General features: G+C 69.6%; 39 protein-coding genes, 2 tRNA genes and 1 pseudogene. 28 read left to right on the top strand and 14 right to left on the bottom strand.

What is annotated here, in order from left to right; genetic code table 11:
- Positions 1-46: 46 nt before the first annotated feature.
- On the bottom strand, positions 47-1513 hold the full coding sequence (locus tag ACFWB8_RS26715) for a CCA tRNA nucleotidyltransferase (protein WP_385232139.1): 1467 nt from the start codon (positions 1511-1513) through the stop codon (positions 47-49).
- 157 nt (positions 1514-1670) lie between these two features.
- On the opposite strand from ACFWB8_RS26715, the gene ACFWB8_RS26710 reads away from it, so the two are divergent.
- From ACFWB8_RS26710 to trxA, 7 genes are all read left to right on the top strand, one after another.
- Positions 1671-3968 carry a DUF6049 family protein gene (locus tag ACFWB8_RS26710; protein ID WP_385232136.1) on the top strand — a complete coding sequence of 766 codons (2298 nt, stop codon included), beginning with the start codon at positions 1671-1673 and terminating at the stop codon, positions 3966-3968.
- Between the two features lie 46 nt (positions 3969-4014).
- Complete coding sequence (murJ, locus tag ACFWB8_RS26705; protein ID WP_385232133.1) at positions 4015-6189, top strand: murein biosynthesis integral membrane protein MurJ; 2175 nt, start codon at positions 4015-4017, stop codon at positions 6187-6189.
- Positions 6190-6316: 127 nt separating this feature from the next.
- Entirely contained in the window at positions 6317-8038 is a 1722-nt protein-coding gene (locus ACFWB8_RS26700; protein WP_385232130.1) for a protein kinase family protein, read from the top strand.
- A gap of 25 nt (positions 8039-8063) precedes the next feature.
- Positions 8064-8765: an RNA polymerase sigma factor SigM gene (sigM, locus tag ACFWB8_RS26695; RefSeq protein ID WP_385232127.1), complete on the top strand. Its 702-nt coding sequence runs from the start codon at positions 8064-8066 to the stop codon at positions 8763-8765.
- The gene (locus tag ACFWB8_RS26690; RefSeq protein WP_385232124.1) at positions 8762-9709 is read left to right on the top strand and encodes a hypothetical protein; all 948 of its coding nucleotides are present in this window, start codon (positions 8762-8764) and stop codon (positions 9707-9709) included. Before sigM ends, ACFWB8_RS26690 begins: the two co-directional genes overlap by 4 nt.
- 125 nt (positions 9710-9834) lie before the next feature.
- Positions 9835-10794: a thioredoxin-disulfide reductase gene (gene trxB, locus ACFWB8_RS26685; protein WP_385232121.1), complete on the top strand. Its 960-nt coding sequence runs from the start codon at positions 9835-9837 to the stop codon at positions 10792-10794.
- Positions 10795-10844: 50 nt separating this feature from the next.
- Entirely contained in the window at positions 10845-11186 is a 342-nt protein-coding gene (gene trxA / locus ACFWB8_RS26680; RefSeq protein WP_385232118.1) for a thioredoxin, read from the top strand.
- Positions 11187-11246: 60 nt separating this feature from the next.
- On the opposite strand, the gene ACFWB8_RS26675 is transcribed toward trxA, so the two are convergent.
- The 9 genes from ACFWB8_RS26675 to rpmH all read right to left on the bottom strand — a co-directional run bounded on the left by ACFWB8_RS26675 (position 11247) and on the right by rpmH (position 17762).
- Positions 11247-11864 carry a GNAT family N-acetyltransferase gene (locus ACFWB8_RS26675; RefSeq protein ID WP_385232115.1) on the bottom strand — a complete coding sequence of 206 codons (618 nt, stop codon included), beginning with the start codon at positions 11862-11864 and terminating at the stop codon, positions 11247-11249.
- Between the two features lie 127 nt (positions 11865-11991).
- Positions 11992-13083, bottom strand: a complete 1092-nt coding sequence (locus ACFWB8_RS26670; protein ID WP_385232112.1) for a ParB/RepB/Spo0J family partition protein — start codon at positions 13081-13083, stop codon at positions 11992-11994.
- Positions 13080-14165 (bottom strand): AAA family ATPase, encoded by a 1086-nt coding sequence (locus ACFWB8_RS26665; protein ID WP_385232109.1) that lies wholly within the window; start codon positions 14163-14165, stop codon positions 13080-13082. The genes ACFWB8_RS26670 and ACFWB8_RS26665 overlap by 4 nt, the downstream gene beginning before the upstream one ends.
- Before the next feature lie 276 nt (positions 14166-14441).
- Positions 14442-15158 carry a 16S rRNA (guanine(527)-N(7))-methyltransferase RsmG gene (gene rsmG / locus ACFWB8_RS26660; protein WP_385232106.1) on the bottom strand — a complete coding sequence of 239 codons (717 nt, stop codon included), beginning with the start codon at positions 15156-15158 and terminating at the stop codon, positions 14442-14444.
- Positions 15159-15312: 154 nt separating this feature from the next.
- A complete protein-coding gene (locus ACFWB8_RS26655; protein WP_385232103.1) occupies positions 15313-15825 on the bottom strand; it encodes a protein jag in 513 nt (170 codons plus the stop codon).
- A gap of 15 nt (positions 15826-15840) precedes the next feature.
- On the bottom strand, positions 15841-16947 hold the full coding sequence (gene yidC / locus ACFWB8_RS26650) for a membrane protein insertase YidC (protein WP_385232100.1): 1107 nt from the start codon (positions 16945-16947) through the stop codon (positions 15841-15843).
- 3 nt (positions 16948-16950) lie between these two features.
- Positions 16951-17232 carry a membrane protein insertion efficiency factor YidD gene (yidD, locus tag ACFWB8_RS26645; protein WP_075970728.1) on the bottom strand — a complete coding sequence of 94 codons (282 nt, stop codon included), beginning with the start codon at positions 17230-17232 and terminating at the stop codon, positions 16951-16953.
- Positions 17229-17603 (bottom strand): ribonuclease P protein component, encoded by a 375-nt coding sequence (rnpA, locus tag ACFWB8_RS26640; RefSeq protein WP_385232096.1) that lies wholly within the window; start codon positions 17601-17603, stop codon positions 17229-17231. Before rnpA ends, yidD begins: the two co-directional genes overlap by 4 nt.
- Before the next feature lie 21 nt (positions 17604-17624).
- Positions 17625-17762, bottom strand: coding sequence for a 50S ribosomal protein L34 (gene rpmH / locus ACFWB8_RS26635; RefSeq protein ID WP_008741645.1), 138 nt, complete (start codon positions 17760-17762; stop codon positions 17625-17627).
- 356 nt (positions 17763-18118) lie between these two features.
- Between rpmH and dnaA the strand changes: the two genes are divergently transcribed.
- The 11 genes from dnaA (at position 18119) to ACFWB8_RS26580 (ending at position 32330) form a co-directional block, all read left to right on the top strand.
- The gene (gene dnaA, locus ACFWB8_RS26630; RefSeq protein WP_385232093.1) at positions 18119-19909 is read left to right on the top strand and encodes a chromosomal replication initiator protein DnaA; all 1791 of its coding nucleotides are present in this window, start codon (positions 18119-18121) and stop codon (positions 19907-19909) included.
- A gap of 899 nt (positions 19910-20808) precedes the next feature.
- Positions 20809-21939, top strand: coding sequence for a DNA polymerase III subunit beta (dnaN, locus tag ACFWB8_RS26625; protein WP_385232090.1), 1131 nt, complete (start codon positions 20809-20811; stop codon positions 21937-21939).
- A 192-nt stretch (positions 21940-22131) separates the two neighbouring features.
- The gene (gnd, locus tag ACFWB8_RS26620; protein WP_385232087.1) at positions 22132-23007 is read left to right on the top strand and encodes a phosphogluconate dehydrogenase (NAD(+)-dependent, decarboxylating); all 876 of its coding nucleotides are present in this window, start codon (positions 22132-22134) and stop codon (positions 23005-23007) included.
- A gap of 54 nt (positions 23008-23061) precedes the next feature.
- On the top strand, positions 23062-24198 hold the full coding sequence (gene recF / locus ACFWB8_RS26615; protein ID WP_385232084.1) for a DNA replication/repair protein RecF: 1137 nt from the start codon (positions 23062-23064) through the stop codon (positions 24196-24198).
- On the top strand, positions 24195-24722 hold the full coding sequence (locus ACFWB8_RS26610) for a DUF721 domain-containing protein (protein WP_385232081.1): 528 nt from the start codon (positions 24195-24197) through the stop codon (positions 24720-24722). Before recF ends, ACFWB8_RS26610 begins: the two co-directional genes overlap by 4 nt.
- A 382-nt stretch (positions 24723-25104) precedes the next feature.
- Positions 25105-27162 (top strand): DNA topoisomerase (ATP-hydrolyzing) subunit B, encoded by a 2058-nt coding sequence (gene gyrB, locus ACFWB8_RS26605; protein ID WP_385232078.1) that lies wholly within the window; start codon positions 25105-25107, stop codon positions 27160-27162.
- A 40-nt stretch (positions 27163-27202) separates the two neighbouring features.
- The gene (gene gyrA / locus ACFWB8_RS26600; protein ID WP_385232075.1) at positions 27203-29818 is read left to right on the top strand and encodes a DNA gyrase subunit A; all 2616 of its coding nucleotides are present in this window, start codon (positions 27203-27205) and stop codon (positions 29816-29818) included.
- A gap of 2 nt (positions 29819-29820) precedes the next feature.
- Complete coding sequence (locus tag ACFWB8_RS26595) at positions 29821-30432, top strand: DUF3566 domain-containing protein (RefSeq protein ID WP_385232072.1); 612 nt, start codon at positions 29821-29823, stop codon at positions 30430-30432.
- 94 nt (positions 30433-30526) lie between these two features.
- Positions 30527-30600 (top strand) — tRNA-Ile (locus ACFWB8_RS26590).
- Positions 30601-30745: 145 nt separating this feature from the next.
- The gene (locus tag ACFWB8_RS26585; protein ID WP_208809277.1) at positions 30746-30880 is read left to right on the top strand and encodes a DLW-39 family protein; all 135 of its coding nucleotides are present in this window, start codon (positions 30746-30748) and stop codon (positions 30878-30880) included.
- Between the two features lie 172 nt (positions 30881-31052).
- A complete protein-coding gene (locus tag ACFWB8_RS26580; protein WP_385232069.1) occupies positions 31053-32330 on the top strand; it encodes a hypothetical protein in 1278 nt (425 codons plus the stop codon).
- On the opposite strand, the gene ACFWB8_RS26575 is transcribed toward ACFWB8_RS26580, so the two are convergent.
- Both ACFWB8_RS26575 and ACFWB8_RS26570 read right to left on the bottom strand, forming a co-directional pair.
- The gene (locus tag ACFWB8_RS26575) at positions 32327-33508 is read right to left on the bottom strand and encodes a serine/threonine-protein kinase (protein WP_385232066.1); all 1182 of its coding nucleotides are present in this window, start codon (positions 33506-33508) and stop codon (positions 32327-32329) included. The two genes, ACFWB8_RS26580 and ACFWB8_RS26575, sit on opposite strands and share 4 nt — an antisense overlap.
- Positions 33509-33545: 37 nt before the next feature.
- Positions 33546-34094 (bottom strand): helix-turn-helix domain-containing protein, encoded by a 549-nt coding sequence (locus ACFWB8_RS26570; RefSeq protein ID WP_385232063.1) that lies wholly within the window; start codon positions 34092-34094, stop codon positions 33546-33548.
- A gap of 161 nt (positions 34095-34255) precedes the next feature.
- Here ACFWB8_RS26570 and ACFWB8_RS26565 point away from each other — a divergent pair.
- Together ACFWB8_RS26565 and ACFWB8_RS26560 are read left to right on the top strand one after the other, a co-directional pair.
- Positions 34256-34328, top strand: a tRNA-Ala gene (locus ACFWB8_RS26565).
- 225 nt (positions 34329-34553) lie between these two features.
- Positions 34554-35045, top strand: coding sequence for a LysM peptidoglycan-binding domain-containing protein (locus ACFWB8_RS26560; RefSeq protein ID WP_385232060.1), 492 nt, complete (start codon positions 34554-34556; stop codon positions 35043-35045).
- 71 nt (positions 35046-35116) lie between these two features.
- Here ACFWB8_RS26560 and ACFWB8_RS26555 read toward each other — a convergent pair whose 3' ends face one another.
- Positions 35117-35803 (bottom strand): DUF5324 family protein, encoded by a 687-nt coding sequence (locus ACFWB8_RS26555; protein WP_385232057.1) that lies wholly within the window; start codon positions 35801-35803, stop codon positions 35117-35119.
- A 175-nt stretch (positions 35804-35978) separates the two neighbouring features.
- On the opposite strand from ACFWB8_RS26555, the gene ACFWB8_RS26550 reads away from it, so the two are divergent.
- Together ACFWB8_RS26550 and ACFWB8_RS26545 are read left to right on the top strand one after the other, a co-directional pair.
- Positions 35979-36506: a peptidylprolyl isomerase gene (locus tag ACFWB8_RS26550; RefSeq protein WP_385232142.1), complete on the top strand. Its 528-nt coding sequence runs from the start codon at positions 35979-35981 to the stop codon at positions 36504-36506.
- 110 nt (positions 36507-36616) lie between these two features.
- Positions 36617-37492: a rhomboid family intramembrane serine protease gene (locus tag ACFWB8_RS26545; protein ID WP_385232054.1), complete on the top strand. Its 876-nt coding sequence runs from the start codon at positions 36617-36619 to the stop codon at positions 37490-37492.
- A gap of 118 nt (positions 37493-37610) precedes the next feature.
- Here the strand turns inward: ACFWB8_RS26545 and crgA are convergent, their stop codons facing one another.
- Entirely contained in the window at positions 37611-37868 is a 258-nt protein-coding gene (gene crgA / locus ACFWB8_RS26540; protein ID WP_385232051.1) for a cell division protein CrgA, read from the bottom strand.
- 91 nt (positions 37869-37959) lie between these two features.
- Between crgA and ACFWB8_RS26535 the strand changes: the two genes are divergently transcribed.
- From ACFWB8_RS26535 to ACFWB8_RS26510, 6 genes and pseudogenes are all read left to right on the top strand, one after another.
- A complete protein-coding gene (locus ACFWB8_RS26535; RefSeq protein ID WP_385232048.1) occupies positions 37960-38748 on the top strand; it encodes a DUF881 domain-containing protein in 789 nt (262 codons plus the stop codon).
- A gap of 4 nt (positions 38749-38752) precedes the next feature.
- Complete coding sequence (locus ACFWB8_RS26530) at positions 38753-39475, top strand: class E sortase (RefSeq protein ID WP_385232045.1); 723 nt, start codon at positions 38753-38755, stop codon at positions 39473-39475.
- 78 nt (positions 39476-39553) lie between these two features.
- Complete coding sequence (locus ACFWB8_RS26525) at positions 39554-39730, top strand: hypothetical protein (protein WP_385232042.1); 177 nt, start codon at positions 39554-39556, stop codon at positions 39728-39730.
- The gene (locus ACFWB8_RS26520) at positions 39727-40365 is read left to right on the top strand and encodes an aminodeoxychorismate/anthranilate synthase component II (RefSeq protein WP_385232034.1); all 639 of its coding nucleotides are present in this window, start codon (positions 39727-39729) and stop codon (positions 40363-40365) included. The genes ACFWB8_RS26525 and ACFWB8_RS26520 overlap by 4 nt, the downstream gene beginning before the upstream one ends.
- Positions 40329-41177, top strand: a pseudogene (locus tag ACFWB8_RS26515) (class E sortase); the annotation flags it as partial. The gene ACFWB8_RS26520 and the pseudogene ACFWB8_RS26515, both read left to right, overlap by 37 nt.
- 36 nt (positions 41178-41213) lie before the next feature.
- Entirely contained in the window at positions 41214-41948 is a 735-nt protein-coding gene (locus tag ACFWB8_RS26510; RefSeq protein WP_385232031.1) for a class E sortase, read from the top strand.
- Positions 41949-42071 lie beyond the last annotated feature (123 nt).

Genomic DNA, 42071 nt, shown 5'->3' with positions numbered 1-42071 from the left:
ATCCAGCCCTTCGACGTCACGGACCCCGTCGGCCTGAGGCCGCGCATCAGGCCTGGGCGGCCCACCACTCCTTGAGAGCCGCGACGGCCGCCTCACGGCCCATCGGGCCGTTCTCCAGCCGCAGCTCCAGCAGGAACGCGTAGGCCTTGCCGATCACGGGACCGGGGCCGACGTCCAGCACCTCCATGATCTCGTTGCCGTCCAGGTCGGGCCGGATCGCATCCAGCTCCTCCTGCTCCTGCAACTGCTCGATGCGCTCCTCCAGCCCGTCGTAGGTCCGGGAGAGGGCATTGGCCTTGCGCTTGTTACGGGTGGTGCAGTCGGAGCGGGTCAGCTTGTGCAGGCGCTCCAGCAGCGGACCGGCATCGCGGACGTAGCGGCGCACCGCGGAGTCGGTCCACTCCCCGTCGCCGTACCCGTGGAAGCGCAGGTGCAGCTCCACCAGCCGGGAGACGTCCTTGATCATGTCGTTGGAGTACTTCAGTGCCGTCATGCGCTTCTTGGTCATCTTCGCGCCGACCACCTCGTGGTGGTGGAAGGAGACCCGTCCGTCGCTCTCGAACCGGCGGGTGCGGGGCTTGCCGATGTCGTGCAGCAGCGCCGCGAGCCGCAGTACCAGGTCCGGCCCGTCCTCCTCCAGGGCGATCGCCTGCTCCAGCACGATCAGCGAGTGGTCGTAGACGTCCTTGTGCCGGTGGTGTTCATCACTTTCCAGCCGCAGCGCCGGCAGCTCGGGCAGCACGTGGTCGGCCAGCCCGGTGTCCACGAGCAGGCCCAGACCCTTGCGCGGGTTCGCGGAGAGCAGCAGCTTGTTGAGCTCACCCTGCACACGCTCCGCCGAGACGATCTCGATCCGGCCGGACATCGCCGTCATCGCGGCCACGACCTCGGGGGCGACCTCGAAGTCCAGCTGCGCCGCGAACCGTGCCGCGCGCAGCATCCGCAGCGGGTCGTCCGAGAAGGAGTCCTCGGGACGCCCGGGGGTCCTCAGGACGCCCGTGCGGAGGTCCTCCAGACCACCGTGGGGGTCGATGAACTCCTGCTCCGGCAGGGCCAGCGCCATGGCGTTGACCGTGAAATCGCGCCGGACGAGGTCCTCCTCGATGGAGTCGCCGTAGGAGACCTCAGGCTTGCGCGACGTGCGGTCGTACGCCTCGGAGCGGTACGTCGTCACCTCGATCTGAAAGTTTCGATCAACGCCTGCGACGCGGGCACCCTTCTGGGCCCCGACCGTGCCGAAGGCGATACCGACGTCCCAGACCGAGTCGGCCCACGGCCGGACGATCTTGAGCACGTCCTCGGGGCGGGCGTCGGTGGTGAAGTCGAGGTCGTTGCCGAGACGCCCCAGCAGCGCGTCGCGGACGGACCCGCCGACCAGGGCAAGGCTGAAGCCCGCCTCCTGGAAGCGGCGGCCGAGCTCGTCGGCGACAGGGGCCACACGCAGCAGTTCACTCACCGCGCGGAGCTGCACCTGGTTCAGGACACTGGGGTTGTCTTCGTTGGCGTTCGGCACAACAGAAAAGGGTACGTGCCCCGCCCGCCGGGAGCTTCCTCGTTTGTGGCCACCCCGCCCCACAGCCCCGTCGGGGCTGACCCGATCATGTGGAGCAAGGCGTGGCACTCGCGCACAGCGGGTCTCGTTACCATGCGTGGACGCACAAACGACGACCATGACACTTCGAGGGACGGGCGAGCGCGTGGCCGAGGCGGCAGACATCCAGGGGGCATGCCCCGCCCCTGCCCGGCGACGCTGGCTGCGGCGCGCGGTCGTCCTGCTCGCCGGAACGCCCGTGTTCGCGGGTCTGGTCTACACGCCCGCCCCCCAGGCACAGGCCGCCGAGGCGGCCTCCGTCGACATCCAGCTCCACGAGGTGGCCCCCACCGCCCCGATCAAGAGCGACACCCTCACGATCTCCGGCACCGTGGTCAACAACGGCCGCGAGAAGATCACCGACGCACATGTGGGTCTGCGTGTCGGTCCCGCACTGGGTGACCGCAGCTCCATCGGCGAGGCGGCGGAGCGGGGTGCCTTCCGGGCCGGCACCGATCCGGCCGAGATCTCCTCGGAATACGCCGTCAAGATCCCGTCGCTTCCCACGAAGGTCGCTCAGCCCTTCACCATCAAGGTGCCGGTGAGCAAGCTGGAGCTCGACAAGGACGGCGTCTACCAGCTCGGGGTCTCCTTGTCCGGGGAGACCGACAGCCGCCAGTACGAGCAGGTCCTCGGCATCAAGCGGACCTTCCTGCCCTGGCAGCCCGAGGCCTCCGCCAATCGCTACCAGATGACGTACGTGTGGCCGCTGATCTCCACCACGCACCTGACGGCGGAGACCGGATCGGACGACGTGCAGACCCCCGTCTTCCTCGACGACTCCCTCGCCGACGAGCTGCGCGCCGGCGGGCGCCTGGAGCAGATGGTCTCCCTCGGCAAGGACCTGCCCATCACCTGGGTCATCGACCCCGACCTGCTGCAGTCGGTCGACGCCATGACCAAGGGCTACCGGATCCGCAACCCCGACCCGGCCGGCAAGCCCCTCCCGGGCAAGAACAAGGCCGTCGCCGAGCAGTGGCTGAGCGCGCTGGAGACGGCCGTCCAGGGCAAGAAGGTCGTCGCGCTGCCCTTCGCCGACCCCGACATCGCCTCCCTCGCCCACCGCGGCAAGGACGTGTCGGGCACCCTGGGCCAGCTGCGGCCCGCCACCGACAAGGCCAAGCAGGCCGTCGAGACGGTCCTGCACGTCCCGGCCTCCACCGACTTCTCATGGCCCGTGGACGGCGCGATCGATCCGTCGATCGTCAACGTCGCGACCTCGGCCGGAGCACACAACGTGCTCACCCGCAGCGACAGCCTCCAGGAGACCGGCGCCCTCGGCTACACCCCGTCGGCCGCCCGCCCCATCGGCGCGGGCACCACCGCCGTCGTTGCCGACGCGGACCTCTCGACCGCCTTCCGGGGCGACATGCTCAGCGCCGGCAACTCCGTCCTCGCGGTCCAGCAGTTCCTGGCCCAGAGCCTCGCGCTCAACCTCCAGAAGACCGACAGCCAGCGCAGCGTGGTCGTCGCCCCGGACAGGATGCCCTCCGCCAGCCAGGCGCAGTCGATGGCCGCCGCCCTCCGCGGCCTGCAGGCGGGTCGCTGGACCCAGCCCGCCGACCTAGAGGCCGCGGCCGCCACCAAGCCGGACCCGGGGGCCGCCACCCAGGTCCCGGGCGCCGGCCAGTACCCCGAGGCGCTGGCGAGCCAGGAGCTGCCGGTCGCCGCCTTCGAGAAGATCCGCGCCACGCAGAACACCCTCGACCACTTCAAGGTGATCCTCACGGCGCCCGACCGCGTCGAGATCCCCTTCGGCAACACGACCAACCGCGAGATGTCCACGTCCTGGCGGGGCCGCCCCGAGGCGGCCTTGGACTACCGGAGCCAGGTGCAGCAGTACCTGAACGGGCTCACCGAGAAGGTCAAGGTCGTTCCCAAGTCCGACGCCACGCTCTCCGGGCACAGCGCGACCATCCCCGTGAGCGTCCAGAACAGCCTCGTCCAGGACGTCCACAACCTGGTCCTGCGTGTGAAGTCCGCCAACCCCACCCGCCTGATGTTCGGCGACAAGGGCGAGGCCCAGCAGGAAATCGTCGTGCAGGGCGGACACAGCCAGACCGTCAAGTTCACCGCCAACGCCACGGCGACCGGTCCGGTGGAGGTCACCGCTCAGCTCTTCACCACGGACGGCGTGCCCTACGGCAAGGAGCGCAAGTTCACCGTCGAGGCCACCGAGGTCACCTCCACCGTCATGCTCGTCATCGCCGGCGGTGTCCTGCTCCTCGTTCTGGCTGGTATCAAGATGTACGCCAGCCGCAAGCGCGTCGCGGCCCGGGCGGCAGCCCAGGAGAGCACGCAGCCGAGTGACGAGTCCCCGGACACCGGACCGCAAAGCACGGAGGCGTCCGGCCCGGGTGAGACAGTGGACCGTTGAGCGATGCCGTGGCCGGTCGGCCTGGGGACGATGAGGTGGGGTTTCGATGAACGCGCCGTACGACGGTGACCGCGCGCGGGGCACTGGCGGGCCCGCGCCCTCCCAGGGCACTGCTCCCGGCACCCCGGTGCCCGGGCAGGTGCCCGCGCCCTCGCCCGCACCGGATCACGACCCGTATGTCCAGGACGCCTACGACTACGACCCGTACCGGTCGCAGGACCTGTCGGCCCAGGACCCCGTCACCGAGGTCCTCTACGACCGGTCCGCGCACCCGCCGCCACCGCCCGGCACCTTCCAGGAGCCCGGCCCGCTCTACGCGGCGCCGCCGTCGCCCTCGTACGCCCCCGACCCGCGCGTGTGGGCCCAGACCCCGCCGCCCGAGCCGGACGGCCCCTCCCGCCACCTGCCCTACGGCGACCACGCCACCACCACGCAGTTCGTCGGCGTGGACTCCCTGGTCACCAAGGCCGCCGACCAGGACCCGCAGCCCGACGCCTTCGCCCACCTGTACCGGGACCAGGAGGGGGCGCCGCGCACCCCGGCCGAGGACGCCCCCGTGGCCGTCCCGGCCCCGAGCAAGCCCGCCGGGCGCGCCTCCAGCCTCCTCAAGTCCAGTGCGCTCATGGCCGCCGGCACGATCGTCTCCCGCATCACCGGCTTCCTGCGGACCCTGGTGATCGCCGGCGCCATCGGCGTCAGCACGCTCAACGACACCTACCAGGTCGCCAACACCCTGCCGACGATGATCTACGTGCTGGTCGGCGGCGGAGCCCTCAATGCCGTCTTCATCCCCCAGCTGGTCCGGGCGATGAAGAACGACGAGGACGGCGGCGAGGCCTATGCCAACCGCCTGCTGACCCTCGTGGTGGTCCTGCTGGCCGGTGTCACCACGATCTGCGTCCTTGCGGCCCCGCTGTTCATCAGCATGATGTCGCAGAAGATCGCTTCGGATCCGCAGCGGCTCGAAGTCGCCGTGGCCTTCGCCCACTACTGCCTGCCGACCATGTTCTTCATGGGCGTCCACGTGGTGCTCGGTCAGATCCTCAACGCCCGCGGCCGCTTCGGCGCGATGATGTGGACCCCGGTCCTCAACAACATCGTCGTCATCGCCACCTTCGGCGCCTTCATCTGGGCCTTCGGCGGCTTCACCTCCTCCGGCATCGCCGAAGGCACCGTCACCGCCGACGGTGTACGGCTGTTGGGCATCGGCACTTTGCTCGGCCTCACCGTCCAGGCCCTCGCGATGCTTCCGTACCTGCGCGACGCGGGCTTCAGGCCGCGGCTGCGCTTCGACTGGAAGGGCCACGGCCTCGGCAAGGCCGCCAAGTTGGCCAAGTGGACGTTCTTCTTCGTCCTCGCCAACCAGATCGGCCTCGTCGTCGTCACCCAGCTCGCCACCTGGGCCGGCGAGGTGGCCGACAAGCAGGGCCACCACGGCACCGGCATCACCGCCTACAACTACGCGCTGCTGCTCTGGCAGATGCCGCAGGCGATCATCACCGTCTCCGTCATGACGGCCGTCCTGCCCCGCATCTCCCGCTCCGCGCACGACGGGGACGCCGCCGCGGTCCGCGACGACATCTCCTACGGCCTGCGCACCTCGGCCGTGGCCATCGTGCCCTGCGCCTTCGCCTTCCTCGCCCTCGGCGTCCCGATGGCCACCCTGCTCTACGCCGGCGCCGGCGACGGCGCGAAGAACATCGGCTTCGTCCTGATGGCCTTCGGCCTCGGGCTGATCCCGTACTCCGTCCAATATGTCGTCCTGCGCGGCTTCTACGCCTACGAGGACACCCGGACGCCCTTCTACAACACCGTCATCGTCGCGACCGTCAACGCGGCGGTCTCCACGGCCGCCTTCCTCGTCCTCCCCGCACGCTGGGCGGTCGTCGGGATGGCCGCTGCCTACGGCCTCGGCTACACCGTCGGCGTCGGCGTCGCTTGGCGGCGGCTGCGCACCCGCCTCGGCGGCAACCTCGACGGCGCCCACGTGATGCGGACTTACGCGCGACTCATCGGAGCTTGTGTCCCGGCCGCCGCCGTGGCCGGCGCCGCCGCCTACGCGGTCACCCAGTGGCTCGGCAGCGGAGTCGTCGGTTCCGTTGTTTCCCTGGTCACCGGGGGTGTGGCCCTCGCCGCCGTGTTCCTCATCGCCGCCAAGCGGATGCGGATCGAGGAGCTCAACGCCATGGTCGGAATGGTCCGCGGGCGCATGGGGCGCTGATTCGGGCACGCACAATCCGACCAAGACCCCCACCGCGTGTCGTGCAGAGCGCCGGACTGTGGGCACAATTGGCTTGGCTTCGCAGACTGGCCGATAGCGTGCAACGGATGGGGAGGCAGGAACGACGGTGGCGGAACGTAGCACGGCTGCCGTCGACGTGGCCGACAACAGCGGCGATGAGCCGCTGGCCGCAGATGCGGCCAAGGCCACGGCCGACGGGGTGGACACCCAGAACGGACGAGCCGCGGACGGACCCATGCCCGAAAAGGACGGCGAACGCAAAAACGCGGCCCCTGCGGCCGCACCCGAACTTCACAGCGGCCACAAGCTCGCAAGGCGCTACCGCCTCGAAGAGTGCGTCACCCGTCTGGACGGATTCAGCAGCTGGCGCGCGATGGACGAGAAACTGCGCCGCGCGGTGGGCGTCCACCTGCTGCCCGCCGACCACCCCCGGGCCCGCGCCGTCCTGGCCGCGGCCCGCTCCTCCGCCCTGCTCGGCGACCCCCGGTTCGTCCAGGTCCTCGACGCCGTGGAGGAGAACGACCTCGTCTACGTCGTGCACGAATGGCTGCCCGACGCCACCGAGCTCACCGCACTCCTCGCCGCGGGCCCCCTGGAGCCCCACGAGGCCTACCAGCTCGTCAGCCAGGTCTCGCAGGCCATGACGGCGGCGCACCGCGAGGGCCTGGCCCATCTGCGGCTCACGCCCAGCGCGATACTGCGCACCTCAACGGGCCAGTACCGCATCCGCGGCCTCGCCGTGAACGCCGCCCTGCGCGGCATCACCAGCGAGACCCCGCAGCGCGCGGACACCGAGGCCATCGGGGCGCTCCTGTACGCCGCCCTCACCCAGCGCTGGCCCTACGAGACGGACGCCTACGGCCTCACCGGCCTACCCAAGGGCGTCGGGCTGATCGCTCCCGACCAGGTCCGCGCCGGCGTCCACCGCGGCCTCGGCGAGCTCGCCATGCGTGCGCTCGCCAACGACGGGGCGACGGCCTCCCGTCAGGAACCCGCCTGCACCACCCCGGAGGAGCTGGCCAAGGCCGTCGCCGCGATGCCCCGCATCCGGCCGCCCGAGCCCGCCTTCACCGCGCCGCCCGAGTACCAGCACACGACCTACCAGCAGGGCAGCTACGGCCGGCCCACGCCTCCCGGCATGCCCTCCACCCAGAACGTCACCGTCGTCCCCCCGCCGCCCCCGCTGCAGAGCCGTACCGGCAGGGCCCTCAAGTGGGGTGTCGCCGCCCTGCTCATCGCCGCCCTCGGCCTGGGCAGCTGGCAGCTCGCCGACGCCCTGTTGGACCACAGCAGCCAGGGCAACGGCAACAACCAGAACCCGGCGCCCAAGGGAGACGACGCACCGAACAAGAAGGACCCGGTCCCGCTCTCCGTCAAGGGCGCCCAGGAGTACTACCCCGACGGCAACCCCCAGGACCTCGAGGGCGTCTCGAACACCTACGACGGGGACGCCTCCACGTACTGGCGGACCAAGAGCTTCTACGACGGACCCGACATGAAGGCCTACAAGGCCGGGGTCGGCATCGTCTACGATCTCGGCTCCGAGGAGGACGTCAGCGCCGCCTCGATAGCGCTGCGGTTCGCGGGCGACCACACCACCGCCACGCTCTACGCGACCGGCTCCATGTCCTCGTCGACCCCGGTCGGCTCCATGAAGCAGATCGCGACCGCCACCACGTCGGACAGCTCCCTCAAGCTGGCCGCCGAGGCGCCGGTCAAGACGCGCTACGTCCTCGTGTGGATCACCGCCATGCCACAAGCGGGCGGTGACCAGTACAGCCAGGCCGGGTTCAAGCAGGCCATCACGGATGTGAAGTTCACGGGCTGACAGAGACCAGGGGAGGGGCTCACCGTTGGACGACGCCACACCCGGCGGACGCAGCGACCAGGAACTCATGGCGCTGCACGCCGCCGGAGACCCGGACGCCTTCGGTGAGCTGGTACGCCGCCACCGCGACCGGCTGTGGGCCGTGGCCCTGCGCACCCTCGGCGACCGTGAGGAAGCCGCCGACGCCGTGCAGGACGCGCTCGTCTCCGCCTACCGGGCCGCGCACACCTTCCGCGGTGAATCCGCCGTCACCACCTGGCTCCACCGCATCACCGTCAATGCCTGCTTGGACCGGGCTCGCAAGGCCGCCTCCCGCAAGACGGCGCCCCTCGACGACACGGACCGCCTGGAGCGCCTCCTGGAGCCCCACGAGTCCGCCGAGGCCCCCGCGGAGCGCCAGGACCTCCACCGCCAGCTCCTGGCCGCTCTCGGCACGCTCCCGGCCGAACAGCGGTCGGCCTTGGTCCTGGTCGACATGCAGGGCTACCCCGTAGCCGAAGCCGCACGGATCCTCGACGTGCCCACCGGCACCGTGAAGAGCCGCTGTGCCCGTGGCCGGGCGAAACTCGTCCCGCTACTCACTCATCTACGCACGAATGCCGGGGATAACACCGCCACTGAGCGGGGAAGGAACCGGACGCCGGGGACAGCCGTCCCACCCACGGCAGAACCCAGGGAACCGGCACCGGATCCAGACGCAGTGAAGGGCGGAGGTGGACGAGCGTGAGCCCCCCTACCGGCACGATCCGGCACCCGGACGTCTCCGAGATCTCCGACCTGACCGAAGGCCTGCTCTCCCCGTCCCGCACCGCCGAGGTCCGCAGCCACCTCGGCGGCTGCGCTCTGTGCGCCGACGTCCGCGCCTCCCTGGAGGAGATCCGGGCCCTGCTCGGCACCCTCCCCGGGCACCCGCGGATGCCCGTCGACATCGCCGGCCGCATCGACGCGGCCCTGGCCGCCGAGGCGCTCCTCGACGCCACCACTCCCGCTCCCGGGTCCGCTCCGGCCGCACCCGGCCCGCGGTCCGTCCCGCAGCGTGCCGAGGACGATGATGTTTCACGTGAAACATCAGCCGCCGGCCCTGTCGGAGGCGGTGGAACAGGTGCCCAGCGGCCCTCCGGTCACCCGACCGGCTCAACCGGTCCCGGCCGGCGCCGCGCCCGCCGCCGGATCGCCGCCATCGGTGCACTCGTCGCCGCCTGCGCACTCGGGATCTTCCTGGCCACCGGCCTCCCGTCCACGCCCGCCTTGCACGACACCACCGCGCGCGGTGATGCCTCGAGCGCCAAGACCGCCGGACCCCTGTACACCGCCCAGGGCCTCCAGGGCAGCGTCCGTGACCTGCTCGGCCCGGGGCAGCACCCCAAGACGCCCCCGGGGGAGCAGAACAACACCTACGGGATGGACACCGCTCCGGCTCCCGGGGTGGCTTCGGGGGACCGCAGCGCGGCGACCGTCCCCGCGTGCGTCCAGGAGGGCACCGGCCGCGCGGACGCTCCGCTCGCCACCGACCGGGGCACGTACGAGGGCAAGGACGTCTACCTCCTCGTCCTCGCCCACCCCGGCGACCCTGCCCTAGTGGACGCCTACCTCGTCGACGCCGCCTGCGGGAACGGCCTTTCCACCGCTCCCGGAAAGACTCTGCTCAGCAGCACCTACCCCCGGAGCTGACACCCCGCCGTCCGCACGGGGGACGGAAGGGGAATGCATGCGCCGTAGGATCCGTTGGGTGGGGTGAGAGTCCACACCGGCCCCCCGGCAGCAGCAGGCAGTCCGCAGAGACGAGGAAAAAACCCGTGAGCGACGTACGAAACGTGATCATCATCGGCTCCGGGCCGGCCGGTTACACGGCCGCCCTGTACACCGCACGCGCTTCGCTCAAGCCCCTGGTCTTCGAAGGTGCCGTGACCGCCGGTGGCGCGCTGATGAACACCACGGAGGTCGAGAACTTCCCCGGCTTCCAGGACGGCATCATGGGCCCGGACCTCATGGACAACATGCGCGGCCAGGCGGAGCGCTTCGGCGCCGAGCTCGTGCCCGACGACATCGTGTCCGTGGACCTCACCGGTGAGATCAAGACGGTCACCGACACCGCCGGCACCGTGCACCGCGCCAAGGCCGTCATCGTCACCACCGGTTCTCAGCACCGCAAGCTCGGTCTGCCCAACGAGGACGCCCTCTCGGGTCGTGGCGTCTCCTGGTGCGCCACCTGCGACGGCTTCTTCTTCAAGGAGCAGGACATCGCCGTGGTCGGCGGCGGCGACACCGCGATCGAGGAGGCCACCTTCCTCTCCCGGTTCGCCAAGACCGTCACCATCGTTCACCGTCGCGACAGCCTGCGCGCCTCCAAGGCGATGCAGGACCGCGCCTTCGCCGACCCGAAGATCAAGTTCGCCTGGGACAGCGAGGTCGCCGAGATCCACGGCGAGCAGAAGCTCTCCGGCCTCACCCTGCGCAACACCAAGACCAGTGAGACTTCCGAGCTGCCCGTGACCGGCCTCTTCATCGCCGTCGGCCACGACCCGCGCACCGAACTGTTCAAGGACCAGCTGGACCTCGACGAAGAGGGCTACCTCAAGGTGGCCGCGCCCTCCACCCGCACCAGCCTCACCGGTGTGTTCGGTGCCGGCGACGTCGTGGACCACACCTACCGTCAGGCCATCACCGCCGCCGGCACGGGCTGCTCCGCCGCCCTCGACGCCGAGCGCTTCCTCGCCGCCCTCGCGGACGCCGAGAAGGCTCACGCGACGGTCTGACCCCGTACCACCCCCTACACCCCACACCCCGCAGGAAGAAGGAGGCCGCTGTGGCCGGCACCCTCAAGAACGTGACCGACGACGACTTCGACGCCGAGGTCCTCAAGAGCGACAAGCCCGTCCTCGTCGACTTCTGGGCGGCCTGGTGCGGTCCGTGCCGCCAGATCGCTCCGTCGCTGGAAGCCATCGCCGCCGAGTACGGCGACCAGATCGAGATCGTCAAGCTCAACATCGACGAAAACCCGGCCACGGCTGCCAAGTACGGCGTCATGTCCATCCCGACGCTGAACGTCTACCAGGGTGGCGAGGTCGCCAAGACCATCGTCGGCGCCAAGCCCAAGGCCGCCATCCTGCGCGACCTCTCGGACTTCGTCGAGATCAAGACGGCCTGACGCAACGTTTGAAACGGGGCCGCTCCTCAAGGGGCGGCCCCGTTTCGCATCTCCACAGGCTCACAGGGGACGAAGCGCCGGTTCCTTGCGCGCCGCACCCAGCAGCCGGTCGAGAGCCAGCTCCACGTCTTCCTTCCACGACAGCGTGGAGCGCAGCTCCAGCCTCAGCCGTGGATGCACCGGATGAGGCCGCACCGTCTTGAAGCCCACCGCCAGCAGATGGTCGGCGGGCAGCAGACACGCCGGCCCGTCCCACCGCGCGTCCCCGAATGCCTCGATCGCGCGGAAGCCCCGGCGCAGCAGGTCCTTCGCCACCGTCTGGACCATCACCCGTCCCAGGCCCTGTCCCTGATAGCCGGGCATGATCCACGCAGTGATCAGCTGGACCGCGTCGGGGGACACCGGACTCGTCGGAAAGGCCGTGGCCCGGGCCACATACGCCGGCGGCGCGTAGAGCACGAACCCCACCGGGACCTCGTCCACATAGACCACGCGGCCGCACGATCCCCACTCCAACAGGACGGCGGAGATCCACGCCTCCTTCTCCTGTGCCGGAGTCCCCGACTTCACGGCGGCCGCACCGCTGACCGGATCCAGCTCCCAGAAGACGCAGGACCGGCAACGCCGGGGCAGGTCCTGGAGGTTGTCCAGCGTGAGCGGTACCAGCCGACGACCCATGAGGGAATCGTATCCACTGACCATGCTTTCTTCGATGGCACAGCACCCGAAACCGCGACAAGACACGGCAAAGGGGCGGACCGCACCGGCTCCCACCGACACGATCCGCCCCTTGGCGGCCCGGGAATCACTCCCCGGAAAGACCCTGCTCCAGCACCCGGCCCTCGCCCGGCGCCAGCGTCCCCAAAATCCGCTCCAGATCCTCCATCGAGGCGAACTCAACGGTGATCTTGCCCCTCTTCTGGCCCAGATCCACCTTCACCCGCGTCTCGAACCGGTCCGACAGGCGCGTCGCCAGCTCGCTGAGTGCCGGCGACACCCGGGCACCCGCCCGCGGCCCCTTCGGCTTGACCGGGCTCGACGGCTCGGAAGCCATCAGGGTCACGATCTCCTCAACAGCACGCACCGACAGCCCCTCGGCCACGATCCGATGCGCCAGCCGGTCCTGCTCCTCGGAATCCTCCACCGACAGCAGCGCCCGCGCATGCCCGGCCGAGATCACTCCCGCCGCCACCCGGCGCTGTACCGGCGGGGACAGCTTCAGCAGCCGCAGCGTGTTCGACACCTGCGGACGTGAACGCCCGATCCGGTCCGCCAGCTGATCGTGCGTGCAGTTGAAGTCCTGAAGCAGCTGGTCGTACGCCGCAGCCTCCTCCAGCGGGTTCAGCTGCGCCCGGTGCAGGTTCTCCAGGAGCGCGTCCAGCAGCAGCTTCTCGTCGTCCGTCGCCCGGATGATCGCCGGGATGCGATCCAGTCCGGCCTCCCGGCACGCGCGCCAACGCCGCTCGCCCATGATGAGCTCGTAGCGGCCAGGCCCCGACTGCCGCACCACCACCGGCTGCAGCAGACCCACCTCCTGGATGGAGGTCACCAGCTCGGCCAGGGCGTCCTCGTCGAACACCTCGCGGGGCTGCCGCGGATTCGGGGTGATCGCGTCCATCGCAAGTTCCGCGAACGTCGCCCCGGCCACCACATTGGCCTCGGGACCCACCGGCTCCGGCTCATCCACCGCCACGACCGGCACCGATGTTTCACGTGAAACATCGGCCTGGGCCAATGCGGCCAGCTTCGCCGCCGCGACCCCTCGCTCCGAAGGCAGTACGGGTACCGCCGACGGAGACGTCGACCCGGAACCGATCACCGACGGCGTCTTCTCTTGGGGAGCCGCGGGAATCAGCGCGCCGAGCCCCCGCCCCAGCCCCCTACGTCGCTCACTCACTGGATCCCCTCCGCCACACTCTGCGTGCTGTTCAGGCCCGCGCCCAGATGGGCGTGCTGGGCGTCGTAATGAATACCGGCCCCCCGCAGCGCGATCTCGCGCGCCGCCTCCAAGTAGGAGAGGGAACCGCTGGAGCCCGGGTCGTACGTGAGCACCGTCTGCCCGTAGCTCGGCGCCTCGGAAATACGCACTGACCGGGGGATGCTCGTGCGCAGCACCTCCTTGCCGAAGTGGGTGCGCACCTCCTCCGCGACCTGCGAGGCCAGCCGCGTCCTGCCGTCGTACATCGTCAGCAGGATCGTCGACACGTGGAGCGTCTGGTTCAGATGGGCCCGCACCAGATCGACGTTGCGCAGCAGCTGCCCCAGTCCCTCCAGCGCGTAGTACTCGCACTGGATCGGGATCAGTACCTCGGCGCCCGCGACCAGCGCGTTCACCGTCAGCAGTCCCAGCGAGGGCGGGCAGTCGATCAGGATGTAGTCGAGCGGCTGCTCGTACGCCTGGATCGCCCGCTGGAGCCGGCTCTCGCGCGCCACCAGTGACACCAGCTCGATCTCGGCACCCGCCAGATCGATCGTGGCCGGGGCACAGAAGAGGCCTTCCACATCCACCACGGGCTGGACGACCTCCAGCAGCGGGCGGCTGTCCACGAGCACGTCGTAGATCGACGGCACGTCCGCGTGGTGATCGATGCCCAGAGCCGTGGAGGCATTGCCCTGCGGGTCGAGGTCGATCACCAGGACCCGCGCACCGTGCAGGGCCAGAGAAGCCGCAAGGTTCACGGTCGTCGTGGTCTTGCCGACGCCGCCCTTCTGGTTGGCGACCACCATGACCCGGGTCTGCGCCGGGCGGGGCAGACCCTCGCCGGCGCGCCCCAGCGCCTCGACGGCCAGCTGGGCAGCTCGGCCGATGGGGGTGTCGTTGTCTACAAGGGGCGACGATGTTTCACGTGAAACATCCTCGCCCGGTGCTTCAGAGCGGGGACCGGGGACCGGATCGGCCATCGGCCCCGCGAGGTTGGCGTCGGACCGCACGGTGTCACTCTCCTCGACATCAGGCTCGCGATGAACAGAGCCTGCCATGGCATCGGGGTCGCGAACCAGCGGGGCCCGTACTCCTGTGGATGAATCCACCGATGTGGACAACTCCGTCCCCCCTTCGTCCTTGCGGTGACGGGGGGACGCTGCCGCACGACCGCGGCTGATGATTCCGTGCAGCAGAGAGGGACGTTTCACGTGAAACACGATGCCCGGAGGGAGTCATCAGGCCGCTACGACACTCCGAAATCCATACCTATAGGGCTCAACACACCCGAAATCTCCACTGGAAACCCCGCGCACGCGAGCACCTTGGCGGGATCAGCGGCGTCGGCGCGTGCGGCTGACCCGGGCAGCCTTAGCCCGCTTGGCCGCGAACCTCACCCCACCGGGGCTTTCTCCGACCTCGACCCGGACCACTGTGGACAGCGGGTCCACGAGACCCTCGCCCACGTGCAGGACGGAGGTCTTCACCACACCGAGCTTCGTCAGAGCGGTCTTCGCTGAAACCAGCTCCTCCTCGGCGGTGTCGCCCTTCAACGCCAGCATCTCGCCGTACGGACGCAGCAGCGGCACACCCCAGCCCGCCAGCCGGTCCAGCGGAGCCACCGCGCGAGCCGTCACCACGTGCACCGGCTGGAGCTTTCCGAGGACTTCCTCGGCCCGCCCGCGCACCACCGTCACGTGATCCAGGCCCAGCAGTTCCACGACCTCCTGGAGGAAGGTCGTACGACGCAGCAGCGGCTCAAGCAGCGTGATCTTCAGATCCCGCCGCACCAGAGCCAGGGGGATACCGGGCAGTCCCGCACCCGAACCCACATCGCACACCGTGACGCCCTCGGGCACCACCTCGGAGAGCACCGCGCAGTTCAGCAGGTGCCGCTCCCACAGCCGCGGCACCTCACGCGGACCGATCAGCCCACGCTTGACCCCCGCGTCCGCCAGCAGCTCCGCATACCGCACCGCTTCCGGGAAAAACTCACCGAACACCGCGCGCGCCACTTCGGGCACCGGGGGAAGCTCTGCTGCCTCCGTCACGGGGACCGTCCTTCCGTTCCGCATGGTTCTGAAAACCTTCGACCGGCATCGTCTTCACGATGCCGCGTTGTTCACGATGCCGCCCTCGACTGCCAGGCTGACAAACATCGGCCCCGCCTGCGACACAGACGGGGCCGAACACTCACGCTTCCGGTCAGGCCGGGAGCACAACGACGAAGCGCTGCGGCTCCTCGCCCTCGGACTCGCTGCGCAGACCGGCGGCCGCCACGGCGTCGTGGACGACCTTCCGCTCGAACGGCGTCATCGGCGCCAGCTTCATCGGCTCGCCGGACGCCTTCACGTCCGCCGCCGCCTTGGCGCCCAGGATCGCCAGCTCCTCGCGCTTCTGCGCACGGAACCCGTCGATGTCCAGCATCAGCCGGCTACGGTCCCCGGTCTCCCGGTGCACGGCGAGGCGGGTCAGCTCCTGCAGAGCCTCCAGAACCTCTCCGTCACGGCCCACGAGCTTCTGCAGGTCACGGCTGGCGGAGTCACTGACGATCGACACCGCCGCGCGGTCGGCCTCGACGTCCATGTCGATGTCGCCGTCCAGGTCGGCGATGTCCAGCAGACCCTCAAGGTAGTCGGCCGCGATCTCACCCTCCTGCTCGAGGCGGGTCAGGGTGTCGCCACTCTCAGCGGCGGCGGTGGTGGTGCCTTCCGTCACGGGAGGGACTCCTTCTTACTTCTTGGAAGAGGGCTTGCTGGGGGGCGTCTGCCGCTGCGACTTCGACTGCCGCTTCGGCTGGTTGCGCTTGGCAGCGCCGCCACTGGCCGCATCCGAGTCGGCCGTGGCCTCCACACTCTTGATCACGGAGCCGTCCGCCTGCGCGGCCATGCCCTGCTTCGTCAGAGTGGCGATGAACTTGCGCTCGTTGTCGTTGCGGTCCGGGCCCTTGGCCACGATCCCCGCGACGATCTTCTTCTTGCCGCGGCCCTTGATCTCGCCGTGCGACGTGACCTGCTTGAGCAGGCGGGTCAGGTACTGGTCCTGGGCCTTGCTGCCCGGCGTCGGGTTCTGGTTGATCACGTACATCTGCTGACCCATGGTCCACACGTTCGTGGTCAGCCAGTAGACGAGAACACCGACGGGGAAGTTGATGCCCATGACCGCGAAGATCAGCGGGAAGACGTACATCAGCATCTTCTGCTGCTGCATGAACGGCGTCTTGACCGAGAGGTCGACGTTCTTCTGCATCAGCTGACGCTGGGTGTAGAACTGGGACAGCGACATCATGACGATCATGACGGCGGTCACGATGCGTACATCGGTGATCGAAGCGCCCAGGGAAGCGACCTTCTCGGCGCTGTCCGTGAACTTCGCCGCCAGCGGGGCACCGAAGATGTGAGCCTGTCGCGCACTCTCCAGCAGCGACTGGTTGATGACGCCGATGGTCTGCCCGTTGGCGATGGCCGACAGCACGTGGTAAAGCGCGAAGAAGAACGGGGACTGCGCCAGGATGGGAAGGCACGAGGAGAGCGGGTTGGTACCCGTCTCCTTGTACAGCTTCATCATCTCTTCGGACTGGCGCTGCTTGTCGTTCTTGTAGCGCTCCTGGATCGCCTTCATCTTCGGCTGGAGCGCCTGCATGCCACGCGTCGCCTTGATCTGCTTCACGAAGAGCGGGATCAGGCAAATACGGATCAAGACCACCAGGGACACGATGGACAGGCCCCAGGCCCATCCGCTGTCCGGGCCGAAGATCGCGCCGTACAGCGAGTGGAACTGGACGATGACCCACGAGACGGGCGTGGTGATGAAACTGAACAGACTGGCAATCGTGTCCACTAATCAGGCTCCTTGAGCATTGCGAGATCTACGCAACGCACTGCGCAGCTGCTCGTGCCAACGCGGGCGTTTACGAGGTGGGACATGGTCCACACCACCCGGGGACCACGGATTGCACCGCAGGATCCGCCAGGCGGTCAGGACCGTCCCCTTCACCGCACCATGCCGGTCGATGGCCGTGTACCCGTAGTGCGAGCACGAGGGGTAGTAGCGGCACACCGGGCCGAGCAGCGGACTGATCGTCCACTGGTACAGCTTGATCAAAGCGAGCAGCGGGTACTTCATCGAGGCACGCCTCCCAGTAGCCGCAGCAATGCGGCATCCAGGTCCCGGGCCAGCTCGTCGAGGCCGGCATCACCCGCTCCGGGCAAAGCCCGCACCACCACCAGGCTACCGGCGGGCAGCTGGGACAGCCGTTCGCGTACGAGATGGCGCAAGCGGCGCTTGACCCGGTTGCGGACGACGGCAACGCCGACAGCCTTGCTGACGACGAAACCCGCACGCGTCGAGGGAACAGTCTCCCCCGACTCGTGCGGGTCCGTTGCACCGCTTGTACGTAGATGGACGACGAGGAGCGGGCGACCAGCCCGGCGACCTCGACGTACCGCGCTCGCGAAGTCCTCGCGCCGCCTCAGCCGATTCTCGGGAGACAGCACGACGTCACGACCCGCGCTTTGTTACGCGGAAAGGGCGGCGCGGCCCTTGCCACGACGGTTCGCGAGGATCGCGCGACCGGCACGGGTACGCATCCGCAGGCGGAAGCCGTGGGTCTTGGCACGACGGCGGTTGTTCGGCTGGAAGGTGCGCTTGCTCACTCGGGGGCTCCAGAGAATAAATCGTTATGGCGGGACATCGCCTGGCTGTCACCGTGCGCCCACGAGGAAACTCGCGTGTTCGCCCGAGTGGCACCGCAAAACGATCACAATCAGTGATCTTCGCCCATCGGTAGGCAGGCGGCAGCAGCCATCGACAACTCGACCTCGTTACGGTACGCGCGGCTACGCCATCCGGTCAAACCGAGCCGACGTGGCCCCACACTGTGCACAGGCTGTGGACAACGACTTGAACCGTACCCGTCGGCCTGACTACCGTTGTCCGACCCCGGATTTTTTGTCCCGACCGTCCCAAAGAACCACACATTCGTGGGACCCCCTGTGAGAGAGCGTGCTCTGTGGCTGACGTACCTGCCGATCTTGCCGCAGTGTGGCCAAGGGTGCTCGAAAAGCTCCTCGGGGAGGGACAGCAGGGCATCGAGCCGAAGGACAAGCAGTGGGTCGAGCGCTGCCAGCCGCTGGCCCTGGTCGCCGACACCGCGCTGCTCGCCGTCCCCAATGAGTGGGGCAAGCGCGTCCTGGAGGGCCGCCTGGCCCCGCTGATCAGCGACGCCCTCAGCCGTGAGTGCGGCCGCCCCATCCGCATCGCCATCACCGTCGACGATTCCGCCGGCGAGCCCGCGCCCCCGGCGTCCCCCGCCGCGCAGCGCGACTCGTACGAGCCCTACGGCGGCCGCCCCGGCGGCCACACCGGCCCGGGCGGCGACGACCAGCTCCCCGGCGCCCGCCCCGCGTACCCGGACTACCAGCAGCCGCGCCCCGAGCCCGGCGCATGGCCCCGCGGCGGACAGCAGGACGAGTACGGCTGGCAGCAGCCCCGCCTCGGCGGCTTCCCCGAGCGCGACCCGTACGCCTCCCCGCAGCCGGGCTACCTCCAGCAGTCCGAGCCCTCGGGCTACGACCAGGGCGGCTACGAGCAGCAGAAGTACGAGCAGTCCCCGTACGAACCCCAGCAGTCGCGTCCGTCACACCAGTCGCATCAGCCCCGTTCATACGAGCAGCAGCAGTACGAGCAGCCCGCCTCGCGGCCGTCCCCGGGCCGGCCCGCGCCGCCCCCGGCCCCGTCCGGCGGTTCCACCTCCGGCCCGCTCGAACCGACGGCGCGCCTGAACCCCAAGTACCTCTTCGACACCTTCGTGATCGGCGCCTCCAACCGCTTCGCGCACGCGGCCGCGGTGGCCGTCGCCGAGGCGCCCGCGAAGGCGTACAACCCCCTCTTCATCTACGGGGAGTCGGGCCTCGGCAAGACGCACCTGCTGCACGCGATCGGGCACTACGCGCGAAGCCTGTACCCCGGCACCCGCGTGCGCTACGTGAGCTCCGAGGAGTTCACCAACGAGTTCATCAACTCCATCCGCGACGGCAAGGGCGACGCGTTCCGCAAGCGCTACCGCGAGATGGACATCCTGCTCGTCGACGACATCCAGTTCCTCGCGAGCAAGGAGTCGACGCAGGAGGAGTTCTTCCACACCTTCAATACGCTCCACAACGCCAACAAGCAGATCGTGCTCTCCTCCGACCGGCCGCCCAAGCAGCTCGTCACCCTGGAGGACAGGCTCCGCAACCGCTTCGAGTGGGGCCTGATCACCGACGTCCAGCCGCCCGAGCTGGAGACCCGTATCGCGATCCTGCGCAAGAAGGCCGTCCAGGAGCAGCTCAACGCCCCGCCGGAGGTCCTGGAGTTCATCGCCTCCCGCATCTCGCGCAACATCCGCGAGCTGGAGGGGGCGCTGATCCGGGTCACGGCCTTCGCGAGCCTCAACCGCCAGCCGGTCGACCTGGGCCTGACCGAGGACGTCCTCAAGAACCTGATCCCGGGCGGCGAGGACAGCGCGCCGGAGATCACCGCAAGCGACATCATGGCCGCCACGGCGGACTACTTCGGGCTCACGGTGGACGACCTGTGCGGCTCCTCGCGCAGCCGCGTGCTAGTGACCGCCCGGCAGATCGCCATGTACCTGTGCCGGGAGCTGACGGACCTCTCGCTGCCCAAGATCGGGGCGCAGTTCGGCGGCCGCGACCACACCACCGTCATGCACGCGGACCGCAAGATCCGCGCCCTGATGGCAGAACGCCGGTCCATCTACAACCAGGTCACCGAGCTCACCAACCGCATCAAGAACGCCTGACGCCACTGCCGCCGGCTCCCCAGAAAGGCCTGTGCGAGGGCTTCGGACGCGCCCGTAGGGCCTTCCCAAACGCATCCAGAGGGCGCTCCCGGACCACTTCGGGGGCGCCCTTCTTCGTCCGCGCGCCCCCAACCTGTTCGAATACGCCCCCTGGGGGGCAACTCATCCACAGATTCGGTGACTTTCTTCCGTCCACACCCTGGGGATCGAGCCCGCAACCCACAAGACTGTCCACAGGCCCCCGGTGTGAGGCACCATCAGGGCTGGTCAGCCCCCTGTGGAATTGTGCGCAAGCGTCATCCACAGCCTGTGGATAAAAATTTCGTCCACAGGACCGTCCCCGGGGTTGTCCACCGTCGGCCCACAGGGTCGCGCGTCCTGTGCACAGGATCAGACGACTTACCCACACCGTTGTCCACTGTTCGGCAACAACCAGGCCCATCTCACCGCCCCGAGTGAAAGCGGTCACACCGAGGTGGACGTTTGGGCTGTGGAGTACCGGGGGAAAGCTGGGGACACACCTGTGGAGTAGTCGGGGTCACCTGGGGATGGCCTGTGCAGAAATATTTGTTCTCCACAGAGACACCGTGTTGTCCACCGGTGTCACCCACAGGGTGTGGGGATAAAAAACGTGGGGTGACCTGCGAGAACGGGGTTATCCACCGTTTCCACAGGCCCTACTACTACCCCCATAGATAGTTAGCTCGGATTCGGTTTTCAAGCAGGTCCTGTGCACAACTCGGTGGGCAGGCCTCCCCGACACCTCACTCCCGACTTGACCGCCGGCAGCGACGACTGTCGGCGCCGTACGTCAGACTGGTCCCCGGCATCGGTCGAGGCATCGACGAGCCGACGACGAAGGCCGGCAGACGAGCGAGCAACAGCAGGAGGCGGTTCCGGTGAAGATCCGGGTGGAGCGCGACGTACTGGCGGAGGCGGTGGCTTGGGCCGCCCGTAGCCTCCCGGCCCGGCCGCCGGTGCCCGTTCTCGCGGGCCTGCTGCTGAAGGCCGAGGAGGGCCTGCTGTCCCTCTCCGGCTTCGACTACGAGGTCTCGGCCCGCGTCTCCGTCGAGGCGGACGTCGAGGAGGACGGCACCGTCCTGGTCTCCGGCCGGCTGCTCGCCGACATCTGCCGCGCTCTCCCCAACCGGCCCGTGGAGATTTCCACAGACGGTGTACGGGCGACCGTGGTCTGCGGCTCCTCGCGCTTCACACTCCACACCCTGCCTGTGGAGGAATACCCGGCACTGCCGCAGATGCCCACCGCCACCGGCACCGTGCCCGGTGAGGTGTTCGCCTCCGCCGCCGCCCAGGTCGCCATCGCCGCCGGCCGCGACGACACGCTGCCCGTGCTGACCGGCGTGCGCATCGAGATCGAGGGCGACCGGGTCACCCTGGCCTCGACCGACCGCTACCGCTTCGCGGTCCGCGAGTTCCTGTGGAAGCCGGAGAACCCGGACGCCTCCGCCGTGGCCCTGGTGCCCGCGAAGACGCTCCTGGACACCGCCAAGTCCCTGACCAGCGGTGACACCGTCACCCTGGCGCTGTCGGGCTCCGGCGCCGGCGAGGGCCTCATCGGCTTCGAGGGCGCTGGCCGCCGCACCACCACCCGCCTGCTCGAAGGCGACCTGCCGAAGTACCGCACGCTCTTCCCGACGGAGTTCAACTCCATCGCCGTGATCGAGACCGCCCCGTTCGTCGAGGCCGTCAAGCGCGTGGCCCTCGTCGCCGAGCGCAACACCCCGGTCCGCCTCAGCTTCGAACAGGGCGTCCTGATCCTGGAGGCCGGTTCCAGCGACGATGCACAGGCTGTGGAGCGCGTCGACGCGAAGCTCGAGGGCGACGACATCTCGATCGCCTTCAACCCGACCTTCCTGCTGGACGGCCTCAGCGCGATCGACTCGCCGGCCGCGCAGCTCAGCTTCACCACCTCGACCAAGCCGGCGCTGCTCAGCGGCCGCCCGGCGGTCGATGCCGAGGCGGACGAGGCGTACAAGTACCTGATCATGCCGGTGCGCCTCTCCGGCTGAGTCCGTACCCGTCGGGCCCGGTCTCGCAGGCTGCGGGGCCGGGCCCGACGGCGTCCGGGACCTCTCCCCGACCCTGCCCGGAGTGCCCGTGGGGCCGGGCGGCACCGCCCGGCGTAGGCTCGGGGCCGGGGGTGTCCCCGGGTAGCAGGGGAACCCCGGCACAGACGGCCACAACGCTTAAGGAACCACCTGATGGAGCTTGGTCTCGTCGGTCTCGGCAAGATGGGCGGCAACATGCGCGAGCGCATCCGCCGCGCAGGCCACACCGTCATCGGATACGACCGCAACCCGGACCTCGCCGATGTCCACAGCCTGCAAGAGCTTGTGGACAGCCTGCAGGCCCCCCGCGTGGTGTGGGTGATGGTCCCGGCCGGAGCCGCGACCCAGTCGACCGTGGACGAGCTCGGCGAGCTGCTCTCGCCCGGCGACATCGTCGTGGACGGCGGCAACTCGCGCTGGACGGACGACGAGAAGCACGCCGAGGAGCTGGCGGCCAAGGGCATCGGCTTCGTGGACTGCGGTGTCTCCGGCGGCGTCTGGGGCCTGGAGAACGGCTACGCGCTGATGTACGGCGGCGACAAGGAGCACGTCGCCGCGGTCCAGCCGGTCTTCGACGCCCTCAAGCCGGAGGGTGACTTCGGCGCCGTGCACGCGGGCAAGGTCGGCGCGGGCCACTTCGCGAAGATGGTCCACAACGGCATCGAGTACGCCATGATGCAGGCCTACGCCGAGGGCTGGGAGCTGCTGGAGAAGGTGGACTCGGTCACCGACGTCCGCGAGGTGTTCCGCTCCTGGCAGGAGGGCACCGTCATCCGTTCCTGGCTGCTGGACCTCGCGGTGAACGCGCTGGACGAGGACGAGCACCTGCAGCAGCTGCGGGGCTTCGCCCAGGACTCGGGCGAGGGCCGCTGGACCGTCGAGGCCGCGATCGACAACGCCGTCCCGCTGCCGGCGATCACCGCCTCGCTGTTCGCGCGGTTCGCCTCGCGCCAGGACGACTCCCCGCAGATGAAGATGATCGCCGCGCTGCGCAACCAGTTCGGCGGCCACGCGGTCGAGAAGAAGTAGCACCACCACAGCACCACAGAGCAGAAGCAGGAAGCCGGGGGAGGTCGGCGCCGTATGCATGTTTCGCATCTCTCGTTGGCCGACTTCCGCTCGTACGCCCGGGCCGAGGTTCCCCTCGACCCGGGCGTCACGGCTTTCGTGGGCCCCAACGGCCAGGGCAAGACGAACCTGGTCGAGGCGATCGGATATCTGGCGACCCTGGGCAGCCACCGCGTCTCCGCGGACGCCCCGCTGGTACGCATGGGCGCGGACCGGGCGATCATCCGCGCCGCCGTGACGCAGGGCGAGCGCCAGCAGCTGGTGGAGCTGGAGCTGAATCCGGGGCGGGCGAACCGGGCCCGCATCAACCGGTCCTCGCAGGTCAGACCCCGGGACGTGCTGGGGATCGTACGCACCGTGCTGTTCGCGCCGGAGGACCTGGCCCTGGTGAAGGGGGATCCGGGCGAGCGGCGGCGCTTCCTCGACGAGCTCGTGACGGCGCGCTCGCCGCGCATGGCGGCGGTCCGCTCGGACTACGAGCGGGTGCTGAAGCAGCGCAACACCCTGCTGAAGTCGGCGGCGATGGCGCGCCGGCACGGCGGCCGCTCCATGGACATGTCGACCCTCGACGTCTGGGACCAGCACCTCGCGCGCGCGGGCGCGGAGCTCCTGGCGCACCGGCTCGACCTGGTCGCGACGCTGCTGCCGCTGGCGGACAAGGCGTACGAGCAGCTCGCGCCCGGCGGCGGCCCGCTGGGTCTGGCGTACAAGTCGTCGGCGGGCGAGCCGGTGGACAGCGGTGCGGCCCGGACCAGGGAGGCGCTGTACGAGGTGCTGCTGGCGGCGCTGGCCGAGGTGCGCAAGCAGGAGGTGGAGCGGGGCGTGACCCTGGTGGGTCCGCACCGCGACGACGTGGTGCTGCGGCTCGGGGAACTGCCGGCCAAGGGGTACGCGAGCCACGGGGAGTCGTGGTCGTACGCACTGGCGCTGCGGCTGGCCTCGTACGAGCTGCTGCGCACGGAGGGCGCCGAGCCGGTGCTGATCCTGGACGACGTCTTCGCGGAACTGGACGCGCGGCGCCGGGAGCGGCTGGCGGAGCTGGTGGCTCCGGGCGAGCAGGTGCTGGTGACGGCGGCGGTGGACGATGACGTTCCGGGTGTGCTGGCGGGGGCGCGGTTCGGAGTGTCCGGCGGTGAGGTGACCCGGCTGTGAACGACCAGGAGAAGGAACCGCGCAAGGCGCCCGAGCCCTCGGGGGTCGATCTGGCCCGCCAGGCGCTGGCGGCGGCGCGCGAGCAGGCGCGCGCCCGGGGCAACGCGGTGAGCGGGAAGAAGCGCCAGCCGCACCCCGGGCTGCGCTCGGGCGCCCGGGCGGACGGCCGGGACCCGATGCCGCTGATGGCCGCGCTGGACCGGCTGCGCACGGAGCGCGGCTGGGAGATGCCGATGGCGGTCGCGGGCGTGATGGAGCGCTGGCCGCAGATCGTCGGCCCGGAGATCGCGGCGCACTGTGAACCGGAACGCTACGAGGACCGTGAACTTGTCGTGCGGTGCGATTCCTCGGCGTGGGCGGCGCAGCTGAAGCTGCTGGCCCCGCAGCTGGTGGCCCGGCTGAACGCGGACCTCGGCCAGGGCACCGTACGGCTGATCAAGGTGCAGGGGCCGGGCGGGCGGCCCAAGCAGTACGGGCCGTGGCGCACGCCGGGGAGTACGGGCCCGGGCGATACGTACGGGTGAGCCGTGCGGCGGAGCGCGGTCGTCGCGGGGGCGTCGCGCGGTCGTCGCGGGGGGTCCCGTGCGCCCGTCGCGGGGGGCCTCGTGCGTGGCGTCCCTCACGGTAGCGGCAGGTTGACAGCCCGAAGCGCTGGATGCCCGTGTGAGCCACTTTGAGCCCCTCCCCGGATATGGGGAGTCGGAGAGTGGAGGTTCAGGGCGGCACATGCGGACTCAGGCACCAGCAAACCCCCATTCATGTCAGTGGTACCGGTAGACTGGGAGACAATCCCGCCCCTTCGCGGGATCCCGGTCGAGTAACACCGACTTGCACCGACTTAATGCTGACAACGCAGATCGACGCAGCCGCTCCTGCCGGCACACCTGCCGGCCCGGAGTACGTCCTGTGCTGTGCCAGAAAGGGCGCTTCGTGGCCGATTCCGGCAACCCCAACGAGAAGAACGAGTCCACCGCCGGCGGCGAGGCCGGTGAATCTTCGTATACCGGCAGCAACATCCAGGTCCTGGAGGGCCTGGATGCGGTCCGTAAGCGGCCCGGCATGTACATCGGATCGACGGGTGAGCGCGGTCTCCACCACCTCGTCTACGAGGTGGTGGACAACTCGGTCGACGAGGCTCTGGCCGGGCACGCCGACCGCATCGACGTCACCATCCTCGCCGACGGCGGCGTGCGCGTCATCGACAACGGGCGCGGCATCCCGGTCGACATCGTGCCCTCCGAGGGCAAGTCGGCCGTCGAGGTCGTCCTGACGGTCCTGCACGCGGGCGGCAAGTTCGGAGGCGGCGGCTACGCCGTCTCCGGTGGTCTGCACGGTGTCGGCGTGTCCGTGGTGAACGCACTGTCGACCAAGGTCTCGGTCGAGGTCCGGCGTGAGGGCTACCGCTGGACCCAGGACTACAAGATGGGCGTGCCGACGGCCCCGCTGGCGAAGAACGAGCAGACCGACGAGCAGGGCACGACGGTCACGTTCTGGGCCGACGGCGACATCTTCGAGACGACCGAATACTCCTTCGAGACGCTGTCGCGGCGCTTCCAGGAGATGGCCTTCCTCAACAAGGGCCTGACCCTGTCGCTGACGGACGAGCGCGAGTCGGCGAAGGCGACGATGGGCGCGGACTCGGCCGATGAGGCCGAGACGGACCAGGCGCGCACGGTGAAGTACTACTACGAGGGCGGCATCGTCGACTTCGTGAAGTACCTCAACTCGCGCAAGGGCGAGCTGATCCACCCGACCGTCATCGACGTCGAGGCCGAGGACAAGGAGCGCATGCTCTCGGTCGAGATCGCGATGCAGTGGAACTCGCAGTACACCGAGGGCGTCTACTCCTTCGCGAACACGATCCACACGCACGAGGGCGGTACCCACGAAGAGGGCTTCCGCGCGGCGATGACCGGTCTGGTCAACCGCTACGCGCGCGAGAAGAAGTTCCTCCGCGAGAAGGACGACAACCTCGCCGGCGAGGACATCCGCGAGGGTCTGACGGCGATCATCTCGATCAAGCTGGGCGAGCCGCAGTTCGAGGGCCAGACGAAGACCAAGCTGGGCAACACGGAGGCCAAGACCTTCGTGCAGAAGGTCGTGCACGAGCACCTCAACGACTGGTTCGACCGCAACCCGGTCGAGGCCGCGGACATCATCCGCAAGGCGATCCAGGCGGCCACGGCGCGCGTCGCGGCCCGCAAGGCCCGTGACCTGACGCGTCGCAAGGGTCTGCTGGAGTCCGCCTCGCTGCCGGGCAAGCTGTCCGACTGCCAGTCCAACGACCCGACGAAGTGCGAGATCTTCATCGTCGAGGGCGACTCGGCCGGCGGCTCGGCCAAGTCCGGCCGCAATCCGATGTACCAGGCCATCCTGCCCATCCGCGGCAAGATCCTGAACGTCGAGAAGGCGCGCATCGACAAGATCCTGCAGAACACCGAGGTCCAGGCGCTGATCAGTGCCTTCGGCACGGGTGTGCACGAGGACTTCGACATCGCGAAGCTCCGCTATCACAAGATCATCCTGATGGCGGACGCCGACGTCGACGGCCAGCACATCAACACCCTGCTGCTGACCTTCCTGTTCCGCTTCATGCGGCCGCTGGTCGAGGCCGGGCACGTCTACCTGTCGCGCCCGCCGCTGTACAAGATCAAGTGGGGCCGCGACGACTTCGAGTACGCGTACTCGGACCGCGAGCGCGACGCGCTGGTGGAGCTCGGCAAGCAGAACGGCAAGCGGATCAAGGAAGACTCGATCCAGCGCTTCAAGGGTCTGGGCGAGATGAACGCCGAGGAACTGCGCGTCACCACCATGGACGTGGACCACCGCGTGCTCGGCCAGGTCACCCTGGACGACGCCGCGCAGGCCGACGACCTGTTCTCGGTGCTGATGGGTGAGGACGTCGAAGCCCGGCGCTCCTTCATCCAGCGCAACGCCAAGGACGTCCGCTTCCTCGACATCTGAGTCGGCTCAGCTGACCGCCTGAAAGGATCTTTGACCAGCAATGGCCGACGAAACCACCCCCACCGCCGAGAACACCGAGGAAGAGCAGCCCATCATGCGCATCGAGCCCGTCGGGCTCGAGACGGAGATGCAGCGCTCCTACCTCGACTACGCGATGTCCGTCATCGTCTCCCGCGCGCTGCCCGACGTACGGGACGGCCTCAAGCCGGTCCACCGGCGCGTGCTGTACGCGATGTACGACGGCGGCTACCGGCCCGAGAAGGGCTTCTACAAGTGCGCCCGCGTCGTCGGTGACGTCATGGGTACGTATCACCCGCACGGTGACTCCTCGATCTACGACGCCCTGGTCCGCCTGGCCCAGCCGTGGTCGCTGCGGATGCCGCTGGTGGACTCGAACGGCAACTTCGGCTCCCCGGGCAACGACCCGGCGGCCGCGATGCGCTACACCGAGTGCAAGCTGATGCCGCTGGCCATGGAGATGCTCCGGGACATCGACGAGGAGACCGTCGACTTCACGGACAACTACGACGGCCGCAACCAGGAGCCGACGGTCCTGCCGGCGCGCTTCCCGAACCTGCTGGTCAACGGCAGCGCCGGTATCGCGGTCGGCATGGCCACGAACATCCCGCCGCACAACCTCCGCGAGGTCGCGGCGGGCGCGCAGTGGGCGCTCGAGCACCCGGAGGCCTCGCACGAGGAGCTCCAGGACGCGCTCATCGAGCGCATCAAGGGCCCGGACTTCCCGTCCGGCGCCCTGGTCGTGGGCCGCAAGGGCATCGAGGAGGCGTACCGCACCGGTCGCGGCTCCATCACGATGCGCGCGGTGGTGGAGGTCGAGGAGATCCAGAACCGCCAGTGCCTGGTGGTCACGGAGCTCCCGTACCAGACCAACCCGGACAACCTGGCGCAGAAGATCGCCGACCTGGTCAAGGACGGCAAGGTCGGCGGCATCGCCGACGTCCGCGACGAGACCTCGTCGCGAACCGGTCAGCGCCTGGTGATCGTGCTCAAGCGCGACGCCGTCGCCAAGGTCGTGCTGAACAACCTGTACAAGCACACCGACCTGCAGACCAACTTCGGCGCGAACATGCTGGCGCTGGTGGACGGGGTGCCGCGCACCCTGTCGATCGACGCCTTCATCCGCCACTGGGTGCAGCACCAGATCGAGGTCATCGTCCGGCGTACGCGCTTCCGCCTGCGCAAGGCGGAGGAGCGGGCGCACATCCTGCGCGGTCTGCTCAAGGCGCTGGACGCGATCGACGAGGTCATCGCCCTGATCCGGCGCAGCAACACGGTCGAGATCGCGCGCGAGGGCCTGATGGGCCTGCTGGAGATCGACGAGATCCAGGCGAACGCGATCCTGGAGATGCAGCTGCGCCGCCTGGCGGCGCTGGAGCGGCAGAAGATCGTCGCCGAGCACGACGACCTCCAGGCCAAGATCAACGAGTACAACGCGATCCTGGCCTCGGAGGAGCGGCAGCGCTCGATCGTGAGCGAGGAACTGGCCGCGATCGTCGAGAAGTTCGGCGACGACCGGCGCTCCAAGCTGGTGCCCTTCGACGGTGACATGTCCATCGAGGACCTGATCGCCGAAGAGGACATCGTCGTCACGATCACGCACGGCGGCTATGTCAAGCGCACCAAGACCGAGGACTACCGCTCGCAGAAGCGCGGCGGCAAGGGCGTGCGCGGCACGAAGCTGAAGCAGGACGACCTGGTCGACCACTTCTTCGTGTCCACCACGCACCACTGGCTGCTGTTCTTCACCAACAAGGGCCGGGTCTACCGCTCCAAGGCGTACGAGCTGCCGGACGCCGGCCGCGACGCGCGCGGGCAGCACGTGGCGAACCTGCTGGCCTTCCAGCCGGACGAGAAGATCGCCCAGATCCTCGCGATCCGCGACTACGAGGCCGCGCCCTACCTGATCCTGGCCACCAAGGGCGGCCTCGTGAAGAAGACGGCGCTCAAGGACTACGACTCGCCCCGTTCGGGTGGCGTCATCGCCATCAACCTCCGCGAGACGCAGGAGGGCAACGACGACGAGCTGATCGGCGCCGAGCTGGTGTCCGCCGAGGACGACCTGCTGCTCATCAGCAAGAAGGCGCAGTCGATCCGCTTCACGGCGACCGACGACGCGCTGCGCCCGATGGGCCGCGCCACCTCGGGCGTGAAGGGCATGAGCTTCCGCGAGGGTGACGAACTGCTCTCCATGAGCGTTGTGCGGCCGGGTACGTTCGTCTTCACCGCGACCGACGGCGGCTACGCCAAGCGGACGCCGGTGGACGAGTACCGCGTCCAGGGCCGTGGCGGTCTGGGCATCAAGGCCGCCAAGATCGTGGAGGACCGCGGGTCGCTCGTAGGGGCGCTCGTCGTGGACGAAACGGACGAGATTCTCGCCATCACGCTCAGCGGTGGTGTGATTCGTACGCGCGTCAACGAAGTCAGGGAGACCGGCCGTGACACCATGGGCGTCCAGCTGATCAACCTGGGCAAGCGAGATGCCGTGGTGGGCATCGCGCGCAACGCCGAGGCCGGTCAGGAAGCTGACGAGGTCGACGGGGCCGAGACAGAGATCGGGACCGAGGCGGCAGTCGAAGGACAGGCCGCCGAGGCCGCCGAGGGCACGCAGCCCTCGGCTGGGGAGCACGAGGAGTAAGCGTGAGTGGAGCCACGGGCGCCGGACCGGCACAGACTGGAGCGAACGGTGCCCGTGGCCCCGCCGCGGACTCCCAGGGGGGAACCGTGACGGACACTCGAGGACCGCAGGCACCGCAGGCCGGGCCGCCGCCCTACCACCCGCCGCAGGCGTACTCGGCGCCCTCGGGCCCGGGCGCGGCCCGCGGCGGCAGTGACCCGGGGGCGCAGCGCAAGCCGCGCACCGGGGCGCGTACGACGCCGAGGACGCGCAAGGCGCGGCTGCGGGTGGCCAAGGCCGACCCGTGGTCGGTGATGAAGGTCAGCTTCCTGCTGTCCATCGCGCTGGGCGTCTGCACGATCGTGGCGTCGGTGGTGCTGTGGATGGTCATGGACGCCATGGGCATCTTCTCGACCGTCGGCGGCACGATCAGCCAGGCGACCGGATCGAACGAGAGCAACGGCTTCGACCTCCAGGGGTTCCTGTCGCTGCCGCGCGTGCTGATCTTCACGTCGGTCATCGCGGTGATCGACGTGGTGCTGATGACGGCGCTCGCGACGCTCGGCTCGTTCATCTACAACCTGTCGGCGGGCTTCGTGGGCGGTGTGGAGCTCACGCTCGCCGAGGACGAATGACGGCCGGATGACCTGCGGGGACTGCCCCGGGGAACGGATTTTGGCCTGACCCGCTCTGTGCGCTAATCTTCAGGAGTCAGCGCGCAGCGCGGATGGGGCTATAGCTCAGTTGGTTAGAGCGCATCCCTGATAAGGATGAGGCCACAGGTTCAAATCCTGTTAGCCCCACAGTGTCGAAGACCCCCAGGCCCATGGCCTGGGGGTCTTTGTCGTAGCGCCAGTTGGCTGACCGCCAGATCACCGATCGGTATCGGCCGGTGTGTATTGTTGGGCGCCAGAAGTCCCCTACGTCAACGAAAGACGAGGTCGCGCGGTGAAGAAGCTGCTCCTGGTCGCACTGGCCGCCATCGGCGGGCTCCTCGTGTACCGCCAGATCCAGGCGGACCGCGCCGAGCAGGACCTGTGGACGGAGGCAACCGACTCCGTGCCTTCTGGTTCCGGTGTGTGAGACCCGAGGTTGATCCCAGAGCCCCGACTGCCGCTGCGGTCGGGGCTTTGTGCTGTTCTGTGACGAAAAGTTGCATTTTGCAAAGATTTGGCTTGCGCTGGCAAACTCGGGGTGGGTCGGGGTGGGCGGGATGAGTCGGGTACGTCGTCGGGCGCGGCGGGTTCGGGCAACGGTGCTGGTCGCAGCGGTGGCCCTGGGGGTCGCGGCCGCGGCGGCCGGGCCGTCTCTGGCGCAGCCGAGCCCTCAGCCGGTGCCCTCGTACCGGATCGCGGACGGCGCCAGGAAGGTCGAGGGCAAGCCCTCCAGCGCCGGCGCCCCGCTCCTGGACGCCGGGTCCGTCTACCAGGACGCCATCGCCCCCGGGGAGCGCTTCTACCGGCTCGTCCTCGACGACCGGTCCAGCGTGTACGTCTCCGCCGTGCTCCAGCCGCCGGCGGGGGCCAAGGTGGGCTCCAGCGACGGCGTCCAGGTGGAGGTCATGACCACCGAGGGGCGCGACTGCACGGGCAACCCGGGGCGGGCCGCCTTCGGCTACGACGCCGTACCCGTCAGCGCGGTCGGCGTCCGGCGGCTGGAGGAGGACTCCGACTGCCAGCAGGGCGGGGTCTATTACGCCAAGGTCACCAGGACCGCGGCCAAGGGCTCCGCCCCGAGCGCGTGGCCGCTGGAGCTGCGGGTACAGCGCGAGCCCGGCCTCGCCGCCGGCAGCGCGCCCACCACCGCGCCCAGCGCCTGGCCCTCGGCCTCCCCGACCCTGCCGGGCACCGAGTCCGTCCCCCGCAGCGGAGGCACCGGCTTCAACGACGCACGGGCGCTGGACGGCGGGGTGTGGCGCGACGAGCTGCGGCCCGGCCAGACCCGCTACTACCGGGTGCCGCTCGACTGGGGGCAGCAGCTCGGCTTCGGGGCCGAACTCTCCGCCGCCAAGCGGACCAAGGAGTACGGATCGGCCTCGGGCGGGCTCACCGTCTCGCTGTACACGCCCTATCGGGGGCTGGTCGAGGCCAAGGACGTCAGCTACGACGGCAAGCAGGCCAGCGTCACGCTGCCGAAGACGGCCCCGGTGGCGTACGAGAACCGCTACGCCTCCGAGACCGCGGTGCGGCCGGTGCGGATGGCCGGCTGGTACTACATCGCCGTGACCATGGCCGCGAAGGTCGCCGAGTTCACCGACGAGGCGGTACCCGTGCCGCTGACCCTGCGCATGGAGGTCCTCGGCGCTCCGGCCAAGGCGCCCGTGTACCGGGAGAGCCTCGCGGCGGGCGGCTTCGGGGTCGGCGGCGAGGACCGGGCCGCCGCGCAGGACGGGCTCACCGCGGTGGAGGCGGCCGACGCCGCCGGGAACCGCTCGGTGATGCGCGTCGTGGCCGGCGCGGGCTTCGGCGCCGGGAGCCTGCTGCTGCTGGTGCTCGGCGGCTGGATGCTGCTGGCCCGGCGGGCCCGGCCCTAGAGCTGGGTGAGGGCCCAGGCCCCGACCGCGAAGCACAGCAGTGCGGCGACGAGGATCCCGGCGGTGACCTTGGCGGGCGGCGGCGCGAGGGCGCCCGTACGGGCGGGCGGCGCGGGCGGGGCCGGGTGCGCGGGCGGGGTCGGCGGCGGGAGGTGGAAACTGCCCGTCTCCGAAGGCCCGAAGACGCCCAGGGGGGCCGGGGCGGTCGGCTGGTCCACGGCCGGGGCCGGGGGCGTGTCCGGAGGCGCGGCCGGGGTGGGCGGGGTGGGTGCGGGTGTGCCGTAGGGGCCCTGGGAGCCCTGGGGGCCCTGGGGGCCGAAACCGGCCGGGAGCGGGCCGAGTTGGTCGAAAACCTCCACCGGATCCTCGTCGGGCGCGGGCGCCGCCAGCAGCTCCACGGCCTCGGCAAGGGCCTTGCGCGCCCCCGTGGCCGTCTTGAACCGGCTCTGGGGGTCCGGCTGCAGGAGATTGGCCAGGACGTCCCACAGCGGCCCGGGGAGGCCCTCCGGGGGCCCGGGGGTCCCGTGGGCGAGGAAATGCTCCACCAGGGCCTGGGAGTCGGGCTTGCGGCCCTGCAGCAGGTACAGGGCGACCAGGCCGACGGCGAAGAGGTCGGCGGAGAAGTCGGGTTCGGCGCCGAGCAGTTGTTCGGGCGCGAAGTAGCCCGGCGTACCGACCACGTAGTTCGTCTCGGTCAGCCGGGGCTCACCCTTGCGCATGGAGATGCCGAAGTCGGACAGCCGCAGGTGCGGCCGCCCGGTTCCGGTGGCCTCCATCAGGATGTTGGCCGGTTTGATGTCGCGGTGGACGACACCCTCCGCATGCACCGCCGCCAGCCCCGACAGGAGCTGGTCGAGCAGCGTGCACACGAAACGGGGAGGCAGGGCCCCGTAGTCCCCGATCACATGGGCGAGGGAACCGCCGGCGACGAGGTCCATCGTGAACAGGACCTTGTCGTCGTCCGCCGCCCAGCTGGCCGGGGCGAGCACGTGCGGATGATCGATCCGCAGTGCCTGCTCACGCACGAACCGCAGCAGGGTGTGGGCATCGCTCTGCAGGAGGACCTTCGTGGCGACGTACCGGCGGCGCCGGTGGTCCCAGGACCGCCAGACGGCGCCCGCGCCACCGCGGCCGATCGGATCGATCAGTTCGTACCGACCGGCGAAGATCTCACCCATCGCTGCGCTCGTCCCCCGTTGCCCGTTGTCCCGCGCGTCAGTTCTGGTGGGACTCGTAGTGGGCGACCGCGTCCGCGGTGCGGCCCGCGCCGTACACCCGGAGGAACTCTGCCAGTTCCGGGTGGCTGGGGGCGAGGGTGTCCGCCGCCTCGATGATGTCACCGGCCGCGGAGACCGAGCGCAGCAGCGACTGGATCTCCCGGACGACGCGCTTGACGGTGGGTGCGCCGGAACCGGTGGTGGTCTGGCCGCTGTTGCTGAGGACGGAGCCTCCCTGGGTCTTCTTGATCTCGTCCATCCGGTCGGTGGCCTCCGCCGCGCTGACGCTCCCGTCGGCCACCTGGCCCGCGAGGTCCTGGAGGGCCTGGACCCGCTGAACCACGGCCGGGTTCCCGATCTTGGCGCGCTGGCCGCTCATCAGCTGGGACAGCATCGGCGCCGACAGTCCGAGGACGGCAGCGAGGCGAGCCTGGTTCAAGCCGAGGTCATCTATGAGCCGGCGGAAAAGCGCTCCGAGCGGCTCCCCGTACCAACTGCGCTGAAGCTCTCTGGCTCTGGCCGTGGCCTCTTGCTGTACTGCGTCCACTCTTACTACTCCCCTTCGCTGGTGCGAACCTCGCGAGCATCTTACGGAGAGTGGTCGCGGGGCGGGAGTCCCTATCATTTTGCGGGAAGAGGGGGTACACCCGGTACTCTGTTCTGCGGAACGACCTCTCCTTCACAGGGGACCGGCGCGTCCATTTTCGAGGGGCCTTAGCTCAGTTGGTAGAGCGCTGCCTTTGCAAGGCAGATGTCAGGAGTTCGAATCTCCTAGGCTCCACCTCGTGAACTCCCTCTGACCTGCAGGAATGCAGATCAGAGGGAGTTTTTTTCGTGCCCATGTTTCACGTGAAACATCAGGTCCGGCGCGGGGTCCGGCGAGACAAGGGGGCGGCGTCCCCCGGACGGCCCCGTCACACGGCCGCCCGGCGCCGCGTGTCCGACAGTGGTGGAAGGCACCCAGCCCAGGGGGGCAACACCACGCCGGAGGCTCACGCTCATGGGAATGTTCGACTTCCTGAAGTCAGACAAGAAGAAGCAGCAAGAGGCGGCCGAGAAGGTCAAGGAGCAGGTGGAGCAGCGGGCCGCCGCGGCGCAGTCGGCGCCCTCCGTGACCAGGCCGGCCGACACCGGGACCAAGTACACCGACGCCGCCTCGGCCACCAAGGCGGCGGCGGAGCGGATGGCGGCCGCCGCGCCCCCCAAGCCCGCTGCCGCCCCCGCCCCGCCGCGGCGCGCCGCGCAGGCCCCCGCGCCGCACACCCCCACCCCGGCCTCGGCCGCGCACAAGGCCGTGCCCGCGGCCCCCACACCCAAGCCGGCGCCCGCCAAGAAGCGCACGTACACGGTCCAGCCCGGCGACTCGCTGTCCGCGATCGCCCGCCGTGAGCTGGGCAACGAAGCCCGCTGGCGCGAGCTCTACGCCATGAACGAGGGCGTGGTCGGCTCCAACCCCGACCTCATCCACCCGGGCATGGTGCTCACGCTCCCCAGCTGAACGCGCGCACGGAATGACGAAGGGGCCCGGATCCAGGTGGATCCGGGCCCCTTCGTCATGTGCGTCGTGCGTCAGCGCTTGTCTTCCTCCGCGTCCGCCGCGCGCTTCTTCGCTGCCAGCTCGTCGTCGAAGCTGGCCGGCTCCGCGCCCCGCTCCGGCACCTCGGTGGCCGCCGGCGGTTCGACGAGCCAGTCCGGGTTCGACTGCTGGTCCCACCACTTCCACGCCGCGAAGGCGCCGCCCGCCAGCAGGCCGACCAGCGCGACGCCCTTGATCAGCCGGCTCGCGCGCGCTCGCCGCTCGTGGCGCCGTACCAGCTTCTGCACCTCCTTCGCCGACACCTGGCCGCGCAGCGCCGCCAGGGCGGCCGTCGAACGCGACGAGAGTTCCTCGGCCACCGGCTGCGCCGCCGCGAGCGCGCCTTCGAGGCGCGGCTGCGTGTAATCCGCCGCCTGACGCACCGCCCGGCGGGACTGCTTCACCGCATTGGTAGCCGCCCGGTCCACATTCGGCGGCACGTGCGTGCGCGCCGCCTTGATCCGGGGATGTACATGACTGTCATACGTCGTACGAGCTTGTCGGGCGGCCACATCAGCCGCGTACGACACCTTCGGGGCCAGCCGCTCGTTGGCTTCTTGGGCGTAGTGCACCGCGGCATCCTTGGCGGATTCCGCGTACGGTGCCACCACTTCCGCCGCGTGCAGGAAACTCTCCCTGGCGCTCTCGGCTGCCAGGCGCACGCTGTCCTTGCGGGTCACGGGATCCTCCTCCTCGGTGGCGGACACAGTTCACCTTTCCACCCTTTGTCGGATCATGCCTGCCATACCGTCGACGGGCATGTGTGACAGGGCATACGGGTGGACGATTTCTGTCCGGCACGACGCTCCGTGCGACTATCTGAAACCGACAGTGCTGACTATGGAAGGCAGATCCGTGGCCGAGAAGCTCTACGCCACCCTGAAGACCACCCTCGGGGACATCGAGATCGAGCTGCTGGCGAACTTCGCTCCGAAGACGGTCCGGAACTTCGTCGAGCTCGCCACCGGTGAGCGCGAGTGGATCCGCCCCACCGATGGCCAGAAGACCACGGACCCGCTCTACGACGGCACTCTCTTCCACCGTGTGATCAGCGGGTTCATGATCCAGGGCGGTGACCCGCTCGGCAACGGTACGGGCGGCCCCGGCTACCACTTCGCCGACGAGTTCCACCCCGACCTGGCCTTCACCAAGCCCTACCTGCTCGCGATGGCCAACGCCGGCCCGGGCACCAACGGCTCCCAGTTCTTCATCACCGTCGCCCCCACCGCCTGGCTGACGCGCAAGCACACCATCTTCGGCGAGGTCACCGACGGGGAGAGCCGCAAGGTCGTGAACGCCATCGCCGCCAGCGCGACCAACCCGCGCACCGAGCGCCCCCTCGACGACGTGGTCATCCAGTCCGTCGTCGTCGAGAAGCGCTGACCGCAGCCGACCCGCAGCCTCCGGGAACCTTTGGGCCCGGCCCGTCCGTACTCGATGTGTACCGGACCGGTGGGGCGGATCAGCCGCCTCGCCGCCGACCGAGGGGACCGATGGACACCGACCGCCTGCCGGGCTGCTACCGCCACCCGGACCGCGACACGGGCATCCGCTGCACGCGCTGCGAGCGCCCCATCTGCCCCGAGTGCATGATCAGCGCCTCGGTCGGCTTCCAGTGCCCCGAATGCGTACGCGAGGGATCCGGTACGGGCCACCGCCCCACGGCCAATGCGCCGCGCACCCTCGCGGGCGGGGTGGTCGCAGCCGACCCGCAGCTGGTCACCAGGATCCTGATCGGGATCAATGTCGCGGTGTTCCTCGCGGCTGCCGTCTTCCCGGCGCTGGTGATCCAGCTGGAGCTGCTCGGCCGCTACGTCGAGTACGTCGGCGCGCCGCTCGAAGGGGTTTCCACCGGCCAGTACCACCGGCTGCTGACCTCGGTGTTCCTGCATGTCGAGTGGTGGCACATCATCGGCAACATGCTCGGCCTGTGGTTCATCGGCGGGCCGCTCGAGGCGGCGCTCGGCCGGGCCCGCTACCTCGCGGTCTACCTGCTGTCGGGCCTGGGCGCGAGCGCCCTCGTCTATCTGCTGACCCCGCCGAACACGCCGACCCTGGGCGCGTCCGGCGCCGTCTTCGGCCTGCTCGGCGCCACCGTCGTCCTCGCGCGGCGGCTGCGCTACGAGATGCGGCCGCTGGTCACGGCGGTCGTCCTCATGCTGGTGCTGACGTTCGTCCCGTTCGGCGGCAGTCTGAACGTGTCGTGGCAGGCTCACATCGGCGGTCTGGTGACCGGCGCACTGCTCGCGCTGGGGCTGCTGCGGCCCGCTGCCGGCAGGAATCGCACGCTCATCCAATGGGGCACGTGCGCGGTGGTGTTCCTGCTGGCGGCAGCGGTGATCGCGGTCCGGACTGCCGCACTCACCTGATCACACCGGCGTCAACTCTCCACAGAGTTATCCACAGATCTTCTGTCTTTTCCTCAGGTGTGGATGACGCTGTGGATAACTCATGGGGAGAGCTTGCGCAGCCGGTACTAGCGTGCTTCTACTTCCACTGCGTGGAGACGCCGAATCCCGCGGCGATGAATCCGAAACCGACCACAATGTTCCAATTGCCCAGCGCCTCGATCGGCAGCTGGGTGTCGGTCACGTAAAAGACGACAATCCACGCGAGACCGATCAGGAAGAACGCCAGCATGACCGGAGCGACCCAGCTGCGGTTGGTCAGCTTGATCGTCTGTGCCTGCTTCGCCGCCGGCGGCGGGGTGTAGTCGTCCTTCTTGCGGATACGTGACTTCGGCACGAGGGGTTCTCCTGTCGATGCGCTGGGGACCTTGCCTCCCCCGGGCGTCCGTTAGCGTAGTGGACCTGTGGCGTTGAAGGAGAAGGGTACGTTGAGCAATTCCGACGACTCCTCCGCGGGTCCCCGTCGGCGGGTCAGACCGGTCCGGCTGCTGACGGCAGCCGTGTTCGCCCTGGCCGGCCTGATCTTCGTCACCAGCTTCAACACCTCCAAGGGTACGAACATCCGCACGGACGCCTCGCTCCTCAAGCTCTCCGACCTCATCCACGAGCGCAGCCAGAACAACGCGGAGCTGGAGAAGAGCACCGGAGCGGTGCGCGCCCGGGTGGACGCCCTCGCCGAGCGCGACGACGGCAGCACCAAGGCCGAGGACGCCAAGCTGGCCGCCCTGCGCGCCGCCTCGGGCACCGAGGAGCTGTCCGGCAAGGCGCTCACGGTCACCCTCAACGACGCGCCGCCGAACGCGACCGCCCGCATCCCCAACGTGCCCGAACCGCAGCCCAACGACCTGGTGATCCACCAGCAGGACCTCCAGGCCGTCGTGAACGCCCTCTGGCAGGGCGGCGCCGAGGGGGTCCAGGTCATGGACCAGCGGCTGATCTCCACCAGCGCCGTGCGCTGCGTCGGCAACACCCTGATCCTCCAGGGCCGGGTGTACTCGCCCCCGTACAAGGTCACGGCGGTCGGCGACCCGGGCGCGTTGCGCAAGGCCCTCGCCTCCTCCCCGGCGCTGCAGAACTACCAGCTGTACGTCAACGCGTACGGGCTCGGCTGGAAAGTGGACGAGCACAAGGCGCTGACACTGCCCGGCTACTCCGGCACAGTGGACCTCCACTATGCGAAGCCCGTGGCCCCCTCCTCCGAGACGGGCGCGCCCTGAGGGAGTGCGCGCCGATGCCGTCCTGCGCCTGGTGGTGCGGACGTCCAGCGAGGTGTGTCTGACGGCGGGCACGCTGATCGTGCTCTTCGTGGCGTACGTCCTGCTGTGGACCGGCGTCAAGGCCGACCAGGCCATGGACGGGGAGATGACGCGGATGCGCGACCGCTGGGCCGCGGCGGCGCCCGCGGCCGCCCCGCAGCCGTCGCCGACAGCGGCGCCGGTCCCCTCACCGCAGCCCGCGCCGCCCCCCGCGTACCCCGAGGGCCGGGCCTTCGCCGAGATGTACATCCCCCGCTTCGGGGCGGACTGGAACAAGCCGGTCCTGGAGGGCACGGGGACCGACCTGCTCAAGAAGGGCCTCGGCCACTACGCCGGCACGGCCCGGCTCGGCGACACGGGGAACTTCGCGGTGGCGGGCCACCGGCGCACCTACGGCGATCCCTTCAAAGACATGCCGGAGCTGCGCCCGGGCGACGCCGTGATCCTCAAGGACGACGCGAACTGGTACACGTACACGGTCCGCGCCGAAGCCCTGCGCATCCAGCCGGACGAGGTCGCCGTGGTCGACCCGGTGCCCCCGCGTTCGCCCTTCACGGCCCCCGGCCGGTACCTGACGCTGACCACCTGCGACCCGGAATGGGGGCACAGCCACCGCCTCGTCGTGTGGGCCGAACTGACCGGTACCCGGGCCGTCTCACAGGGTGGACCGGAGGGTTTGCCAAGGTGACCCCACCGCGCCGGGCGGGCCCTTTAGGCTGTGGACGTACCGCCCCTGCGGTGCGTTGAGCGAAAGGCAGCGGACGGCATGTACGGCTGGATCTGGCGGCACCTGCCGGGTAGCGCGTGGGTACGCGTGGCGATCTCCCTCGTGCTGGTCCTCGCGGTGGTGTTCGTGCTGTTCCAGTACGTCTTTCCGTGGGCCGAGCCGCTGCTCCCGTTCAACGATGTGACGGTGGACGAAGGATCGGGAGCCACTCCGTGAGCGCGCGCATTCTGGTGGTCGACAACTACGACAGCTTTGTCTTCAACCTGGTCCAGTACCTGTACCAGCTCGGCGCCGAATGCGAGGTGCTGCGCAACGACGAGGTCGAGCTCGCGCACGCGCAGGACGGCTTCGACGGAGTCCTGCTGTCGCCGGGGCCGGGTACGCCGGAAGAGGCCGGCGTCTGCATCGACATGGTCCGGCACTGCGCGGACACGGGCGTTCCGGTCTTCGGCGTCTGCCTCGGCATGCAGTCGATGGCGGTCGCGTACGGAGGGGTCGTGGGCCGGGCGCCCGAGCTGCTGCACGGCAAGACCTCGCCGGTGGTCCACGAGGGCCTCGGGGTGTTCGAGGGACTGCCCTCGCCGTTCACCGCGACCCGGTACCACTCGCTCGCGGCCGAGCCGCAGACGCTGCCCGGCGTACTGGAGGTCACGGCGCGCACCGAGGACGGGATCATCATGGGCCTGCGCCACCGGGAGCACGACGTCGAGGGTGTGCAGTTCCACCCCGAGTCGGTGCTGACCGAGTGGGGGCACCGGATGCTCGCGAACTGGCTGGTGCGGTGCGGTGACGCGGGTGCCGTGGAGCGCTCGGTGGGGCTGGCCCCGGTGGTGGGCAAGGCCGTCGCGTGACGGCCCTCGCGCCGTCCGCGCCCACGGAGGGCCGGGCCGCGCGGCGCAGGGCAGCTCAGGAGGCCGCGAGGCGTCCGCGCTCGCGGCGGCGGGGCGGGCGCCGGCGAAGGCGCCCCGCCTCGGGCGGCCCGGTGGTGGTCGCCAGCCGGCTGGCCGGGGAGCTCTTCATCACCCTCGGCGTGGTGATGCTGCTGTTCGTCGCCTACCAGCTCTGGTACACGAACCTGGTGGCCGAACGGGCCGCGAACGGGGCCGCCGGCTCCCTGCGCCAGACTTGGCAGCACGATCAGGGCGGGGCGGACGCGCCGCCCGTGTCGGCCTTCGAACCGGGCCAGGGCTTCGCCATCCTGTACATCCCGAAGCTCGACGTGAAGGTCCCCGTGGCGGAGGGCACCAGCAAGCCGAAGGTGCTCGACAAGGGGATGGTCGGCCACTACGGCGAGGGCCCGCTGAAGACGGCCATGCCGGGCGACCCGCAGGGGAACTTCGCGGTGGCGGGGCACCGGAACACGCACGGCGAGCCGCTGCGCTACATCAACCGGCTGGTGCCGGGGGACCCGATCGTGGTCGAGACGCGGGACGCGTACTACACGTACGAGATGACCTCGCAGCTGGCGCAGACGCCGCCGACCAACGTGTCGGTGCTGAAGCCGGTGCCCGAGGGATCGGGCTTCACGGGCCCGGGCCGCTACATCACGCTGACGACCTGCACCCCGGAATTCACCAGCACCTACCGGATGATCGTATGGGGCAGGATGATCGAGGAACGCCCCCGCGGGCAGGGTGCTCCGCCCGCGCTGGCCTCCCCGTAGCCGCCCTCCCGTAGCCGCCCTAAGGACGAATCAGCAGTGTCACGTGCCCGCCGCCGCGCCGCGGCGCCGCCTCCCGGCCGCAGTGTGCTCGCCGGCTTCCTGAGCCTGCTCGGGGAGCTCCTGATCACGGTGGGCCTGGTGCTCGGCCTGTTCGTCGTGTACTCGCTGTGGTGGACGAACGTCCTGGCGGACCGCCAGGCCTCGGCGCGGGGCGATCAGATCCGCCAGCAGTGGGAGCAGCCGCCGGCCCCGACGCCTTCGGCGGCCACAGAGCCGGGGGCGCTGGACACCCAGGGCGGGGTCGGCTTCCTGCACGTGCCGTCGATGAAGAACGGCGAGGTGCTGGTGAAGCGGGGCACGGACTCGGAGGTCCTCAACGACGGGGTCGCCGGCTACTACACGGACCCGGTGAAATCGGCGCTGCCGTGGGACCCGACGGGCAACTTCACGCTGGCGGCGCACCGGGACGGGCACGGGGCGAAGTTCCACAACATCGACAAGGTGAAGACGGGCGACGCGGTCGTCTTCGAGACGCGGGACACCTGGTACGTCTACAAGGTCTTCGCGGAGCTGCGCCAGACGTCGAAGTACAACGTGGACGTGATCAACCCGGTGCCCAAGGAGTCGGGCAGGACGACCCCGGGGCGCTACATCACGCTCACCACCTGCACCCCGGTGTACACCTCGAAGTACCGGTACGTCGTGTGGGGCGAGCTGGTCAGGACGGAGAAGGTCGACGACAAGCGGACCCCGCCGGCGGAGCTCCGCTGACACGGCCCCGGAGGCCCCAGTGGCCCCAGGGGCCACGGTGGTACGCGCGAGGCCTCAGGGGGCCGCGCAGGGCCCTTGTCGAGGCCGCGGAAAAGGCCCGGCCCCTCTCACTGCCTGTCTCTT

It is taken from the genome of Streptomyces sp. NPDC060031 (assembly GCF_042736805.1).
Taxonomy (GTDB): domain Bacteria; phylum Actinomycetota; class Actinomycetes; order Streptomycetales; family Streptomycetaceae; genus Streptomyces.
The sequence above is the reverse complement of the archived record's forward strand: the minus strand, read 5'-3'. Positions and strand labels throughout refer to the sequence as shown.

Excerpts from the sequence above, each read along its gene's own strand:
- ACFWB8_RS26665 (WP_385232109.1), bottom strand. The coding sequence starts at position 14,165 with ATGGCAGGCTCTGTTCATCGCGAGCCTGATGTCGAGGAGAGTGACACC.
- gyrA (WP_385232075.1), top strand. The coding sequence starts at position 27,203 with ATGGCCGACGAAACCACCCCCACCGCCGAGAACACCGAGGAAGAGCAG.
- ACFWB8_RS26560 (WP_385232060.1), top strand. The coding sequence starts at position 34,554 with ATGTTCGACTTCCTGAAGTCAGACAAGAAGAAGCAGCAAGAGGCGGCC.
- murJ (WP_385232133.1), top strand. The coding sequence starts at position 4,015 with ATGAACGCGCCGTACGACGGTGACCGCGCGCGGGGCACTGGCGGGCCC.
- ACFWB8_RS26525 (WP_385232042.1), top strand. The coding sequence starts at position 39,554 with ATGTACGGCTGGATCTGGCGGCACCTGCCGGGTAGCGCGTGGGTACGC.
- ACFWB8_RS26675 (WP_385232115.1), bottom strand. The coding sequence starts at position 11,864 with ATGGGTCGTCGGCTGGTACCGCTCACGCTGGACAACCTCCAGGACCTG.
- ACFWB8_RS26575 (WP_385232066.1), bottom strand. The coding sequence starts at position 33,508 with ATGGGTGAGATCTTCGCCGGTCGGTACGAACTGATCGATCCGATCGGC.
- ACFWB8_RS26710 (WP_385232136.1), top strand. The coding sequence starts at position 1,671 with ATGACACTTCGAGGGACGGGCGAGCGCGTGGCCGAGGCGGCAGACATC.
- gnd (WP_385232087.1), top strand. The coding sequence starts at position 22,132 with ATGGAGCTTGGTCTCGTCGGTCTCGGCAAGATGGGCGGCAACATGCGC.
- recF (WP_385232084.1), top strand. The coding sequence starts at position 23,062 with ATGCATGTTTCGCATCTCTCGTTGGCCGACTTCCGCTCGTACGCCCGG.
- ACFWB8_RS26545 (WP_385232054.1), top strand. The coding sequence starts at position 36,617 with ATGGACACCGACCGCCTGCCGGGCTGCTACCGCCACCCGGACCGCGAC.
- yidD (WP_075970728.1), bottom strand. The coding sequence starts at position 17,232 with ATGAAGTACCCGCTGCTCGCTTTGATCAAGCTGTACCAGTGGACGATC.